Source organism: Bacillus sp. FSL K6-1338, from assembly GCF_038006965.1.
Taxonomy (GTDB): Bacteria; Bacillota; Bacilli; order Bacillales; family Bacillaceae_G; genus Bacillus_A; species Bacillus_A thuringiensis_S.
In genome coordinates this window covers 3,587,430-3,645,100 of record NZ_JBBOWI010000001.1, presented here as the reverse complement: position 1 = coordinate 3,645,100, position 57,671 = coordinate 3,587,430, and the positions used below count along the sequence as shown (strand labels likewise).

Below are 57,671 nucleotides of genomic sequence, written 5' to 3'. Positions count from 1 at the left end.
CCTCGTGAATATAAGTTAAAGTGAAATAATTGCTAATACTTTTTAAAGAAACGAGGAGGAAACGCGGAATGGAAATATTAAAAGTTAAAGCAACGTCGGTCCCTAATTCTGTAGCTGGTGCACTTGCAGGTGTTATTCGCGAACGCGGAACAGCAGAAATTCAAGCTATTGGTGCAGGTGCATTAAACCAAGCGGTAAAGGCAGTAGCAATTGCAAGAGGGTTTGTAGCGCCTAGTGGTTTGGACCTAATTTGTATCCCAGCGTTTACAGATATTATGATTGATGGCGAAGAGCGTACAGCAATAAAATTAATTGTAGAACCTCGTTAAGTTTAAACAACCTGTTTGCAGTATGCAAACAGGTTGTTTTTATAATGGAGGAATGAAAATGAAAATTTTTGATGCTCATTGTGATGTGCTCTTTCAGTTATGGAGTGCAAAGGGAAAAAAGAATTTTAAAAACGATCCGCAATTACATATTACATTTCAACAGTTAAAGGAAAGACAAGGAAGTATACAATGTTTTGCAATATATGTGCCAGAAACAGTGACGTATGAAAAACGATTTGAAGCGGCATTACAAATGATAGATATTTTTTATAATGAAATTCTATCGCTACCAGGTGTGAGATTTATCCGAACGAAAGAGGATATAAATAGATTAAAACAAGACGAGGTTGGCGCGCTATTAACGTTAGAAGGGTGCGAAGCAATTGGCAAAGAAGCGATGAAATTACGTTTGTTTTATCGGTTAGGTGTACGTTCTTTCGGATTAACATGGAACTATGCGAATTTGTTAGCTGATGGGGCGCTAGAGACGCGTGGAGCAGGTTTAACTACTGTTGGTAGACAAGTTGTACAAGAGTTGAATACTTTGCAATTATGGACGGATCTATCACATTTAAATGAGAGAAGTTTTTGGGATGTGATAGAAATTGCAAATAACCCAATTGCATCCCACTCAAATTGTTATAAACTGTGTGAGCATCCACGCAATTTAAATGACGAACAAATTAAAGCGCTTATACAGAGAAATAGCATAATCGGTGTTACTTTTGTACCGCAGTTTCTAACAAGTGAAAGACAAGCAAATATAACAGATATAGTAAAACATATCGAATATATTTGCTCGCTAGGTGGAGAAAACAATATAGGGTTTGGTTCAGATTTTGATGGGATTGTAGATACGGTTGTCAATGTATCTGCCTACCGAGATTATGAAAATGTCATGAATGAGCTTTATAAATACTATGCTGCATCTACTGTAGAAAGATTTTTATATGATAATTTTGTTGAACATATGAGTTTTTAAGTTTTTGGTTTAAAATTCAGAATAATTAAAATTAATTCATTTGATTTTATTGCTTTTTTTAAGACCTAATACTAGAATGAAAAACAAAATAGCTTTATACTAAAGATTCAGGGAAATCAGAAGAGGCATAATTTGCGTCCGTTGTAGTTTATTTGCATAAAAAATGCTAAACTATTACTGTAAAAAAATACACTACAATGAATGCAGCCAAAAGGGGTGTAGGAGATGATTAGTCAACTTTCATGGAAAGTTGGAGGCCAACAAGGTGAAGGAATTGAAAGTACAGGAGAAATCTTCTGTATTGCATTAAACCGATTAGGATATTACCTATACGGTTACCGCCACTTCTCATCACGTATAAAAGGCGGCCATACAAATAATAAAATTCGTGTAAGTACAACAGAAGTACGAGCGATCTCAGATGATTTAGATATTTTAATTGCTTTTGACCAAGAAACAATTGATTTTAACTTCCACGAACTACGTCCAGGTGGAATTGTAGTTGCGGATGCGAAATTTAATCCAACAATACCTGATAATACAGATGTAAATCTATATGTGATACCGTTTACAGATATTGCTTCAGAATTAGGCACATCATTAATGAAAAACATGGTTGCTGTTGGAGCATCAAGTGCAGTATTAGGATTAGACGAAACAGCTTATTTAGATGTTGTTGAAGAAATCTTTGGTCGTAAAGGAGAGCAAGTCGTTCAAAAGAATATGGACGCAATTAAACGCGGCTCTCAATATATGAAAGAATTACTAGGTGAGAAAGTAAACATGATGCAGCTTGAAAAAGCTGATGGTAAAAAACGCATGTTTATGATTGGAAACGACGCAATCGCATTTGGTGCGGTAGCTGGTGGTGCTCGTTTTATGTCAGCATACCCAATCACACCTGCATCAGAAATTATGGAATACTTAATTAAAAAATTACCGAAAGTCGGCGGAACAGTAATCCAAACTGAGGATGAAATCGCAGCTTGTACAATGGCAATCGGTGCAAACTATGCTGGTGTTCGTACATTAACTGCATCTGCTGGTCCTGGTCTTTCATTAATGATGGAAGCAATCGGTTTAGCAGGTATTACAGAAACTCCATTAGTAATTGTTGATACACAACGTGGTGGTCCAAGTACGGGATTACCAACGAAACAAGAACAGTCTGACTTAATGGCGATGATTTACGGTACGCATGGTGAAATTCCAAAAATCGTAATGGCGCCAAGTACAGTTGAAGAAGCTTTCTATGACATTGTAGAAGCATTTAACTTATCTGAAGAATATCAAGTTCCTGTTATTTTCTTAACAGATTTACAGCTTTCGTTAGGAAAACAAACAGTAGAACCACTTAAATTAGATAAAGTGGAAATTCGTCGTGGTAAGCTTGATTTAGAAGCGGAATTACCAGAACGTGAAAATAAAGCATACTTCAAGCGTTATGAAGTAACTGAAGACGGCGTTTCACCGCGTGTTTTACCTGGTATGAAAAATGGTGTTCACCATGTTACAGGTGTAGAACATGATGAAACTGGAAAACCATCGGAATCAGCAATAAACCGTAAAGATCAAATGGACAAACGTTTCCGTAAAATGGAAAACTTGAAGTTTAATACCCCTGTTTATAAAAATGTTAAGCATGAAGAAGCAGACGTATTGCTTGTTGGATTTAACTCAACTCGTGGTGCGATCGAAGAGGCAATGACGCGTTTAGAACAAGAGGGTATGAAAGTAAACCATGCTCATGTACGTTTAATTCACCCGTTCCCAACAGCTGAAATCGATCCACTTGTGAAAAAGGCGAAGCGTGTTGTAGTAGTAGAAAACAATGCAACAGGTCAGCTTGCTAACATTATGAAAATGAATCTTGGTAATGGTGAGAAAATTTCTAGTCTTTTAAAATATGATGGAAACCCATTCTTGCCGAAAGAGATTTACAACGAATGCAAAAAAGGGGTTGTATTAAATGGCAACATTTAAGGACTTTCGTAACAGTGTAAAGCCAAACTGGTGCCCAGGTTGCGGAGACTTCTCAGTGCAAGCTGCAATTCAACGTGCGGCAGCTAACGTTGGTTTAAATCCAGATGAACTTGCTGTTATTTCTGGTATTGGCTGTTCAGGCCGTATTTCAGGTTATATTAATTCATATGGTGTGCATAGTATTCATGGTCGTGCCCTTCCGATTGCACAAGGTGTAAAAATGGCAAATCGTGATTTAACAGTCATCGCTTCAGGTGGTGATGGTGATGGATTTGCGATTGGTATGGGACATACAATCCATTCTATTCGTCGTAATATCGATATTACGTACATCGTAATGGATAACCAAATTTACGGGTTAACAAAAGGGCAAACTTCACCACGTAGTGAAGCTGGATTTAAAACGAAAAGCACACCGCAAGGTTCAATTGAACCATCACTAAATGTAATGGAAATGGCTTTAACAGCTGGTGCGACATTTGTGGCGCAAAGCTTTTCGAGTGATTTAAAAGAATTAACACAAATTATTGAAGCTGGTATTAACCATAAAGGATTTTCATTAATTAACGTATTTAGCCCATGTGTTACTTACAATAAAGTAAATACCTACGATTGGTTTAAAGAGAATTTAACGAAACTAAGCACAGTAGAGGGATATGATCCATCTAATCGCATGATGGCTATGCAAACTTTAATGGAAAATAACGGTTTAGTAACAGGTTTAATTTATCAAAATACTAAGCAACCATCATATCAAGAACTTGTTAAAGGCTATAGTGAAGAGCCTTTAGTGAAATCTGATTTAAATATGGATCAGAAAATGTTTGATGAGCTTGTTGCTGAATTTATGTAATATAAGAAGAGGAGGTTGCCATGTGGCAACCTTTTTTTATTAGAAAAATATAGGGTAGTCTTATTTACTTAGAAAATTCAGAATGGTAAAATAATATATAAATCGTTGTATGAAAATGGAAAGTTCATTGCTTATGAAATGTAAGATAATAAAGGGCCTCTGTATTGTTAAAATTGGCGAAACAGGTCATACTATGGTAATGTTTATAGGGATAAAGCAATATGCTTTTGGGTAGGACAACAAGAAATAATAAAAAGGGAATGTCTATTTGCGTGGGGAAGACTTCATTCTTATGAATGATTAGATTGATTACTCAAGTTTCAAAGGACAAGTTATCTCTCAAGCTATCTAACCATTTTTGAGGTGAGTCTAGGCGCATTAAAATGGACTATAGAGTGTGTATAGTTAAGGGTGAAAGGAGATTACCGATGAACGAGCAACAACGATTAGCAAGTCAACAAGCAAATTCCTCTACGAAAAAAGAAGAGAAAGATTATAGTAAATACTTTGAAAGTGTATATCAACCACCTTCCTTAAAGGATGCGAAAAAGCGAGGGAAAGAAGAAGTTAAAATTGAACGGGATTTTGGCTTACCTGAAGAGTTTCGCAATTTTGGTACAGGAAGAAAGTTCTATATTCGTACATATGGTTGTCAAATGAATGAGCATGATACGGAAGTAATGGCAGGTATTTTCACAACGCTTGGATATGAACCAACTTTTTCGACTGAGGATGCAGATGTAGTTTTATTAAATACTTGTGCAATTCGTGAAAATGCTGAAAATAAAGTGTTTGGTGAACTAGGCCATTTAAAGTCACTAAAGCGAAGAAATCCGGACCTTTTAATTGGTGTATGTGGTTGTATGTCTCAAGAAGAATCTGTTGTAAATAAAATTATGCAAAAAAATCAGCATGTAGATATGGTATTTGGAACGCATAATATTCATAGATTACCGTACATTCTAAAAGATGCGATGTTCTCGAAAGAGACGGTAGTTGAAGTATGGTCAAAGGAAGGCGACGTAATTGAAAACCTTCCGAAAGTACGTCGTGGTGATATTAAAGCTTGGGTAAATATTATGTATGGCTGTGATAAGTTCTGTACGTATTGTATTGTACCGTATACGCGCGGAAAAGAGCGGAGCAGACGTCCAGAAGATATTATCCAAGAGATTCGTCATTTAGCTGCGAATGGTTATAAAGAAATTACATTACTTGGACAGAACGTAAATGCATATGGTAAAGACTTTGAAGATGTAGAATACGGTCTTGGTGATTTAATGGACGAACTTCGTAAAGTTGATATTGCCCGTATTCGTTTTACAACGAGCCATCCACGTGATTTCGATGATCACTTAATTGAAGTGCTTGGCAAAGGTGGCAACTTAGTAGAACATATCCATTTACCAGTTCAATCTGGAAGTACAGATATGCTGAAAATTATGGCGCGTAAATATTCACGTGAGCATTATTTAGAACTTGTAAGAAAAATTAAAGAAGCAATTCCAGATGCAGTATTAACAACAGATATTATCGTTGGTTTCCCAAATGAAACAGATGAGCAATTTGAAGAAACGATGTCGTTATATCGTGAAGTAGGATTTGATACTGCCTTTACATTTATTTATTCTCCTCGCGAAGGTACACCAGCTGCAAAAATGAAAGATAATGTACCTATGGAAGTGAAGAAAGAACGTCTTCAACGCTTAAATACACTAGTAAATACGTTGGCAATTGAAAAGAATAGTCGTTACAAAGGTCAAATTGTAGAAGTGTTAGTTGATGGGGAAAGTAAAAATAATCCGGAAGTACTTGCAGGTTATACTCGCACGAATAAACTTGTAAACTTCGTCGCTTCAAAATCTTTAATTGGTCAGCTTGTGAAAGTAAAAGTAACGGAAGCAAAAACTTGGTCTCTTAACGGGGAATTAGTTGAAGAGCCGATTGAGGTGAAATAATAGATGAAAGTATATTCGAAAGATGACATTGTTGAACAAGCAAAAGAATTAGCAAAAATGATTTCTGAAACAGAAGAAGTTGATTTTTTTAAGAAAGCAGAGGCGCAAATTCATAAAAATGAAAATGTAAAGCGCGCAATCGATGAAATTAAAGCACTGCAAAAACAAGCAGTAAACTTGCAGCATTACGGGAAGTGGGAAGCTTTAAAAAAGGTAGAAGCTGAAATTGATGCATTGCAAGATAAGTTAGACAGTATTCCAGTCGTACAAGAATTTAAATCTTCACAAACATATGTAAATGACTTATTACAGTTAGTTGCTAGTACAATTTCTAACAACGTAACAGATGAAATATTAATTTCAACTGGTGGCGATGTACTTAAGGGTGAAACTGGCGCAGCGGTAGAAAGTAAAAAAGGAAATTGTGGTTGTTAAAGAGATGTCATATTGACATCTCTTTTTTTTAGTTGATTAAACGTAAGTTCTTCTCAAAAAAAGAATGACACATTCCGCTATTGTCACGCATATGATTAAGTGAATAGTGATTGAGGAGGGTTACGAATGTCCGAATTTAGAGAGATTATTACAAAAGCAGTGGTTGGAAAAGGACGTAAGTATACAAAGTCAACGCATACATGTGAATCGAATAATGAACCAACAAGTATTTTAGGGTGCTGGGTAATTAACCACTCGTACGAAGCAAGAAAGAATGGGAAGCATGTGGAAATTGAAGGTTTCTATGATGTGAACACTTGGTATTCATTTGATGGAAATACAAAGACTGAAGTTGTAACAGAACGCGTGAACTACACGGACGAAGTAAGCATTGGTTATCGTGATAAAAACTTTTCTGGTGACGATTTAGAAATTATTGCTCGTGTTATTCAGCCACCAAATTGTTTAGAAGCGCTTGTATCACCAAACGGTAATAAAATTGTTGTAACTGTAGAACGTGAATTTGTAACAGAAGTAGTTGGAGAAACGAAAATTTGTGTAAGTGTAAATCCTGAAGGCTGCGTAGAATCAGATGATGATTTCCAAATTGCTGATGATGAATTTGAAGAATTAGATCCGAACTTTATCGTTGATGCAGAAGAAGAGTAATAGAAAGCTAGGGAGAAGTTCTTCCTAGCTTTTTACTTTACATAAGTGGCGCTGAATGAACATGATTCTTTATGAAATATGTTATAATGAAGATAGACTCCTGAAATAGGAGATATGGATGTCCGTGAAATGTGACATATATGAAAATTGATTACTATGTAAGAATTATGGAGGAAAAGTATGACGCAATATACCCCTATGATACAGCAATATTTAAAGGTTAAGGCAGACTATCAAGATGCCTTTTTATTTTTCCGATTAGGCGATTTTTATGAAATGTTCTTTGAAGATGCCGTTAAAGCAGCTCATGAACTTGAGATTACATTAACGAGCCGAGATGGTGGCAGTAGTGATCGTATACCGATGTGCGGTGTACCGCATCATGCAGCTAAAAACTATATTGAACAACTTGTTGAAAAAGGATATAAAGTTGCTGTTTGTGAGCAAGTGGAAGATCCAAAAACAGCTAAAGGTGTAGTGCGCCGTGAAGTAGTACAACTAATTACGCCAGGAACGATGATGGAAGGGCGTACAATTGATGAGAAAGAAAACAACTTCTTAGCCGCATTAACACATTTTGAAGATGGATCATATGCTTTAGCTTGTAATGATTTAACGACTGGACAAAATACAGTAACGTTATTGACTGGTTCAGTAGAAGATATTTTATTGGAAGTGTATGCAACTGGTTCGAAAGAAATTGTTGTAGATTCTTCATTTTCTAAAGATGAATTAAATAAATTAACTGAAACGTTACAAATGACAATTTCATATGAAGATGCAACGGCAATTCCTGAAGGATTAGAACATCTTGTGAAAAATGTTTCGCAAGCAAAGTTAATTAAAGCAATTGGACGCTTATTTAACTATGTGATAAGAACGCAAAAACGTTCATTAGATCATTTACAACCTGTAGAAATTTATTATACGAATCAATTTATGAAAATTGATGTGCATTCAAAGCGAAATTTAGAGCTGACGGAAACACTTCGAACGAAAGAAAAAACAGGATCATTATTATGGCTATTGGATAAAACAAAAACAGCTATGGGTGGTCGTATGTTAAAACAGTGGATGGAACGTCCACTTATTCAGAAAGAAAAAGTTGAAGAGCGTTTAGAAATGGTTGAAACATTTGTAAATGATTACTTCTTACGTGAAGATTTAAAAGAAAAATTAAAAGAAGTATATGATTTAGAACGTTTAGCAGGAAAAGTTGCATTTGGTAATGTCAATGCACGGGACTTATTACAGTTAAGACGATCTTTACTTCAAGTACCAGCTATTTTAGAAGCGATTAGTTTGTTAGATAATGCTTATGCAGCAAGGTTAATTCAAGGCGCAGATCCATGTGAGAGCTTAACTGAATTACTAGGAAGAAGTATTCAAGAAAACCCACCGCTTTCTATTAAAGATGGAGATATTATTAAAGACGGTTATAATGACAAGCTTGATCAATATCGTTACGTTAGTAAAAACGGAAAAACGTGGATCGCTGAGCTTGAAAAACGAGAGCGTGATATTACAGGAGTTAAATCGTTAAAAATCGGGTACAACCGTATTTTCGGCTACTACATTGAAGTGACGAAGGCGAATCTTGCAGCACTTCCAGAAGGCCGCTACGAACGAAAACAAACGCTTGCTAATGCTGAACGTTTCATTACAGATGAACTGAAAGAAAAAGAAACGTTAATTTTAGAAGCAGAAGAAAAAATTGTACAACTAGAATACGATTTATTTACAGCGCTTCGTGAAGAAGTAAAAGTATTTATTCCGAAATTACAACATTTAGCAAAAGTAATTAGTGAATTAGACGTACTGCAAAGTTTTGCGACAGTTAGTGAAGAAGAACAGTTTGTAAAACCTGTACTAACAACGAAGCGTGAAATCTTTATTAAAGATGGTCGTCATCCTGTCGTTGAAAAAGTATTGAACGGGAAATTGTATGTACCGAATGATTGTATTATGCCAGAGGAGATGGATGTCTTTTTAATTACAGGACCGAACATGTCTGGTAAAAGTACGTATATGAGACAGTTAGCACTTGTAACGGTTATGTCACAAATTGGTTGTTTCGTACCAGCGACAGAAGCAGTATTACCTGTATTTGACCAAATCTTTACGAGAATTGGTGCAGCAGATGATTTGATTTCAGGTCAAAGTACATTTATGGTCGAAATGTTAGAAGCGAAAAATGCAATTGCAAACGCATCAGAAAGAAGTTTAATTTTATTTGATGAAATTGGACGAGGTACATCTACGTATGATGGCATGGCACTTGCACAGGCAATCATTGAACATATTCATGACCAAATTGGGGCAAAAACGTTATTTTCTACACATTATCATGAATTGACTGTGTTAGAAGAGAGTTTAGATCAACTAAAAAATGTACACGTTTCAGCAATTGAAGAGAATGGTAAAGTAGTATTCCTTCATAAAATTCAAGATGGAGCAGCAGATAAAAGTTACGGAATCCACGTTGCGCAACTTGCAGAGCTTCCAGATAGCTTAATTGCCCGTGCGAAAGAAGTGTTAGCACAACTAGAAGGACAAGAAGAAATTATTATTCCAAAGCGTGTAGAAGTGAAAGTGCAGGAGCAAGAAGTTATTCCAGAACCTGTAGTTGTAAAAGAAGAGCCAGTAGAAGTACTAGAGGCGAAAGTAGAGACTGAGGAAGAATCACAACTATCTTTCTTTGGAGGAGAACAGTCTTCGAAGAAACAAGACAAGCTTGCGTTAGATCAAAAAGAAACAGCAGTACTGGCGCAAATTAAAAAAATTGATTTACTTGATATGACGCCTTTAGAAGCGATGAACGAACTGTATCGCTTACAGAAAAAGTTAAAGAAAGGATGAGTAAGTAGATGGGGAAAATTCGCAAACTCGATGACCAACTCTCTAACTTAATTGCGGCAGGAGAAGTAGTAGAGCGTCCTGCTTCAGTCGTAAAAGAACTTGTGGAAAATTCTATCGATGCGAATAGTACATCTATTGAAATCCACTTAGAAGAAGCTGGTTTATCGAAAATTCGCATCATTGATAATGGAGATGGCATTGCAGAAGAAGATTGCATCGTAGCTTTTGAACGACATGCGACAAGTAAAATTAAAGATGAAAACGATCTGTTTCGCATCAGAACACTCGGTTTCCGTGGTGAGGCATTGCCGAGTATCGCCTCAGTTAGTGAATTAGAATTAATCACTAGCACAGGTGATGCACCTGGTACACACCTTATTATTAAAGGTGGAGACATTATAAAGCAAGAGAAAACCGCGAGCCGAAAAGGAACAGATATTACAGTACAAAACTTATTCTTTAATACACCAGCGCGTCTTAAATATATGAAAACCATTCATACAGAGCTTGGTAATATTACAGATATTGTGTATCGTATTGCAATGTCACATCCAGAAGTATCGTTAAAGCTGTTTCATAATGAAAAGAAATTGCTTCATACGTCAGGTAATGGTGATGTAAGACAAGTACTTGCATCGATTTACAGCATTCAAGTTGCGAAGAAACTTGTTCCGATTGAAGCTGAATCTTTAGATTTCACAATTACAGGCTATGTAACATTACCAGAAGTAACGAGAGCATCTCGAAATTATATGTCAACAATCGTAAATGGCCGTTACGTTCGAAACTTTGTATTAATGAAAGCAATTCAGCAAGGATATCATACATTACTGCCAGTCGGACGATATCCAATCGGATTTTTATCGATTGAAATGGATCCAATGCTTGTTGACGTTAACGTACATCCTGCAAAATTAGAAGTTCGTTTTAGTAAAGAACAAGAATTGCTAAAGCTTATCGAAGAAACATTGCAAGCTGCATTTAAAAAAATACAGCTCATTCCAGATGCAGGCGTAACAACGAAGAAAAAAGAAAAAGACGAGAGTGTGCAAGAACAGTTCCAGTTTGAGCATGCGAAGCCGAAAGAACCATCCATGCCGGACATTGTTTTACCAACTGGCATGGATGAAAAACAAGAAGAACCGCTGCCTGTGAAACAGCCAGCACAACTGTGGCAACCGCCGAAACAAGAATGGCAACCACCACAGTCGCTCGTAAGAGAAGAACAAAGTTGGCAGCCATCTACTAGACCGATAATGGAAGAACCAATTCGAGAAGAAAAATCGTGGGACAGTAATGAAGAGGACTTTGAATTAGAGGAATTGGAAGAAGAAGTTCAGGAAATAAAAGAGATTGAAATGAACGGTAATGACTTACCGCCACTTTATCCAATTGGACAAATGCATGGAACATATATTTTCGCTCAAAATGATAAAGGCTTATATATGATTGACCAACATGCCGCGCAGGAACGTATTAATTATGAATACTTCCGTGATAAAGTAGGAAGGGTAGCGCAAGAAGTACAAGAACTGCTTGTACCGTACCGTATCGATTTATCTCTTACTGAATTTTTACGTGTTGAAGAGCAACTAGAAGAACTGAAAAAAGTCGGTCTATTCTTGGAGCAATTTGGCCATCAATCCTTTATCGTCCGCTCACATCCAACGTGGTTCCCGAAAGGACAAGAAACAGAAATTATCGATGAAATGATGGAGCAAGTTGTTAAACTAAAAAAAGTTGATATTAAAAAATTACGTGAAGAAGCAGCCATCATGATGAGCTGTAAAGCATCGATTAAAGCGAATCAATATTTAACGAACGATCAAATATTTGCTTTACTGGAAGAACTACGTACAACAACAAACCCGTATACATGCCCGCACGGAAGACCGATTCTTGTGCATCATTCTACTTATGAGTTGGAGAAGATGTTTAAGAGGGTTATGTAGAGTGAATAAACTACATTTCAAAAGGGGGCAACATTTACTGTTGGTCCCTTTTAATATGTAGATTTAATTGTTAAACGAGAATATGGTGAAGTAATTTTGCAGTTTATTTCTTGGCTGCGTTAGCTTATATTTATCTATGTATAAAAAAGCGCTGTATACAGCACTTTTTAAAAGGTGCATGAATAGTATAATGAAGATTTTTACATTATTAAAGACATAACTATGCATGGCCTAATATTGATTCTTATTTGGTTAATTGTCATAAGGATCTATACGATTATTTATTTTTATTATTATTAATTTTTTCAGTGTATAGAACTTGCTCTTTGTAGTGTTTCTTAATTGGAAAGTTATGTGTACCTGTGCCGTTCTTGAATTTTTTATCAATGGGGTTCTTTAGAGGAACTGTTGTGGTTTCAGTAAATTCATATGGGTAATTTATTTTAGATTTATCTTCAAACATGAAAATGCCTCCTTTTAGGATTTCCTAAATTCTTTACTATAACATGATATGCATATAGATTTTTTTTGGACTAGTTATTTATATAGGTTAATGGAATTTAATTACATAACCACTGAAGCCTTTTAAAGGAAAATAATTTGAGAAAGAAATGGTATGAATAGCCGTTGGCTCCTATTGTTATTTTTTTGTTTGACAGCGCAGTGAATAATGCATATAAATTCAATATAGATTGTTTTTATAATATGGTTTATATGAGATTTTCTTGATAATATAATGTGGAATATTATAGTATTATTAGGTTATTAGGAACATTTAATGCTGTTTCATAACTGAAAGGGAATTGAAAAAAAACTGAAACTTTTCTCATAAAAATTCAATCTAACTTGAAAAATGAAAGGAAAATGAAATTTTCCAAAAGATATTCTTTGTTAAGATAAAAAGCATACATACAAAAAGTATTGGTATATCTTAAAAATGTATTTTCAAGATATAGTGGGGGAAAAGATGAGATTAGAAAAACAATTAATAAAAAAGATGTATTATGAAACATTCCTAATGGAGAATGAAACAAAACCAACTCTTGACGTACTTGGACAAGCTTATGTAAACGATGAAAAAAATGAGATTTCTGATAGGTCTTATATTCGTTTTGCACAAGGTGAATTTTATTATCGTCATCAAGATTTTGAAGCAGCTATTTTTAAATGGGAGAAGGTTAGTAATGAATTAGCACCATGGGCACAAAAAAATATTGCGGATGCTTATTTCGAACTTAATCAATTATCATATGCTGAAAATATTTATACTTCTATTACTACTGATAATAAAATATTGATGATCGAAATTAGACTACAATTACTTTCTCTTTACATTGAGCAAAATAATTTTGACTCAGCTTTCGGTGTTATTAAAGAAGCAGTTTCTTTAAATCCTGATTATCCGAATGTCACAAAAATTGCCCGTTCCTTTTATGAGGAACAGCAAGATTTTGATAGTGCAGTAGAGCTTGCTGTGAATGAGTTAATTCGAATAGAATCGTATCCGTGGTTTGAGGTATTAAAAGGATATATTGATAAAGGGTTTACTAAACATATTTCACCAGATTATTTTTATAATGCATTAGCTACATTAAATAATGTAGATCAAGTACAGTTTACGCAAATGGTTTCATCACTTTGGAACAGTTATAAAGATGAACAAAATTATTTATTATGGCTTAATACAATAAATGAATTTTTCTTACATATTGAAATACATTCGTCCGATATATGGAACAAAGTTTCTGCTCTTTACGAAGAAACTTACTTTGCATTAATTCAAGGTCAATATACGCTTAGACAATTAAACGATATCATACCCAATCTGTTAGCAAATTGGTTAAAAGTAGTTAATCCATCTTATGCTGTATTTCCATCTGCAGCTGTATTGGCATGGGATGAGATTTTCCCTTCCAAAATAGATTCAGCAAATATAGAGCATGCGGAAAACTTACTGTCACATTCTATTAATCATGTAAATGGCTTAGAGTACAGCTTACACCTTTTTGAATCTATTACACAGTGGGCACAAAAGCACAATATAGAAATAGGTCACCGATTTAAATGGTTAGTTGACGAACTCGCAGATTTAAGAACAAATCGTATTTTAGTAACGGGAACTTCAGGAAATGGAAAAACTACATTTATTAACTCTATATTAGGAGAAAACATATTAGAAAAATCAATTTCAAATGTAGTAGTTTTAAAAAATGATGCTCATATAGAAATAAACGCTATAACAGACTCAGCAATTACAACAACGGAAGATGTCTCTGATTACCATAATATGATGTCTCAGCACCATCAAACATATAGAGATAGAGCGTGTGTTGAATTTAAATTACCATGCAGATTTTTAAATGAAAATAAACTTACATTTGTAGTGACACCTGGCTTTAATAGGAATAACGACACTAGAGATGAGATATTCGAATATTTAAATTCTGTAGACGAATTACTGTTCGTATTGAATGCGGATTCACCTTTTACTGACAAAGAACGTGACATTCTATTAAGTATTCAAGAACATACGCCAAATTTACAAATTCATTTCTTATTAAATAAAATCGATAACATTTACAGTGAAGCAGAAGTGAAAAGGGTATTACATGATACGGCAACGAGAATAAACACATATTTCCCGCATGCGAGAATTTTCCCTTATTCCTCGTTATATACAAGTAGTAAACAATTAAATGATTTAACTGAGTTTATTCATTTTAACTTTAATCATAAAAATATCGATGCAGAACGTACTGAAAAGTTATTATTTTTCATTCGAAAAACAATTACATATCTTTTGGATAAACGTGTTGAGAAAGAAAATAATCTAGTAGATGCTATTAATTGGAATGAAGATATGCTAGTGAAACTAAACGGTAGCATTAATAACCTTACTGCATTTGAGAGGGAAAAAATTCATTTCATTACACAATCATATCGTTCAATGAAGACTGAAATTACAAATGATCTTACTGAAAATATTCCGAAGATATTAAAGAGCTGTTCTAATTTAATTAGTGAAGAAAGTGATTTCGGGCACATGGATACGGAACTAAATAAAGCAATGAATGAAAAAGTGCATAAATATTTAGAACAAACTGTATTACCTAATCTCGCTCTTTCTATGCAAAATTGGATTGCAACTTCTAATAATGAGCTTCTTCAAAGTCAAACGTATTTAGAAGAACTTAGTGAAGGGCTTAATTCACTATTTGGAGAAAATAGAATACAGTTAGAATGTGATTTTAAAGTGCTTGATGACTGGCGCAGAGATACTGACAGGATGACGACTAGAATACAAATGGATGAAGTAAATATTTTACGTCGATTTACGCCAGCACAATTTTTGTTGAAAAGTGCCGGTAAATTATTTGGAGTTCTTCCTAAAAATAAATCTATGCTATATAACAAATACAAACAGTATGTAGAAAATGAAGATTATACTGAAGTAACGGCTTCTATTATGAAGAAATTTTTCTTGCAATTTGAGCTGTTTGAAAACACACAAGAGCGAGATATTAATATATTCTTTAGGAATCCATTTAACTCCTTAAAGCAAGCTGTAGAAAACACGCATTTAGAAATACAAGAAAAACAAGAGATATTACATAAGATGAAATCAAATCCTGAAATCTATCATGATTCTATCATGCTTTTTGAATTGAGATTGCGTCAATGTGAAGTAATTTTAAATATAGGTGATGATAATACCTATACGGATGTAGCTTTAGAAACAAGCGTAGAATAAAAGTAAACACATCAGATTTTTTATATGAAAAATCTGATGTGTTATAAGAAAGTAAAAAGGAGCAATTGTAATAAGTTGCTCCTTTTTCATATATAGATTATTTTTCTGTTTCTTTAATTTTAGTTTGTACTTCGCCAGTTTTAATTTTATTACTTTCTGAGAAGCGTAATAAATCGCCTTCAATAATTTTGTCAGACATTCGTAATTCATTTTGTGCACGTTTAATGAGGGCTTGAGCTTCTTTTTTTGGTAAATCTACAATTTCCCCTGTTATACGGTCGTAGAAAGTGTTGTTTTTGTATGCATACTTATCTGTAACGAAGCTACCATCGCGTAAAACAACAAAGCCAGTATATTCATCTGAAAACATATCATGGCCAAAACGGATATCATTCGTAGAACCAACACCTAATAAATTTAGAATAGTAGGTTTCATATCGATTTGTCCCGTAGGCTTTGAAATAGTTTGACCTTCTGTTTGTCCAGGAATATGAATATATAAAGGTGTACGTTGTAAATTTAAAGTATCAAATTCTGTTATTTGATCTTTGTCTAAAAACTGTGCCATTGCACGATTATGTTTTTCGGAAATGCCATAATGATCACCGTATAACACAATAATAGAATCATCATACATTCCCTCGGCCTTTAAACGCTCAATAAATTTTTTAATTGATTCGTCTAAGTAACGTGCAGTTACGATGTAACGATCGAATACGCCATTACCAGAGTTGTATGGTTCAATGAATTTTGTATCTTCATCATACGTGAATGGATAATGGTTTGTTAAAGTAAGGAAACGAGCATAGAATGGTTGATCAACAGTTTTTAATATATCTACTGATTGATCAAAGTATTCGATATCTTTTAATCCCCAATTTAAATTTGTTTCTGGCGTAATTTTGTAATCAAGCTCATTATAGTAACGATCATAACCAAGAGCGGAGTACATAATATTACGATTCCAAAATGTTGCGTTATTCGCATGGAATACAGAAGTGAAATAACCTTGCTGACGTAAAATTTCTGGAGTCGCAGTATAATCATTGTTACCGTGTGTGAAGAATACAGCCCCTCGATTTAATGGATACAACGACGTATCGATTAGAAATTCAGAATCGGATGTTTTCCCTTGACCAGTTTGATGGAAAAAGTTATCAAAGTAATAACTTTCATTTATGAATTCATTTAGGAATGGTGTAACTTCTTGCCCATTGACTGATGCGCCTATTAAGAAGGTCTGCAAGGATTCAAGAGTGACGACAATTACGTTTTTTCCTTTCGCTGCACCAAACATATTAGGGTTTGGCTCGCTTTGGTTTGCTTTTACGTAGTTTTCAGTTTCTTGTAATTTACTACTATCAGCAAGTGCTTTTTGTGACCCAGCTTTTACTTGCAGTGTTAAGTCATATACTTGGTGAGTATATAAGCCTAAATTTTTGACAAGCATTACCCGGTCGAATGATCTCGTTAATAATTCAGGGCGCTCTTTTTCTGCAAGCTGTAGATTCGCAAAGAATACACCAATCGTTAAAAGAAAGTATAACAAGCGTGTAGAATGAGTTACACGTTCTGTTTTAAAGACCAATGATTTCTTTTTTAATAAAATAAAGAAGAAAACAATGTCTACGAATGCGAGTATAATTTTGTAGTTTAATATCTCTATAATACTGCCGCCTAATTGGCCAAAGTTTGAGGTTTGTCCAAGTACTGGTAATGTAACGAAATCACTATAAAAATCATAGAACATTACATTTCCAACAAGCACGATCGTTAATAAGAAATTAATACATAGCGCTATATAATTTCGCTTTTCACCAGTTGCAAATAATGCTAATCCAACAAATGCTAATGATGCGGCTAGAGGGCTAATAAACAAAATAAGCTCTTGCGTTGAAGACTCAATTTTTAAATCAAAACTGAATCGCGTAATAAGATATGTTTTTAACCATACTGCTAAAGCCATTGTTATAACAAAACTTATATTTTGCATTTGTAAATTTATTTTATTCTTCATTTTTACACCTTCTTTATACAATTTATTTAATTGAAGTTATATATTATGTTTTTATAACTATTAGAGTTTAATGAACCATTTAGATTATGTTTTCTAAAGGGAATAATTTGAAGTATTCATATACATACAATGGGGATTTTTAAAGCGTAGTAGCATAAATATAACTCTTTTTGAGAAACGGGCAGAACAAGTCATTGTTGTAGTGAAATTGACTTATAGACATCCTACCATATTAAACACTATGATGATGTTACAAAATATCGAACAAATGAAAGTGAAAATGGATAGAGACTTTTAAAACTGTTGACATTCAATTTATTAGAATTGAATGTCAATCGTTTTAAATATACAGTTATGTTACATATGTATTTTGTAAAATTCCGTTTCTTTGCCAGTTAATCATTAGCCGGGAAGGATAGGAGGGATTATTAAAACACTTTTACTATATATAAGTAAAAGTGTTTTGGAATTGAAAATATTTGACTGACATCTTAATGATAGAAATTAAATGTCAGATAAGTACTTTCCAACATACAGACCACTTGCAGCAGCTTGAGATAAGGAATGAGTGACGCCGGAACAATCTCCAACTAAAAATAGTCCATGCACACTTGTTTCAAAAGAGTTATTGATTTTTATCGTAGGAGCATAGAACTTTCCGTCAATTCCATATAGTAAAGTATGTTGATCAATAGGCTCTTGTATAAATTGTTCTAAACGTAATAAAAATTCTTTCAGCCCTTCAATATATAATTGAGGAACTTCTTGATTCAAATCTCCATAATCCCCCTGTAGTGTAGGTTGTATACGATTATGTTCCATGCTGTTTTTCGCCGTAGGTTGTTTCTTTAATAAGTCCTCTAAGCGCTGTATAACAATCCGATCTCGTCCTTGGTTAATGCCTTTAATAATTGAACTTGCGTATACATTTGCTTCTTTGAGAGTTGGAAAATAGCGAGGAATAAATAAAGTGAAGTTTAAATTAGAAGTGCCAGTTCCTTGCTCTCGAAAATTTTGACCGTCAGGCATAACTAAACCTTCTTCGTACTTTCGAATGATGCGTCCTTTTGGATTCATACAGTAAGTAGTTGCTGTGAAATGCTCACCTTGATAAGAAAGTTTTGTTTCAAAAGTATCTTTTAATATAGAACGTAATTGATGTTCTTTCATTTCTACTCTAATTCCTAAATCTACACGTGTTTGCTCCTGAGAAATACTTAGAGAACTGCATATTTCTTTTAACCAATCGGCCCCTGAACGCCCAGTTGCAAATACTAGTTGCTTAGTTTGAACTGTTCCTTGATTTGTCTCTATTGTAAAATAATCTTCCTGTTTCAGAATATGTTGTACATCTATTTGAAATTTGATCTTTATTTTCGTCAGTAAAAATTCATAGAGCTGCTGAAAAATGTTATTGGAAAGGGGAGTACCAAGATGTCTTACTTCTGTTGTTAGCATTTGTAAACCACACGCTTCAGCTCTTTTAGTGAGACTTGAATTTTCAGTACAATATTTTGAGACAGAACTTCCACCAAACTGACATAGAATTTCATCTACTTCAGCCATGAGCTGTATAAAGCCCTCTTTACCGACTTTTTGCTCAAGTTCTCCGCCAAATCCGTTTGTATAATTAAATTTCCCTTCAGATCTTCCTAAACCACCAAACCCGAAATATTTATCACATGTAGTACAATTACACACTTTTCCTTCGTCTAAAGGACAATGGCGATCTTCTAGCGCTTTACCTTTATCAAGAATTAAAACTTTTTTGTTACTTTTAGCTAGTGAATAAGCCATAAAAATGCTACTTACTCCAGCGCCGATAATTGTAACATCATACATATTCTTTCACCTGCTAACGAATAGTTTGTTTTTTATTTTTCTAGTGTATAACAATTTTATGAAGTTAAGAAATAGCTTTTATTAATAAAGTGGGAGTTTTTGAACTTGATGCTGTATTAACTTCTCCGAGTGGTGGAGTAAATACAAAAATTTTTATTTGAAAGAAGAAATAGTTTGAAAAATCACTATGTCATATGATTAATAACATCTTACATAGAAAAAAAACAGACCTTTTAAGTGAAGAGGTCTGTTAATGATTTTAAATCTTATTTAGCAAACACATGGTTACCAATTACTGCTACTGTTTGACGTGTCGTAATCCACTTGTCTGTTGATGTTTTTGGATTGTAGAAATAAATCCAGTCAGAATGTACTCCATTTGTGGAGATAGCCTCTTCTACAGCCATTTTTGCTTCTGCACTTGCAGGCTGATTAATTCTGCCATCTGTAACAGGAGTAAATGCATATCCGTATTTAATAGGTTCATAAATAACACCTGTTATTGTATTTGGAAAACCTTTTGCATTTACACGATTTAGTATAACTTTTGCTACTGCTACTTTTCCTTTATAGGATTCGCCACCTGCTTCAGCAGTAACTAAGCGTGCCATTAAGTCTTTTTCTTTTTGTGAAATGCTTGAGTTAATTTTTAAATGTTGTCCTGTATAAAGCTTGTTTCCGACTGTATTGTTAATTTGTTTTATAGATTGGACGGTGACATTGTAACGCTTTGCTATCGTTTCTAATGAATCCCCCGGTTGTACTTGATAAATAATTTGTCCAGAAATGCTCGCAGGCTTGGCGTTTTGAGGAACAGTGATTTCATTTGATTTCACGGACCCTGGAATATGTAACTGTTCGCCAATAAAGGTTTTATCGTTTCCTTTATTATTAGCCTGTTTAATGGATTGTATTGAAACTCCGTATTGTTTACTAATGCCCCAAAGTGTATCGTTCTTTTTTACTGTATGAATGGTAGAAGCTTCAGCTGTACTTTGACTACATACGAATGTAATTGCAGCCGCGGATAAAGGGATTATATGTTTTATTTTTAGTAATTTCATTGTAAATCCTCCTAAGAAAAAATTAAGGTGAAACTATTAAGTAATGTAGTTCAGAATGTGTATATGCGTAATATATTAATGTAAGTATATTAGCACATATAAAATAAATAATCACTATAAGTTTCATATTCGTGTAGTGTAGAGTCAGAATATGAAATATTGCATATGAAAATACATTGAAGTTCATATTTCTGATTACTATAATCTATTTAGTAGAAAGGGAATACGTTATAGAAATAAAATCATTATAGATTAATATAATGATTAATAATTATTAATAGGAGGATTGATGTAATGAAAATATTTCAAAAAATGTATGCGTCCACTGTAATCATTACAACACTTTTAGGAACAGGAGGCACTATCAATAGTGTACATGCTGATTCTATAGAACAGCAGAGTAAATTAGGGATAGAACAAGAAACAGATAAGCAAATCATTGTAAAATTTAAAGCAGATTTGGATTTTCCATATGAAGATGGTATTGAAAAACAAATACAATCTCAAACGAATGATAAAGTAATAAAAGATCTTTTGACAGAATATCCAGATGTAACATTTACTCGTTTATTCACATCTGTAAGCCCGGAACAAATACAAAACCTTGAAGTGAAAGCACCTAATCATGTATCTACAAGTTTATTAAACTACTATATTCTTCAAAATCAAAATAGTGGGTATGAAGAAGAAATAGTAGATAAGTTAAAGGCATCTTCTTTAATAGAAGATGCGTATATGAAGAAACAAGAGAAAATAATGCCACCTGAAGTGCAATCATCAAGTGTAGCTCTTAATCCTAATAAAAATCCTAGATTTAAAAAACAAGGTTATCTTGAAGCAGCCCCATACGGTATTAATGCGCCTTTCGCCTGGGGAGTTCAAGGCGGTAATGGAAATGGTATCACTTTTGTTGATATGGAATACGGATGGCTATTAAATCATGAGGATTTATTACATCAAAATATTGAATTAATGTCTGGAAGAAATATAAATCAGCATGTCGGTCATGGGACGTCTGTACTAGGAATTGTATCCTCTGAGGACAATGAAGTCGGGAATATTGGGATTGCGCCAAAAGCGAAAGCAAAGGTTATCTCTCAAATAAGAGATAACGGACAGTATAATACGGCTGATGCAATATTAAGCGCTGTAAATCAGTTAGAAGCTGGGGATGTTTTATTGTTAGAGGCGCAAGCATCCTTTGATGGATATGGTGATAAATATTTACCTGTTGAAGTACAACCAGATATTTTTGATGCAATTCGTGCTGGTACAGATAAGGGAATTGTAATTATAGAGGCTGGAGCAAATGGGTGGAATGATTTAGATCAGTTCAAAGATAGAAAGGGTAAGCAAGTCTTAAATCGTAATAGTAAAGATTTTAAAGATTCGGGTGCAATTATGGTAGGAGCTGGCTCTTCATCTTTCCCTCATGAACGTATGTGGTTTTCGAATTATGGAAGCCGTATTGATGTGTACGGATGGGGAGAAAATGTAGATACAACTACAGCCGAGCAAAGTAGAAGTGCTGTAAATCTTTATACTTCAAGCTTTAGCGGAACATCTAGTGCTTCGCCAATTATTGCTGGGGCAGCGACTTTAGTACAAAGCATTGCTAAAGAAAATTTAGGACAACCATATAGACCTAGTGAACTAAGAGCAATATTAAGCAACCAGAGCACAGGAACAAAATCTAAAGATCCATATGCAGATAAAATTGGTGTTTTACCAGATTTGAAGTCTATACTAGTAAACTTAGGCTATGAACAAAGAAAACTAAACGGTGGGAATGAATTACAAGTAACAGAAAATGAACCAAATAATGAGCCTAGACAGGCAAATAAAGTTAACTTTCATACACCGGTGAAAGGAACGCTACATAATAGTGATAGAGTAGATGTATTTACTTTCCAAATTGACTCGCCGGAAAATATTAATATTTCTCTACTAAATGAACAAAATATCGGAATGACATGGGTACTTCATCATGAATCAGATTTAAATAACTATGTAGCATATGGTGAAAATGAAGGAAATGTAGTTAAAGGAACTTATAATGCAAAGCCAGGAAAATATTATTTATACGTCTATAAATATGAGAATAAAGATGGTTCATATGTATTGAACATAAAATAAGCAAAAGGAACTTCAGATGAAGTTCCTTTAAATTTTTCTAATTTAGTATATGTGAATGATTTTTTAACTTTACTTCTATGCAATATTTCATATTGATGAAATGTTATTTATTTTTTATGAACTAGCTTATATTATATTCAATAAGTTTGATATAAAAACAGAAAAAGAGAGTGATAATAATGAGAAATAAGAAGTTAATTTTGAAATTATTCATATGTAGTACAATATTTATCACATTTGTATTTGCTTTACATGATAAGAGAGTAGTTGCAGCTAGCTCTGTTAATGAGCTTGAAAATTGGTCGAAATGGATGCAACCTATACCTGATAATATTCCGTTAGCACGAATTTCAATTCCAGGAACACACGATAGTGGGACGTTCAAGTTGCAAAATCCGATTAAGCAAGTGTGGGGAATGACGCAAGAATATGATTTTCGCTATCAAATGGACCATGGAGCTCGCATTTTTGATATAAGAGGACGTTTAACAGATGATAATACGATAGTTCTTCATCATGGGCCATTATATCTTTACGTAACACTGCATGAATTCATAAATGAAGCGAAACAATTTTTAAAAGATAACCCGAGTGAAACAATTATTATGTCTTTAAAAAAAGAGTATGAGGATATGAAAGGGGCAGAAGATTCATTTAGTAGTACGTTTGAAAAAAATTATTTTGTTGATCCTATCTTTTTAAAAACAGAAGGAAATATAAAACTTGGAGATGCTCGTGGGAAAATTGTACTACTAAAAAGATATAGTGGCAGTAATGAATCTGGAGGATATAATAATTTTTATTGGCCAGATAATGAGACGTTTACCACAACTGTAAACAAAAATGTAAATGTAACAGTACAAGATAAATATAAAGTGAGTTATGATGAGAAAGTAAAATCTATTAAAGATACAATCAATGAAACGATGAACAATAGCGAGGATTTAAATCATCTATATATTAATTTTACAAGCTTGTCTTCGGGTGGTACAGCATGGAATAGTCCATATTATTATGCGTCTTATATAAATCCCGAGATCGCGGCATATATTAAACAAGAGAATCCAAAAAGAGTTGGTTGGGTTATCCAAGATTATATTAGTGATAAGTGGTCACCGATTCTCTATCAAGAAGTTATAAGAACTAATAAGTCGCTTTAATTTTTATCATAATTTCATAGAAACAATATAACTCTATTAAAAGTCTTGTGGAATTCCCATAAGACTTTTTAGTATTTGATAGTATGAGAATCAAGTTCTTCGAATATAATTATAAGATTAATAAAAAAATGTCGATAAATGTCGATTGTTGTTGTAATATAAAACAAGTAAAATATAATATATAGATGGAGTGATTTTGTTGTCTTTTATTAAAAATAGTAAAATTGGAACGAAATTAAATGTGTTAGTCATTATATCGAGTTTGGCTTGTATCATGTTATCTTCACTCGGGTTTTTAGGGCTTCAAAAAGGTGAAAATGCATCTTCTAGTATGTATGAAGAAAGACTATTACCAATTGAATGGATAGGAATTGTAGAATCAAATTTTTACCATGTTAATATGAATTTTATGGAGATTATGATATCGAAAGATGAAAAAAGAATGAAAGAACTCATAATAGAAATGGATAAGACTAGAAAAGAAAATGATGAGCTGTTAAAACAATTTGAAACTAGAATTAGTTCTCATAAAGAAAAAGATTTGTATAATGCGTTTCAAAGTCAATTTAAAGATTTAAGAGTACAAATGAAAAAAGCACAAGATTTGGGACTGACTAATAATGAAGAAGCCTATAGCTATTATTTAAAAGAAATTGACCCTAATATGGAAAAAACAATTCAGTCTATTCGTGAACTTATTTTATATAATAATAATGCTGCTGAACAGCTACAAAAAGAGAATGTTAATAGTGTGAAAAATACAATCATAACATTTGTAATTATTTCATTTGTTGGAATCATAATAATCATTTTTATTGGTTTTATAACAAAAAATGCTATAAAAAAACCAATTGTATTATTACAAAAAGATATGGAACGAGTATCTGCTGGAGATTTAACAATTCGAACTTCTTATAAATCCGAGAACGAATTAGGCCATATTGTACAGTCCTTTAATAGTATGTTAGATAACTTGCAACAATTAGTCGGTCAGGTGAAGGTTACGGCGAAAGAAGTGATTGTTTCAACTGAAAATATGCTACAAGAGACGAAAACGGCAGCACATATATCAAACGAGGTTGTTCGAACTACTTCTGAAATAAATAAAGAAATAGAGGGACAAGTGACTAGTATTCAAGAAAGTTCAACTTCAATGGAAGAAATTGCAACTGGTGTTCAAACAGTAGCTGAATCTTCAGCGATGGTTGCTGAAGTTGCTGTTGCAACAATAGACCAAGCAAACTCTGGTAGTGAAGTTATAAAACAATCTATTCATCAAATGAATAGCGTGAATGAAGTTGTCGAAGAAACTTCTAAGGTCATTGATAGACTTGTTACGCGTACACAACAAATTGAAGAAGCGTTAGATGTTATTACTAATATTGCGGAACAAACGAATTTACTTGCTTTAAATGCTGCAATTGAGGCAGCACGTGCTGGAGAAAATGGAAAAGGATTTGCAGTAGTTGCAGCTGAAGTAAGAGGTCTAGCTGAGAAATCTAAAACATCTGTAAATGATATAAATAATTTAATACGTTTTATACATCAAGATACAGAGGATACAGTTCATGTAATGAAAAAAGGTCAACAACAGGCTAGTGGTGGTAAAGAAGCAGCGCATAAGGCAGAACTCGCATTTTCATCTATTATGCAAGATATTAATAGAATAACGACCCAAATTCAAGAAGTGTCTGCTGCCACAGAAGAAATGTCTGCTGGGACAGAAGAAGTAAATGCCTCTTTGTCAATAGTTTCTGAAACTGCAACACAAGTCGCACAAGAAACGAATCGAACGGTACAATCAATTCAAGCACAAGCCACATTGATTCAAGAAATAACGACGAAATCTAATGAAATGAAAAAGAAAGTCGAAAATTTAGAAATGCTAATTTCACAATTCATTATTGAAGAATAAGTCTATTAACATTTATCCCGCTATTTGCCGGGCAGTAAGACCCCTACCTCAAAATTCAGCGGAAGCAAAGAAGTTAGGTAGGGGCCTGCTGCCCGTAAAAGCCCGATTGGTGAAGACTGATTAAAGTTTCACTTTATCATTAGTATAAACTTTAAGATACTCAACATAGTGCTGTGTTGTATAATTTGAAAAAGGACCTTCATAGGTTCTTTTTTGTAAATGGTGTGAACGATACTTTTCATTATGAAAAAATCAAACTTTTAAATCGGGTTAATTTCAAGTGGAAAATGGATATAATTAACCTTGCGAAAAAGCAACTGGTCCTAAGTGATCAGTTGCTTTTTATTTTTAAAGTGGATGAGCAAAAAAACGCGAAAGTGGTTGGTCCGCTTTTTACAAACATCTATTATGATAAGAGAAGAAAGGTAGTATGTTATCAGCGTTTTAAAGAGGAAGGTTTTTATGTAAGTTCTTTAATTAAAATAGATGGGTCTTAGAGAGGTGAAAAGACAATGAGTTTTGCAATTTCACTAGTCGTTATTATTGTAATTGTATCGCTATTTGGGACTGTACTAGTTGCAAGAAACGTGGAGGAGAATTACGGCAAGTCTACAAAAAGAAATGTGAAAAACTTATCTGCAATCTATATTCTTCTTCTTTTTGTTCTACTGGTTGGGGTAACATGGTATGTGGTAATGATTTGATAGTTTGTGAAAGAACTGAAATGAGAGTATGAAGTTGGAATTTCAGAAGCTATCGAGTAATCAGAAAGAGAACTATTTTGGATATATCCATTTACGGATAAGAAAATGTGACTAATTAATACTATTTTTACGGTGAATACTGTTAGTAAAAAATGAGGATAGTTCGTTTTGAAAGGAGGGAACTAGATGGAATGGAAACCAAATCGTGCAGATAAGACACCTGTATATAAACAAATTGCTGATTATATTGAAAGAGGCATTTCTTCAGGTGAATTTCCTTCTGATAGTAAGTTACCTTCTGAGCGTATATTGGCAAAGGGATTACAGGTGAACCGGAGTACAATAGTAGCTGCGTATGAAGAATTAAAATCACTTGGAGTAGTAGAACGGCAAAAGGGAAGCGGAACACGGGTCAATACAGACATATGGGGTGTCTCACATAAACGAATACCGAACTGGGGTAGGTACGTGGAGGACGGATCATTCTTACCTAACGTACCACTCGTTCAACAAATTCGAACGGAAACACAAAAAGATGATTTAATTAATTTAGCAAGTGGTGAACTGTCACCAGAATTAATTCCAAGTGATAGATTTCGAACAATTTTGTCGGAGAAAACATTTATGGAAAACCTCGGTTATGACCATCCACTTGGAAATGAGATGTTGAGAAAAACAATTTCAGCACATGTTCAGCAATATAAACAAATTGAAGCAGATTCAAGCTCTATTCTTATTACGTCTGGAGCACAACAGGCGCTTAATCTTATCGTTCAATGTTTATTAAAACCTGGCGATGCGATCGCGATTGAAGATCCTTCGTATTGTTTTTCGCTTCCAATGTTTAAATCGGCCGGTTTAAACATATTTCATTTACCTGTTGATGAGCATGGAATGAATCCAGATGACTTAATCGATTTGCACAAAAAGCATCGCATTCGGATGGTATTTTTGAATCCAGATTATCAGAATCCAACGGGTACTGTACTTTCATTAGCGAGACGTAAAAAGATTTTAGAACTGTCTTCTGAGTTCGGTATACCAATTGTAGAAGATGATCCGTATAGTTTAATTTCTTTTAATGGAGAAGTGAATCCGACATTAAAATCAATGGATCAAAATGGAAATGTTCTTTATATAAGTTCATTATCAAAAATTGTTGCATCAGGATTACGTATTGGATGGATAATTGGTCCTATACGAGTAATTGAGCGTTTAGCAGATGCAAAGCAACAAGTTGATTTTGGCCATAGTGTATTTACGCAGTGGGTAGCAAATCAATTTTTAGAATCAAAGGATTTTCATACACATATTACGATACTTCGTGGACAATTAAAGCAAAGAAGAGATGAATTAATTACAGAGCTTGAAGGAACATTGGGAGACCGAGTTGAATGTTTCGTGCCAGAGGGTGGAATACATGTATGGTGTAAAGTGAAAGGAAAGTTTGATGAATATCACTTATTAGGTGAATCTATACGGAATGGTGTCGCATTTGTTCCGGGCAGTGTTTTAGGTTCGAAAAATGAATATATACGATTTACGTTTGGTAGAGCGAATATAGAACAAATTCAACTTGGAATTAAACGGTTTGCTTACACGCTAAATGAGATTTCATAATATGGATGTGTGATAGTGAAATGAGGGAAATAAATGAAGTACGTGACGCTTTTACTTCAAGTAGGCGTGCTATATGTATTTAGCTTAGTGGGTATGTGGATTCAGGAAATATTCCATCTATCAATACCGGGAAGTTTAATAGGGATGTTAATACTGTTCCTGTTTCTTTTCACTCGCGTTCTACCGTTAAAGTGGTTTGAGTTAGGTGCGGAAAAGTTAATCGTATTTTTACCGTTATTTTTAATCCCTTCGACAACAGGGCTCATGGAATACGGATCTTTTCTTTTAAGTAAGGGGAGTATTATATTCCTTTTAGTAGTTGCAAGTACTATAGTAACTTTAATTGTTTCAGGTTATATAAGTCAATTATTAGTAACATCAAAAAAATAAAATCGACAAGGTGCACGATTCAAATGGTCTTAATTATTATTACTGTAGCAATTTATTTCTTGGCGACAAATCTATATAAAAAATTTACGTTTGCATTTACGTTACCGGTGTTAACAGTTACGGCAATTATGATTTGTTTATTTTTGATTTTTGGTATTTCTCATCATGAGTATAGGGAAAATGGTGGAGACATTCTTTCAAGCTTATTGAGCCCTGCAATTGTAGCATTAGCCATACCTCTATTTAAAGAGCGAAAGATACTGATGAAAAATTTTTTATCGATACTTATCGGAGTAGTGATAGGTATAGTGGCTGTAACGAGCATGAATGTAGTGATTGGCGGAATTTTAAATATAGATAAGGAACTTATATTAACTACTTTACCACAGTTAGCAACGATGCCTATTGCCCTTTCATTAGCGGATCAAATTGGTGGTATTCCATCTATGACTTCTAGTTTTGTAGTTGTTGCAGGGATAACAGGTGCTATTGTCGGACCGACAGTACTTAAGTTTTTCAGTATAACAAGTACGATTGGAAAAGGAGTTGGAATGGGCTGTGCATCACATATTATCGGTGTGAGTCGTTTAGTGAAGGAAGGCGAGAAAGAAGCGACTATCGGTTCGGTAACGATGATTGTAACTGGAATACTCATTAGTATACTAATACCGTATGGAACGAAATTTATTTTTTAAATGTAATGGAGATGATAACAATGACAACATGGTTTATAGTTACATTATTTGTTTTTGGAGCTATTAAAGTATTAGTTTCTAGTATGCCCACTTCTGTTGTAGAATCAATTATTAGTAAATTTGAGTTGCATCAAAAACTTGAGGCGGAAAATACTTCTATATCAATAGATGGAAAAAATATAGAGGGAGAAATGAAACTACAAGTTATTCATGAATTTAATGAAGCTTTGTTTTTAGATAAACATTATTTCCCGCCGCACGGAGAAGGGACACCAATAGTCATTGATACGAAGAAAGGGAATAAAGAGATTAGGTTTTCTCTATATAGTTATGAGGAACATATTGATGTCATTAAGCAATATAAGAAGAAAGTCGTTGCCTATCGTTTACGCTCTAAAAGCCTACAAACACTGGCACCATTAGCAATAATGGAAGAGTATGCTTAAGAAGGGACCTATAATGGTCTCTTTATTTTTTTATCCAATTATATATGTTCCAAATAAAAGAATGGAAAATCATATAACCAAATAAAGAATATGTATGGTTCCAATTCGTACTGTGTATAAATAAACCTAAACTTTCAGCAATCTGTTCAAAAAGGCTAGCACAAATACCAATTGAAATAATAAATAGAATTCTAGAAACTTTAGATAATTTTTTTGAAATGTGTATAAAGATAACTGTTAAAATCGGCAGTACGAATAATGTAAAAGCTATATTAACCGAAAATGTGGATGAGAAGGGTCTAGCTGGAAAGGAATATATTTGTTTATGAACAAAAAAAGCATCTAAACAAGTTCCAATAATAGCAGAGAGAAAGATTGTAACTACTAATGCTAGAAACTCATTCTTCTTCTCGGAGGAGGACATTTTTCTTTGCGAGAATTGCGAGTTCAATTTTTTCGAGTGTTTTGCAGTAGTCTTCTGTAATTTGTCCATTTATATTTTCCTCCTTATCAACTAAATAATGTACAACTTGCCAATCGGTAAACCAATCTTCACTGTCAACTTCCTCATGCTTCATATCTCGCCATGCATAGATGAGTGCAGGGCTGTATATGCGATAAGCGTCATTTCGTAACTGGCATTTTTTTATTCGGCGCTTATAAAACTCACGGGAAAAAGATTCATTTACACTTGAAAATAAATGGGGCCAGTAATCTTTCCTTGATCCCGTGTGTGGATGGTGTTGGGCCCAGCTTATTATTTGAGATAAAACATGTGTATCTCGAAATAATAATGAATATAATCTTTTTCCAATTAATATTCGTTCATGTAAGGAAGTGAAATGTTTCATTGTATCACCAAATAGTAACACTTTTTGTTTCTTATCATTTTCGTAGAATGGGAAAAGGATATGATTAAACTGAAAGAAATCAAAGAGTTTAAATCCAATACTATTGAGTACGGTCTTTTTAAATTGTACATTTTGAATCACTCTTTTTTCTAAGTAGTTTTGTTCATTAATAATAGTTGCAATGGCTAATGTTTTTTTGTTGCCTGTTTTCCAAAAATCGTTCCACATCGTTTCCATAAATGTAGAAACATTTAGGTGAGGGAGAAGGTGAAATAACTTTTGTGATTTCTTTACACTTTGTTCGTAAAGTAAAAATTGAGGGTATACATCTTGGAAAATAAGCCAATTCCCTCTTTCTAAAAAAGAAAAAAATATGAATTGATCTTTCTCTGATAAGATTCTCGTATATAAATCGCCCTTTAAATCAGTCATATTCCAACCGCCGTTACGTGATACCATATGTCCAAGCAGTGCCCAATGTATTTCTGGATATTGAATGTAAAATTGGTAGTATGCGCGTGTTCTTGTAACATTATTTTTATTTAGCTGTTCTGTTTGTATTTTTATTTTGTTGATGATGAGTTGCTCTTCTTTCGTTAATTTATACAAGGTATCAGAAGGAATAAGCTTGCTTTTTTGTTTCAATTCATTTTTTACATCGAATAGGGAGAGGGGCAGTGCTTTGGAAGGTCCGTTATATGTATGATTTGAATTGCTTTGGTCCATTCCGTTACCTCCCTTTTTCATAAATTTAAACATGATTATTGGCTATGAATCATTCTATTTATCCCGCTATTTGCCGGGTAGTAAGATCCCCACCTCAAAATTCAGCGGAAGCAAAGATGTTCGGTGGGGGATCAACTGCCCGTAAAAGCCCGATTGGTGAGGGCTGATAATTAGTGGGGGATGAACAATATCCCCACTGATTAAAGTTTCACTTTATTTTATTACGAGTATAAGAAATAAATGAGCGGTGTTTTTTTACAAGGAATTTATTTATCATGCAAACAGTATAAAAAATCTTACTGTTGTGAGGTGAAATGAAAAACAGAAACGTTGTTTAATAGTTTCTGTTTTTTTATTTTGTCAATTAAATGTAACAAACGACGATTATGATTTGAATCAATTGAAAATAATTCAATAAATACTATTTAAATTGAGATGTTTCGTAGGAGGAAAAGGAATGTTAAATAAAATAATTTTAATTACTGGTGGTACAGGTTCGTGGGGGCATGAACTTATAAAACAACTATTAGAAAAATCACCGAAAGAAATTAGAATTTTTTCAAGAAATGAAACGGTTCAGTTTGAAATGCAGCAACAGTTTATAAATGATGAAAGGTTAAAATTTATTATTGGAGATATTCGTGATAAAGATCAACTAGTCTATGCTTGCCAAGGTGTACATTATATATTTCATCTTGCAGCTTTAAAACACGTTCCAGTATGTGAGTATTATCCTTATGAAGCTATAAAAACCAACATACATGGTACGCAAAATGTAATTGAAGCCTCTATACAGATGCGAGTTGAAAAAGTTATATATGTTTCAACGGATAAAGCAGCTGATCCATCAAATACGTATGGGATGACAAAAGCAATTGGTGAAAAATTAATGGTTCATGCGAATATACAAACGAAGAAAACAAAATTCATTTGTGTTCGTGGTGGAAATGTTTTAGGGACGAGTGGAAGTGTAGTACCGCTTTTTAAACAACAAATTAAAAAATCTTCACAAGTAGGGATTACCGATGCGAATATGACTAGATTTTTCTTAACAGTTGAAGATGCTGTTGGATTGTTATTTAAAGCCGTATATCAAGGTAGAGGCGGGGAAATCTTTGTTATGAAAATGCCGGCATGTAAAATAACAGATTTAGCAGAAGTGTTAATTGAAGATTCGGAAAAAAGGAACGTTAAGGTAAAAGAGGTAGGGATAAGACCAGGTGAAAAATTAAGTGAAATGCTTTTATCTGAGGTAGAGAGTAAAACAAGTATAAGTTTTGATCAAAATTATTTTGTGGTACTACCGACCATTCCTATAGAAGGACTTCAAGAATATTATTCTAGCTATCCGCTAGTGGATGTGAAGAGTTTTAGTTCTCAACAAGACTTACTTGCAAAACATGAGGTGAAACAAATGCTATTAAAAGGAGGATTTTTGCGATGAAAAAAAATGCGAGCCTTTTAATAACTGGTGCAAATGGTTTTACAGGACGCCATGCTTGCCAATATTTTTTAGAGCAGGGCTTTCATGTAATTCCTATGTTTCAAAATCGTGCACATAGAGAAAAAATTAGAAATGGTATTACTTGTAATTTAACTAATAAGAGCGAAGTAATAAAGGTAATGAAACAAATAAAGCCAGACTACGTATTGCATTTAGCAGGAAGGAATTCGGTCATAGAATCTTGGACATCTGCTCTTGAATATATAGAGATTAACGTAATAGGAACGTTATATTTATTAGAAGCAATTAAGCAAGAAGCATCGCATTGTAGAACATTAGTTATAGGATCTGCTTTGCAAGCAGATAGTATGGACGAAATGAAAATTTCAAATCCATATAGTTTAAGTAAAACGATGCAAGTCATTATTGCAGAGGCTTGGGGAGAATTAATGGATTCAAATATTATCATTGCAAAGCCTTCAAATTTAATTGGTCCAGGGGTATCGAATGGCATTTGTTCGATTCTCGCAAAGAAAATGATAGATATAGAATCAGGTAGAAGTAAAGCTATTATTGAAGTAAACAGTTTGAAAGATAGTAGAGATTTTCTAGATGTACGTGATGCGGTTAAAGCGTATCATGTGTTATTACGAGATGGAATAAATGGAAAACAATATAACATCGGATCAGGAGTAAAACGATCTTTATTAGATGTACTAGAACAATATAAAGAATTAACACAGCTAAATTTTTTTATAGAGGAAACAGAGAAAAGTGGGAGCGACTCAAATGAGAGTTTAGTAATAGAGGAAATAAAAAGGTTAGGTTGGATCCCAGAAATTGAATTTCATCAATCATTAAAAGATGTACTTGAGTATGCGAAGTGTAGTGACATCTGCATGCAATGAAAAACAAAAAAGGGTGTAAGAAATATATGAATGGTTATGAAGTAATAGATAATCAAAATACGCTATTTCTTTCAATTGTTGATACGCTGGACTGGAAAGATGAAGAAGCGCATGTATTGCGTCTTTATGAGGCAATACATAAATATCAAGCGTATGTAGAAGAAAAAAGGGTTAATCGAATAAAGTCAGCATTAGAGACCGAAACTAGGTATGTGATTCAAATCTTTGCTCAATATGAGTGTAGTGAGTATGGAAATGATTTTTATGAACTCATTAAAGATCTTTTACAAGATATAGAGGTGGAGTTAAAGATTTATATAAAAAATAATAAGTTTATTTACATTTAAAAGGTAAATATAAAGCTAGATTTTTAATAATAAAGGTGGGTATAAGTTATGAGCAAAACGATTCTTTTTACTGGGGGCGGTACAGCCGGACACGTTATGATTAATATTGTATTAATTCCTAAATTTATAGAGCAAGGATGGAGAGTCGAGTATATTGGATCCAAAAATGGAATTGAAAAATCATTAGTGAAAAATGTTAAATACAATAGTGTTTCAACGGGCAAGCTTAGGAGATATTGGGATTGGGAGAATTTTAAAGATCCTTTTAAAATTATAAGCGGTTGTTTACAAAGTTATAAATTAATTAAGAAAACAAAGCCTGACGTTATCTTTTCAGCAGGAGGATTTGTTTCAGTTCCTGTAGCTATAGGAGCATGGTTAAATCGTGTGCCTATAATTATACGTGAACCAGATAGCACATTAGGACTTGCCAATAAAATAGCATTACCTTTTGCTACAAAGCTATGCACAACATTTCCTCAGACAGGAGAAAATGTAAGTAATGAGAAGAAGGTTTATGTAGGACCGATTGTAAGGGAAGAAATTGAGAAGGGTAACGTATTAAGAGGAAGAAGATATTGTGAATTTCAACAAGATAAACCAGTGTTATTAATTATGGGTGGGAGTCAAGGTGCTAAATGGATAAATGATATGGTAAGGAAATGTTTAGATACAATACTATTAAACTTTAATATTATTCATATATGTGGTAAAGGGAAGGTAGACCCATCTATTGGCATGGAGGGGTATATGCAATTTGAATATATAGGAGACGAGTTGCCGCATATACTAAATATGGCAAGTGTTGTAGTTTCCAGAGCGGGTTCTACTGCTATTTCTGAATTGTTATTTTTGAAGAAACCGATGTTGCTTATCCCGTTAACTAACAGTTCCAGTAGGGGAGATCAAGGTTTAAATGCTGAATATTTTTCACGGCAAGGATATGCGGAAGTAATACTCCAAGACAGAGTAAATACGAATACATTTATACATGCAGTAAATAAGTTGTATACAAATCAGGAGAAATATATTCAAAACATGAATGAATATAAAAAAACAAATGATGAGGGGATTCATCAATTAGTAGATATAATAAATGATGTGGTGAAGTAATAGAAATGTAAATGGAAAAACAAAAGGAAAGAAGGTATCTTCTTTCCTTTTTACTATATTTGTTCAAATTTATTGTTAGTTATTCCAATTAGCTATGTAATATGGGTGAATGCCGTTTTCTAATAGCTCAGTAAATGCATCAATATGAATAGGCTTACTGTAATAATAACCTTGAATAAACTGACATTTATTTTTTTGAAGGAAATTTACGTGCTCTTTTGTTTCTACACCTTCAGCAATGACAGACATTCCTAGTGTATTTGCTAATGTGATGATTGTTTTAATAATTTCCATTCCATCATCACATGTTTCAGACATTGTAATAAATTCTCTCGGAATTTTTAATGTATCAATTGGATATAAAGGTAAGTAGGCTAGCGAAGAATAACCTGTACCAAAGTCGTCGATTGAAATGTGAATCCCTAGACTTTTTAGTGTACGCAGTTTTATCAATGTTTCTCGTTCATCCATCATTGCAATTCGCTCTGTTAATTCAAGATCAAGAGAGCTTGCTGGTAAACCTGTATTTGTTAAAGTAGAAGAAATAGACCTTACAAAATCCTCTTGTTCAAATTCTTTAGCAGATAAATTTACACCTATTTTTAAATGTGAATATCCGAGTCCGTGCCAACGTTTCATTTGCTTACAAGCCTGCTCTAATGTCCATTTTCCTATTGAAATAATTTGTAGTGTTTCTTCTGCAATCGGAATAAACTCGTATGGAGAAATAATACCTAATTCAGGATGATTCCACCTAATTAAAGCTTCTGCACCGATGATTTTATTAGATTCACTATCAACTTGAGGTTGATACAAAAGGAACAATTCTTCATTTTGTAGTGCGTTTGGTAAATCTTTTTCTAATCGTAATCGTCTTTCAATTTTTTTAGCGATTACATCGTCATAAATAGAGAGAGAGTTAAGCTCTTTTGCTTTTGCATCATACATTGCAACATTGGCGTTTTTCAGGAGTGTAGCGGTATCGATTCCGGAATGTGGATAAATAGCGATGCCGATACTCAGTGATAAAGTTAATTTATGCTCATGTATGATAAATGATTTTTTCATGCATTCAAATAATTGGTTACATAATTGGAATAAGTAATCTTCGTCAGTATAGTTTTCAATTATGATTGTAAATTCATCGCCACCGATTCTTGAAAGATGAGTATGTGATGGAAGACATGATTGGAATCGCTTTGCTACTTCTTCTAATATGTAATCTCCTGACGAATGTCCAAGTGTATCGTTAATTGCTTTAAAGCGATCTAAATCTAAATATAATAATGCAAACTCGCTTTCTGCTATTTTAGCATTTTTTATAACTCTCTTTAATTTTTTATGAAAAAAGGCACGGTTCCCAATTTTCGTTACTGTGTCATGGAATGCTAAATATTTAATTTCTTCTTGCTGTTTTTTTAGTGCAGTAATATCTTTCACCATAATATAGCTTCCTGAAATTTGTCCGTCTATTATAATAGGAATGATTGTAACGTATAAAAAATAAGTAAAGCCATCTTTATATTGAGAACTAAGTTGTAAGGATGCCGATTCTTGTTGTTTCACTTTCTCTAATGCCAATGCTAGCTTATGCTTATCTTCATCTAAAATAATCGAAAAACAAGTTTCACCTAGTAACTCATCCGTTGGTGCACCAAGTAGTACACTCCCAGCCTTATTTACATTTAAGAATATTCCATTTAAATCAATGGTGAAAATAGGGTCAGGATGATATTCATATAATGATTTAAACTTTTGTTGTTTTTGAGAAAGAGCCTCTGATTTATGAACTAAATCAGACGTCCGTAAAGTAACTTTTTCTTCTAGTTGGGCATTAAATGCCTGCAAACGTTTTGTTAAGGAATTGTTTTGCATACGTACGATAGAATGACGAATGAGTACGAAAATAAAAGTAATACAATTTCCTGTAATGAGAGTTGAAGATGATGTTTGTTCTTTTAATGTAAACCCGATTAGTATTGCAACAGCAAGATAGGGAAATACAACTAAAGCTTTTTTTCCTATTATAGGGTTTACAATGAAATAATTTTTATGGCTATTATGATCTTCTGGAATAGAGCCAGCTATTGCAATAAGTAATATAGGTATTCTATATAAAAGACGTAATAATGTTATCGTTTCAGTTGATAAGTGGTTATTTAAGTAAAAATAAATATAGTTAAAAGTTGCAGAACTTATTAATACAAAAATAAAGATATAAATTTTCCGTTTGGATTTAAAAATTGTTGGACGGAAAAAGAGACTAACACCTAGCAGCAGAAATAATAAATCTGCAATTGGGTATAAAAATGAAAGGAAAACATCTCCTAGTGAAAGAGAGAATATATTTAAACTTGGTTGGTTAAATAAATACCATTCTAATGTAAATATGGAAGTAAGTACTATGCATATATCACAAATAAAGAACGCTTTTTCCCATTTATTGCATTCCTTTAAAATTTTATAGCAGAAAGCGATAAGACAGAAAAATAGAAAAAACATGTAAAATACATCAGAAACAGTAAAACGATGTATTGGAATTTCGAAGAAGCTATCCTGATATGTATATACTATTTTCCCTAATAAAAAACTACCAATTGCTATTGTAATACATATCCAAAACGGATTTGAACTGACTTTTTTAGAATATATAGAGTAAATCAGTGATACAAATGTAATGGCTTCAACGATAAGTGAAGCGAAGCGTACATCTGAATTTGAAAAATGAGTAGGGAACAGATAGAAAAACATAAAATAGATTGAATAGCATATTAATGTCCCAATTAATATACATAATTGTAAATTTTTATTTAATTTCAATGAAATCACCTTCTTTAATTATGTACTATGTTCGTTATATCTATACATAATAATATTATTTAAGAATTGTATCAGATTTCCTTATAAAAATCATGTTTATAAGGAAAGTGTTAAATAGTGTAAGTATTCTTAAAGTTAAAAAAACATTGTGGTTGATAGTATAGACTGTATCAAGATTTTAAATAGAAATTGTATATTTAGTCATCCTTTGAATTGTAAAGTTTTTTTAGTGATTTGTAAGTGGAGATGCAAAATTGCATATAAAATGATGAGGATTTTTTAGGCGAGATTTTTATTTTAAATCTGAAAATTAACATTTGTGAAAATATAGGAAAAGGATATAGAATAAGAACGTGTATTCTTACAGAGTGGATAGTATTGCCACTAAATAGGGAGGTTTTTTTATGATATATCGAATTAAAGATGCAGAAATATACTATGAAATTGTGGGAGAGGGTAAACCGGTCATTATCATACATGGCTGCGCCCCTGATCATAGGTTAATGATGAAATGTATGGAATCAGTATTTCAGAAATATGAAGGTTATAAGCGAATATATATTGATTTACCTGGTATGGGGAAATCGAACGCTCCAAATTGGATAAATAGTTCAGATCGTATAGTAGAAGTGCTTATCACATTTATTGAGGAAATCATTTCTACTGAAAAATTTTTATTGGTAGGAGAATCATATGGAGGCTATTTAGCCAAAGGTATACTTACAAAGATGTTTGAGAGAGTTAGCGGATTACTATTAGTATGTCCTGTTGTTGTAGCGGAGCCAGAAAAAAGGATTCTTCCAGATAAACAGGTAATTGTACAAGATGAGGAATTTTTAAATACGCTTACTTCCACGGAAAGAGAGAAATTTTGTGAGTTAGCTGTAATAGCAAATGAATATACATATACGCGATTTAAAGAAGAAATTAAGCCTGGGTTAGATGTTGCTAATTATGAATTTATTGAAAGGTTGCAAAAGAATTACTCTCTTACTATGGATTTTCAGCGTGAAAAATATGAAAAGCCCGTTCTTTTACTGACTGGAAGACAAGATATATCAGTAGGTTATCAAAATATTATAGAAATTATTGAAGAATATCCCAGGGCAACATTAGCAGTGTTAGATATGGCAGGGCATAATTTGCAAATTGAGCAGCCTGAATTATTTGAGAGTTTAGTAGGAGAATGGATTAGACGAACAAATCAGCACATTTTATAAAGTATTTTAGTATTACACTTAAGTGTTGAAATGGGATAAATGAACGTGATGTATTAACTAATAAACAATTTTAAGGAGAAATTATGAGCACATATATTTATATGGTTAGACATGGTGAATCACCAAAACTAGAAGGAAATGAAAGAATGCGCGGGTTAACTGAGAAGGGACGTATGGATGCCCGTAGAGTAACTGACATATTAAAAGCGGAGAAAATTGATACTTTTATTTCCAGTCCCTATAATCGGGCTATGTTAACGATAGAGGAGTCAGCTAATTTCCATGAAAAAGAAATAGTAGTATATGAAAATCTTAAAGAGTGTATGTTTTCAAGTGAGGGTCAGGTTATATCAGACAAAGAGGTGTATCCACTTGTACAGAAGATGTTCTCTAATCCGGACTTTTCACGAACGGAAGGAGAGTCATATGCAGACTGCCAGAGAAGAGTAGTGAAAGTATTAAAAGAAATCTTAATAGATTTTCAAGGACGCAAAATTGTAATTGGTACACATGGGCTTGTCATGACATTAATGATGAACTATTTTGATAAACAATATGGTTTTGAATTTTTAATGAATACGTCAAAACCGGATATATATAAGATGGAGTTTAAAGAAGAACAATTAATGAATGTAGAGAGATTATGGAAAGCGGAATAAAATTAGTTGCATGGATTTTGTTGTAAAAGTTACTTTTATAGCAAAGTCTTTTTTTGAATAGAAAGCATCTTTATCAACTATTTTTAGAATGTTAAATCAATAAGTAATTATTCAGTATTTGAATAAATTATGGGGGAATTGGTTTAGGGAAACAATTTTAAATGTGTCAAAACTCCAAACGTTGGATTTATATTCAATAGGAGAAAAAGATGTAGAATTTTGTCTTACAGTCCCCGTTTACTTTTCATTTCATTACATATAGGCTTTGTGGTGTAAGGGGGACATCACCTTTACGCAAAATCTATAAGGAGGTCATTGTAATGAAACAGATTAAAAAGTTTGCGGGAGTTGCTTTAGCGGGGACGATTGGATTAAGTGGACTACTGTTTTTAGAACCAAGTGTAAGCGTTGCGGAAGCACAGCAAGTGAAAGTGGAAAATTTCAATACAATTGATGTAACGATGGATCTAAATGAATTGTATGTATTAAGTGGCAGAAGTATTGATATTCTTTCTGGAGATAAAGAAGCAATTCAGTTAAATAAATACACAATTAGTTTTAATAAACCTGGGAAGTATGTGATTAAAGTAAATGGTTGTATTTATGATGATGTATATACTTTTATTGTGAATGAGTAGTATTATATATTCTTAAATTGCGAGATAAAAACAGAAACACCCTATTTGCGGCGGGAGTCGTAAATAGGGTGAATTTATTTGCATTAAGCAGTACTTTAAATATGTTCACTAATTTTCTTTTTGTTATGTAAAGTATGTAAAAGTGTTTGAAACATCTTAAATGATTGCTGAAAGATTGGACTTTGAATAAAGGTGTACAGAAAAGTTACGATGAAAACAGGACCTCCTAGCATAAATCCAATAACTAGTACAATACATTCTACTATGATTCTAGCACGGCTAATAGAAAGTCCTGTTTTGTCGGAAATAGTAAGCATGAATCCATCACGAGGGCCAGCGCCAATCCCAGCTGCAACGTACATCCCTCCCCCGATACCTGTAATGGCAATACCAGAAAATAAAATGAGTAAGTTTATCCATAAATAATTACTAGCGTCTGGAAGCATGTTTGATTGTAAGAAAAAGTCCATAATGGGACCGATAAGTAGTGCATTCAAAAATGTACCCACATTTATATATTTTCGATCTACTAGTAAAGATATTAGAACGAGACATAACCCACATATGACACTCCACGTACCGATGGTCCATCCAAACTTTTGGTAGAGAGCCATATTTAAAACTTCCCAAGGGTGCAAGCCTAGAAATTTAACTTTGACTGCAAGAGCGTTTCCAAGGCCAAAGAAAATTAATCCTAAGAAAAAAAGAAAATAGCGAAAGAGAGTTAGCCTCATCTTTAAAACCTCCCATATTTTATAATTATGTATGTTACCTGTTCCGGTTTTAATGTACAAATATTATGTCTTTTTATCATTCGTTTAAATGTGTTAACAATGCAAATGAAATATACATCTTCACAGTCAAAAAAGTTAAAATATTTCGTTTTAAGGATTATAATGGAGAGAGAAACATAAAAGGGAGTGAATGAACTTGAAACAAGAACTTATTGAAAGATTTACGAGATATGTAAAAATTGATACGCAATCAAATGAAGAAAGCAATACAGTACCAACAACACCAGGACAAATTGAGTTTGGTAAGTTATTAGTGGAAGAGCTAAAAGAAATTGGGTTAACAGAAGTAACGATGGATGATAATGGCTATGTAATGGCAACACTTCCAGCTAATACGGACAAGGATGTTCCTGTAATCGGATTTTTAGCTCATTTAGATACGGCAACAGACTTTACGGGGAAAAACGTCAAACCACAAATTCATGAAAATTTTGATGGTAATGCAATTACGTTAAATGAAGAGCTAAATGTTGTGCTAACACCAGAGCAGTTCCCAGAATTACCATCATATAAAGGACATACCATTATTACAACTGATGGTACAACACTTCTAGGAGCAGATGATAAAGCTGGTCTTACAGAAATTATGGTTGCAATGAACTATTTAATACATAATCCGCAAATTAAGCACGGGAAAATAAGAGTAGCATTTACACCGGATGAAGAAATTGGTCGTGGGCCAGCGCATTTTGATGTAGAGGCGTTTGGTGCATCATTCGCTTATACGATGGATGGAGGTCCATTAGGTGGTTTAGAGTATGAAAGTTTTAATGCTGCAGGTGCTAAGTTAACGTTTAACGGAACGAATACACATCCTGGAACAGCGAAAAATAAAATGCGCAATGCAACTAAACTGGCTATGGAGTTTAACGGGTATTTATCAGTAGAAGAGGCACCAGAATATACAGAAGGCTATGAAGGATTCTATCACTTACTTTCTTTAAATGGTGATGTTGAGCAAAGTAAAGCGTATTATATTATTCGAGACTTTGATCGTGAAAATTTTGAAGCGCGTAAAAATAACGTTAAAAATATTGTGAAGAATATGCAAGAAAAGTATGGCGAAGATGCAGTCGTTTTAGAAATGAATGATCAATACTATAACATGCTGGAAAAAATTGAACCGGTAAGAGAAATTGTTGATATTGCATATGAAGCAATGAAAAGTTTAGATATTGAACCAAATATTCACCCGATTCGCGGAGGCACAGATGGATCACAATTATCATATATGGGATTACCGACGCCGAATATTTTCACTGGTGGTGAAAACTATCACGGTAAATTTGAGTATGTTTCGGTAGATACTATGGAAAAAGCTGTTCAAGTTATTGTAGAAATTGCAAGACGTTTTGAGGAGCAAGCTTAAAAAAGAACCAAGTAGTACGAATGTGCTACTTGGTTCTTTTAATATAGTACTCGCCACAAATAAAAAGTCGCATAAGACTCCCAATTAGCCCAGTTTGCTGCAAAATCTTTTATTTCATTTTTAGTAGGTTTATTTTCGGAGCCTATTATAAATTTAATTGCATTATGCAGACCAACATCATCAATTGGAAAAGCTGAAGGAAATCTTAAACAACGCATTAAAACATAGTTGGCAGTCCATGGGCCGATACCATGGATAGCAGTTAACTGTTTTTCAGCAATTTTTATATTTTGTGTTTGTAGTAACTCCTCTTTTGACAGTTTTCTCTCTGTAATAAGCTTCGCAATACCGATTAAATATTCACATTTTCTAGTCGTCATTTTTAATTGTTGGAGATCTTCTAGATGTAGATTTGCAATTGTTTCAGGTGATGGGAAAATCCAATGTTTTCTACCGTCCCATTCTACATAACTTCCAAATTGCTCAACTAATCTTCTTTTTAGTGTATAAGCATATGTTAGGTTAATTTGTTGACCGATAATTCCCCAGGAAAGTGCCTCAAATAAGTCTGGAATACCTAAATTACGAAGGCCATAATATTGTTCAATTGGTCCTTGAAGGAGTAAATCATGTTTAGCTAATGTATAAAAAGGGGCTAAATCAGTAGTTAAATCAAACCATTCTTTTACATAGTTAGCTACAGCCTCACGTATCGATTTTTCAGATGTATATGATTCTTCTAAACAACGTATTTGAATATTGCCATCAGTATTCAAACTAATTTCAACTAAAGGATTTACATCTTGAACAGGGATAACTTTATAAATTTTGTTGTCTTCAATATGGAACATACATTCATTGTTCGAACGTGATAGATAGCGTAAATTTTCTTGGAAACAAAATTCTTTCGGAACTGCTACAGATAATGCGCTATTATATTCTGCTGTCATATGAATTCCACCTGCAATTTTTCTAATGCAAGCAATTTTTTCTTCATGTCTAATCCACCCCTAAATCCGGTTAGTTTCCCATTCTTCCCAATAACGCGATGACAAGGAATTGTAATAAGAAGAGGGTTAGCAGCAATAGCGGAAGCAACGGCGCGCACAGCTGTAGGTTTTTGAATTCTTTCAGCAATTTCTGTATAAGAATATGTCTTTCCATAAGGAATTTCACGTACCGTATTCCAAACAGATAATTGAAAATTAGTTCCATAAGCATCGATAGGGAATGTAAAAGTTTCTCGCTTGTTTTCTAAATACTCGATAACTTCTTTCGTATATATTTGCAAGTAATCTGGACTATGGATCAATATATGTTGGGGCAGTTTTTTTCTAGCCCATATATTTAATTCTTCAAAGTTTTCATCTTGTGATCCAATGAAACATAGTCCATTTTCAGTTGCAGCAATATGAAATCGCCAATTCTTATGTGTAAGTAGCGTCCAATATATATAATTATTTTTGTAGGAATTCATTATCGTATCCCTCTTTCATTTCGTTCTTTTTTCGATATTCAGTAGGAGTAAATCCGGCTTTCTTTTTAAATAAAGTTGCGAAATACTCTGGGTTTTCTATCCCGACAGCAGTACTAATTTCTTTAATAGATTGATTTGTGCGTAAAAGGTATTCGGTTGCTTTAAGAACCCTGAATTGTTGTATATATTCTATAGGAGTTAGCCCTATTATTTTTTTGAAAGTACGCTGCAAATGAAAAGGGCTACCGTGACACATTTCCGCAAGCATGTCGAGAGTTAAGGATTCGTCATAATGCTTTTCGATATAGTCTTTAATTTGTTCTACCCACTCTTCATTAGGCAAAGTGATCCCGTTTGGCTTACAACGTTTGCACGGGCGAAAGCTTTCACTTAATGCTTGTTCCGCATGATGAAAAATTCGTACATTGTTTCTATTCGGTATTCTTGATTTGCATGATGGTCTGCAAAAGATTCCAGTTGATTTCACAGCATAAAAGAATTTGCTATCATAGGAAGAATCATTATGAATAATTGCTTGCCAATACTCATTTGTTAATGTAACTCCTTCATTGTGCAAAGAACATCACCTCTGAAGTTAGTATAACCTGAATAAAGTGCGTATGTATGTATTCATAAATGTAAGAGCAAGATTACAAAGGTGGAAATATGATTGTTTTTCTATTTTGTGATAGCATGAACTTTGAAAGTGAACATCAAGAGGAGGACTATAAGTGAAGTTAATTTCATGGAATGTAAATGGTTTACGTGCAGTTATTGCAAAGGGTGGATTTTTAGAATATCTCGAAGAATCTAATGCAGATATATTTTGTCTGCAAGAGATTAAATTGCAAAGTGGCCAAATTGATTTAAATCTAGAGGGATATTATACATACTGGAATTACGCTGTGAAAAAAGGGTATTCGGGAACGGCTATTTTTACAAAAAAAGAACCGCTTTCTGTTACATACGGCTTAGAAATTGAAGAGCATGATCAAGAAGGGCGACTTATTACATTAGAATTCGAAGATTTTTACATGATCACGTTATATACACCAAATTCAAAACGTGGATTAGAACGATTAGATTACAGAATGAAATGGGAAGATGATTTCAGATCCTATATCAAACGATTAGATGAGAAAAAACCAGTTATTTTTTGTGGAGACCTAAATGTTGCTCATAAAGAAATCGATTTGAAAAATCCAAAAAGTAATCGTAAAAACCCTGGATTCTCCGATGAGGAACGAGAGAAATTTACATGTATTTTAGAAGAAGGATTTATTGATACGTATCGTTACCTTTATTCTGATCAAGAAGGTGCATACTCGTGGTGGTCGTATCGTATGGGCGCGAGAGCGAAAAATATCGGATGGCGTTTAGATTATTTTGTTGTTTCGGAAAGAATGAAAGACCAAATAACAGAAGCGAAAATTAATAGTGAAGTAATGGGATCAGACCATTGTCCAGTTGAATTACATATAAATTTCTAAAAAAAGAAGTATCTCCCTAAAATCAGGCGGATACTTCTTTTTTTAATTCAGTTTGTTAAAATTTTTCAAATCATTCTTGAAATAATTTCATATTAAATATATACTTAGTAACGATAATCATTATCAGTAGAAACGGTTATCAAGTGATGAAGGTGTAAAAGAATTATAGTCTAGGGGAAGTGAACGTGAATGAGTTCTGGATAAAATTATTAATCTAATGAAATATATATTTGAGACAAGGTTCATATAGTTAAATTTTATTGAGAATATAGTTTGAAAATTCGAGAGGAGACATATAAAGATGAACAAGAAATTATTTACTTTAGGGATGGTTACAGTTTTAAGTGTAGGTTTAGCGGCATGTAATAGTGCGGATAAAACTTCAGGCGAGCAAAAACAACAGACAAAAGCTACGGAAACGAAAAAAGATGAAAAACGAAAAATTACATATTTAGGTAAAGAATATACAGTGCCAGCAAAAGTAGATAAAATTGCGACAGCTAGTTTAGAGTCAATGGAAGATGCGGCGGTACTTGGAATTAAACCAGTTGGTGCCATTACTGTAGGTGGTAAATTACCAAAATACCTTGAAAAAGAGTTAGAAGGTGCGAAATCTGTTGGTGAGAAAATGCAACCAAATTTCGAAACATTACTACAATTAAAACCAGATGTTATTACATCGAGTACGAAATTCCCAGCAGAAACAGCTGAAAAGTTTACGAAAGTAGCTCCTACATTCCCGGTATCACACGTTTCAACAAATTGGGAAGATAACTTAAAGTTAATGGGAGAATTAACTGGTAAAAAAGATAAAGCAGAAAAAATTATTAAAGACTACAATTCGGACGCTGAAAAAGCAAAAGCAAAACTAGGAGATAAGTTAAAAGATAAAAAAGTACTTGTCATTAGATTAAGAGCAAACGAATTATTCTTATATCCAGATGGAGTATACTTCAACCCTGTAATTTATAAAGATCTTGGACTAACTGCTCCAGAACAATTGAAAACTGTAAAAGCACAAGAGAAAATTTCATTTGAAAAACTTGCTGAACTTAACCCAGATTATATTTTCTTACAATATGAGGCAAGTGAAAATAAAAACCCGAAAGTGTTAGAAGAAATTGAAAGTAATCCAATTTGGCAAAGTATGAATGCTGCGAAGGAAAAGAAAGTATTTGTAAATGTTGTAGATCCAATGGCACAAGGTGGTACTGCTTGGAGTAAAACAGCATTCTTAAAAGAAGCAGTGAAAAATTTATCTAAATAATACAATAAGTAAGGTGCGTTGAATGATATGCAGAAAACAAATGCAGTACCAGTAACCATATTATGTATAGCACCCATACTCATCTTATTTACAGTTATACTTTCGATTTTGTATGGGGCGAAAAGTATTGATGCTGAAACAGTGTGGAACGCATTATTTCATTTTGATTCAAGCGATGTAAATCATAATATTATTATTACTTCACGTTTACCAAGGGTAGTTGCAGCTCTTTTAGTCGGAGCATTTCTAGCCATATCAGGAGCACTTATGCAGGGGATGACAAGAAACTATCTTGCATCCCCTTCTATTATGGGTGTGACGGATGGCGCTGCCTTTGTTATTACACTTTGTATGATCTTTCTTCCGGGAATGTCATCAATTGGTATGGTTTTATGTTCAATGATTGGTTCTGCACTAGGAGCCGGTATCGTGTTTGGTTTTGGTTCGCTCCTTCAAAATGGCTTATCACCAGTTAGGTTAGCGATTATAGGGACAGTTATTGGAACATTTTTAAGCAGTGTATCGGCTGCAATGGCTTCATATTTTCAAATTTCTCAAAATGTTAGTTTTTGGTTTAATGCAAAATTAGATCAAGTAGATCCTAATATCATTAAAATCACGATACCGTTTGGGATAATTGGAATAATTTTAGCGCTGTTAATATCAAAATCTATTACCATTCTTTCATTAGGCGAAGAGGTTTCTATTAATTTAGGGCAGCGTACAAAACTAGTTAAAGCGATGGCAATTTTATCAGTTATCTTTTTAACAGGAACAGCAGTTGCTTTAGTGGGGAAAGTTGGTTTTGTAGGTTTAATTATTCCGCACATTACTCGCTTTATAATTGGGGTAGATTATAAGTGGATTTTGCCATGTGCAGGCGTTATTGGTGGCGTTTTCTTAGCGTTATGTGATGTTTTAAGTAGATTTGTAAATTATCCATTTGAAACGCCAATTGGAGTCGTAACATCTTTAATTGGAATTCCTTTCTTCCTTTATTTAATTCGTACAAGAGGAGGAGAGAGACATGCTTAAAAGTTCAAGTCAACGTTTTGGAATGACGATGGGGATTATTGTATTTTTAATACTATGTGCCATTTACATTAGTTTAACGAATGGTACGTTTGATATTACGATTACAGATGTATTTAAAACACTTTTTAGAATTGATCCAGTACCAGAACATGATTTAGTTATTTTTGAGTTTCGCCTTCCGCGTATTGTAATTGCTGGATTAGTAGGATTAGGCCTTGGTGTTGCGGGTGCCGTTATTCAAGGGATTACAAGAAATGGATTGGCAGACCCAGGTATTTTAGGCGTAAACGCCGGAGCAGGAACAGCCATCGTTATTTTTATGTTTTTCTTTCAAGGGCAACTAAAGAGCACAGATTGGATTTCTATAATGATGATGCCTATGTTTGGTTTAATAGGTGGATTAGGTGCAGCGCTAATCATTTATTTGTTTTCTTGGAAAAACGGTAAGTTAGATTCGCAACGACTGTTATTAACAGGGATTGCAATCGGTTCAGGGTTTGGAGCATTCTCTATGTATTTATCACTCAAAATGAAGTCAACCGATTTCGAGATGGCTGCAGTGTGGGTGTCTGGAAGTATATATAGTGCAAACTGGAAGTATATTGTGGCTATGTTACCATGGCTTATTATCTTAATTCCGCTTATACAAAAGAAAGCTTATTTATTAGATTTATTTCAATTGGAAGAAACGAGTATTACAAGTTTAGGTGTTTCAGTAGAAAGAGAGAAATCGATTTTACTGTTAAGTAGTATCGGACTTGTGAGCGCATGTGTTGCTGTTTCAGGGAGTATCGGTTTTATTGGACTAATGGCACCGCATATAGCGAAAAGACTTGTCGGTATTCAACATAAGTATATAATTCCTACGTGCGGCGTAATAGGAATGTTTCTTGTAATTGCTTCAGACTTTATTGCGAAAACAGTTTTCACACCTGTAGAGCTACCAGTTGGAATCGTTATTTCTATTGTCGGTGTACCGTATTTCTTATATTTACTTTATAAGGCGAAAGCGTAAGAGGAGGAATAAAAGTGAGTATTTTAAGTGCAAAAAATTTAGAAACAAGTTATGAAAAGCTTACAGTGTTTCGCGATTTAAATGTGGAAATACAAGAAGGAAAAGTAACGACAATTATAGGTCCAAACGGTTGCGGTAAATCGACATTGTTAAAAACAATGGGAAGAATTTTAAAACAAAAAAGCGGAAAAGTATATTTGCAAGGGCAAGATTTACATACAATTCCAACGAAAGAAATTGCGAAGCAGTTAGCTTTACTCCCGCAAACGCCAATTGCACCAGGTGAACTTAAAGTGGAAGAATTAATTTCTTATGGACGCTATCCACATCGAAATAACGTAAATAAGTTAACGACAAAAGATAAAGAAATGATTGATTGGGCATTAGATATAACGAAAACTTCTGAATTTCGGACGAGACAAATTGCAAATTTATCGGGCGGTCAAAGACAAAAGGTATGGCTAGCGATGGCATTAGCACAAGAGACAGAAGTGTTGCTATTAGATGAGCCAACTACATACCTTGATATGTCTCATCAATTAGATGTATTACAAATTGTGGAGAAGTTAAATAAAGAACATAATTGTACGGTTGTTATGGTATTACATGATATTAATCATGCAGCAAGGTTTTCAGATGAAATTATTGCAATGAAGGAAGGAGAAATTGTTATAACTGGTAGCCCAGAAGAAATCATTACAAATGAAGTGTTAAAAGAAGTATTTCATATTGATGCGCGTGTCATGATTGATCCGTATAACGGGGCTCCTGTTTGTTTCGGTTATGATAGCGTTGTATCTCAAGAAGAAAAAATCGAAATATATGTAACAAGTTAAAAAGGGGGGGATAGGGTGAATACTACAGTTGAAAAACAGCAGATTATAACATCTAATACAGAGCAGTGGAAAATGTATTCAAAATTAAAAGGTAAAGAATATCAAATTCATATTTCAAAGCCGAGGCAACCAGCACCGGATTCAGGATATCCTGTCATTTACGTATTAGATGGCAATGCCTTTTTTCAAACATTTCATGAAGCAGTTAAAATACAATCAGTAAGAGCGGAAAAAACCGGTGTTTCACCAGCTGTTATAGTAGGAGTGGGTTATCCAATTGAAGGCGCATTTTCAGGGGAAGAAAGATGCTATGATTTTACGCCTAGCGTAATTTCAAAAGATGCTCCTTTAAAACCAGATGGTAAACCGTGGCCTAAAACAGGAGGAGCACATAATTTCTTTACTTTTATTGAAGAAGAACTGAAACCACAAATTGAAAAGAATTTTGAGATTGATAAAGGTAAGCAAACGTTATTTGGGCATTCTTTAGGTGGACTATTTGCTCTCCATATACTATTTACAAACTTAAATGCTTTTCAAAATTATTTTATTAGTAGTCCATCTATATGGTGGAATAATAAATCTGTACTTGAAAAAGAAGAGAACCTTATACATGAATTAAACAATGCTAAGTTTGAAACAGGAGTGTTCCTTACAGTTGGGTCACTAGAACGAGAGCATATGGTTGTAGGTGCAAATGAATTATCAGAGCGCCTTCTCCAAGTAAACCACGATAAACTTAAATTTAAGTTTTATGAAGCTGAAGGAGAGAATCATGCATCTGTTGTGCCGACGTCTTTAAGTAAAGGATTGAGATTTATTAGTTACGTATAGGAAAAAAGGTAAGCAATTGCTTACCTTTTTTCCTTATTGTTTAAAGGCAACGTATCCATCAATTAAAAAACTAGTGAAAAAGCGAGTCATTTGAGTAAAGCCACATTCCTCCATAATAGTTAATAAATTAGCTTCGGAAATAGGAAATATTTCTGTTTCAAAAGAATTTTCAAATCGGTCCCAATCTTCTAATGGAATTTGATTTTGCATCATATGATTGCGCCAAGCATGTAATTGTGTAGAAAACATACTTGTATGGGGCACACCATTTATTGAAGCGAGAAAGAATGGCGCACCAGGCTTTAGGCGATTACTAATATCATTAATAAGTTCTTTTTTCTCCTTATTAGTTGGAATGAAGTGCAGGACAAGCATACAGGTGGCAGCGTCAAATAACTGATTTGGTAATAATGTATGGATAGTTCCATGTACAAGATGAACATGGTTTTGTATGCCTTCGTTTTTAATTCTTTTTTTAGCTAACTGTAGCATGCTTTCAGATGGATCGACCCCTGTAAAAGATAAGTTGTTATTTTGTTTGCCTATTGAGAGAATTTCTTGTCCGCCACCAGCACCTATAACTAGTAAATTTGGATTCATGTTTTTTATAGGGAGTGTAGTAAATAAAAAATGGTTCATCATTTCATATAGGTGGTAGTAGCCTGGGATTTTACATGGAATTCTTTGTTCATATGAATTTACGGTAGTATCATTCCAATTCATTTTTAACCTCCTAAGTATGTGTTTTATAGGTTTATTATGAAATGAAATTATGAAGGGGAACAATCCCGTAAATCTGGGGGGGAAGAGGATGCATGAAAAAACAATGAAAGAAATTAAAATGGTAGCGAATCATATAAGTTCTATAAGATCATTTCAAGAGTCATTTCTCCACTTGATACGTAAAGTTATTGATTTTGACGCCGCTTGTTTTACAACTATAGACCCAATTTCTTTTTTATCTACTGGGGCATTTACCGATGAGAGTGTTGAAAAGATTCATCCACAATTGTTTATGAATGAATTTTTAGAAGATGATTTTAATAAATTTAAATGTTTAACAGAACACTCTCCTCATGTTGCTTCTCTAAGTATGGCGACAAATGGTGAACAAAAGAAAAGCTCTAGATACCGAAATATTTTAAAACCAGCAAGTTTTGGAGATGAATTAAGGGGCGTTTGTATGAGTAAGGGGAAATGTTATGGCCATCTTAGTTTATTTCGAGGAAGTATAAGTCCCGCTTTTCATATCGATGATTGTAAGTACTTAGCAACGATAGTCCCAATCGCTGGAGAGGCTTTAAAGAAGACAGTTTCTATACCTTTTTCAGAAGAGAAGGTGATAGGCACAGGTACGATTATAGTAAGTGAGGATTTTAGTGTATTATATTGGAATCAAGGTGGCAGCGAGTGGCTTTCAAATCTTAGAAAGCATGAACAGTTAAATATAAAAGAAATACCAAGGCCAATACGTGCGGTTTGTTCGAAAGTAAAGGCTAACGAGTATAATGTAGGGTGTATGAATAGAGAAGAAAACGTTTGTCTACCTTTAGCCTATGGCCATTTTTTAATCATTCGGGCTAGTAAGTTAGAACGTACAAGTAGTTTTCAAGGTGGTTATATTGTTCTATTCGAAAGAGCAAGACCGGAAGAGATTTTTCCACTTATTATGGAAGCTTATAGTTTTACAATACGTGAGAAGCAAGTAATACGTAAAATTCTTACAGGTATGTCGACAAAGGAATTAGCCCAAGAACTTTGTATATCTATATACACGGTACAAGATCATTTAAAATCCATTTTTGAAAAGACTGGGGTAAGTAGCAGAAATGAACTTGTGTGGGAAGTATTTTCGAAGTTTTGCTTTGATGTCAATGAATGAAAATAAAACAACTCTACAAAGATCACATGAAGTACGGTGGATGAGTTGTAGGATTGGACTTAAAAAGGTTATGGATGAAACGTTCCATAACCTTTTTTGATATGTAGAATTGTCCTTTTTGAACGTTTTGTTTCAACTTTTCGTCTAAAGAGACAAAAAGTTGTCACAATTCGGTCACAATTAGCATAAACATAAAATAGACGAAATGAACTTATTTCCAAAAAGGCTTAGTTCATTCCAATCATGATTCGTAGAGCTGCAAAAGCATGGATTAAAAGTTCACTATATTTTCAAGGAGGTAGATCGTATGAAAACTATTCTTGCTATCGCTGGGCTTATTTGGGTTTTATCACATGGAATTCCAATTTATGAAGGAGAACAAATTCGCAGTGCTCTGAATAAAAATTTTAATGAATATCATGTTATTGATCGGCAAGATAATGTTGTGACAGTTCGTGTAAATGACTGTTTTCATACGGTAACCGTGGAAGGAACTTCAGTAGTGAATGATGAAAAAGTATGTGATCAGCAATAATTATATATAGAAGGAAAAAAGTCTCAATTTATACACGTATAAATTGAGACTTTTGTATTTATGGATGAATAATAAGAGGGGATGGATAATCCCCTCTTATTATTTTTTTGAAAAAAGGAAAGGGTATCATGATAATTGAGGCTGAGAAGCTAATAAGTTGTTAAGAATAGGCATAAAGTGTAAATATACTCTTATGGGGTATCATGCGTAGATATTTAATGCTATAATTGGTATACTCATAAAAACAATTGTTTTATTGGATGAAGAGAAACTTTAAGAAGGTGATAATATGGATCATAAAGAGAATGAAGCAGTAACACATAGATCAGAAAAAGAAAAAGAACAGATTATAAATAGATTAAAGAGAATTGAAGGACAGGTTCGCGGTATTCAAAATATGATTGAAAATGATCGTTATTGCGTGGATATTTTAGTGCAAATTTCAGCGATTAATGCAGCGATGAAAAAAGTAGGAATGGGCGTTCTCAAAAATCATACGAGTCATTGTGTTTCAGGAGCTATTAAAAATGGAAATGGTGACGAAGCAATTGAAGAATTAATGACAGTATTTGAACGTTTTTCAAAAGCGTAAAAACAAGCTAGTATTTAACTGGCTTGTTTTTTTGTTTACCCTTATATTGGATTTTGGTGTATTGTAGTGAAAAAGTGTGTGTAAAATAAACTTTTAGAAAATAATTGACAAATCATGATATAAAACCATTGATTACCTTAGGGGGGTATGGTAAGATGTAATTGTGATTAACAAACAATGAATAAACAAGAGGAGGATTTTAAATGGAACAGTTAACATTACAAGTTGAAGGTATGTCTTGTGGACATTGTGTAAATGCTATCGAAAGCAGTGTGAAAGAGCTAAACGGTGTTGAACAAGTGAAGGTTCAATTAGCAGAAGGAACTGTTGAAGTTACTATCGATTCGTCTGCTGTAACATTAAAAGATATCGTTGCTGTAATCGAAGATCAAGGATACGATGTTCAATAATTATTTTTAGATATGGAGATAAATCGTACTTTAAATGAAGTACGATTTATTTTGCTAATAATTATACCTCATAAGGGTATATAGAGGTGAGAGACATGAATGAAAAAAAAGAGGCCAATCTTCAAATATCAGGAATGACATGTGCGGCATGTGCAAATAGAATTGAAAAAGGTCTAAAAAAAGTAGAAGGTGTTCATGAGGCAAATGTAAATTTTGCGCTTGAAAAAACAAAAATAATGTACGATCCAACTAAAACAAATCCGCAACAATTTAAAGAAAAAGTTGAATCGTTAGGATATGGAATTGTAAGTGATAAAGCTGAATTTACTGTTTCAGGAATGACATGTGCAGCATGTGCAAATAGAGTTGAAAAGCGTTTAAATAAGTTAGATGGTGTGAACAAGGCGACAGTAAATTTTGCTTTAGAATCAGCCACAGTAGACTTTAATCCTGATGAAGTTAATGTAAATGAAATGAAGAGCGTGATTACGAAGCTAGGATATAAATTAGAAGTGAAACCAGATGATCAAGATGCATCAACTGATCATCGATTACAAGAAATTGAGCGACAAAAGAAGAAGTTTATTATTTCGTTTATTTTATCTTTCCCATTATTGTGGGCAATGGTTAGTCATTTCTCATTTACTTCGTTTATTTATTTACCAGATATGTTAATGAACCCTTGGGTGCAACTAACACTTGCAACTCCTGTTCAATTTATCATTGGTGGACAGTTTTATGTTGGGGCTTATAAAGCGTTACGCAATAAAAGTGCTAATATGGATGTTCTCGTGGCGCTTGGAACGTCGGCCGCCTATTTCTATAGTGTATATTTAAGTATTCAATCTATTGGTTCTTCGGAACATATGACAGATTTATATTTTGAAACGAGTGCGGTACTTATTACATTAATTATTTTAGGTAAATTATTTGAAGCGAAAGCAAAAGGGCGCTCATCAGAAGCGATTAAAAAATTGATGGGTTTACAAGCGAAGACAGCTACAGTTGTGCGAGATGGAACAGAAATAAAAATTTTGATTGAAGAAGTAGTAGCTGGTGATATCGTCTATGTAAAGCCTGGTGAAAAAATCCCAGTAGATGGGGAAATTGTAGAAGGAAAGTCAGCGATAGATGAATCGATGTTAACAGGCGAAAGTATTCCGGTTGATAAAACAATTGGAGATGGAGTAATCGGTTCTACAATAAATAAAAATGGGTTTTTAAAAGTGAAAGCCACTAAGGTAGGCAGAGATACTGCATTAGCTCAAATTATTAAAGTAGTAGAAGAGGCTCAAGGTTCAAAAGCTCCTATTCAAAGGGTAGCAGATCAAATTTCAGGTATTTTCGTACCAGTTGTAGTTGTGATTGCAATTATCACATTTGCAGTGTGGATGCTATTTGTTACACCTGGTGATTTTGGCGGAGCACTTGAGAAAATGATTGCCGTACTTGTTATCGCTTGTCCGTGTGCATTAGGGCTTGCAACGCCTACATCTATTATGGCAGGATCAGGAAGATCGGCTGAGTATGGTATTTTATTTAAGGGCGGGGAGCATTTAGAAGCAACACACCGATTAGATACAGTTATTCTAGATAAAACAGGTACTGTGACAAACGGGAAGCCGGTGTTAACAGATGTAATTGTAGCAGATGGATTCCGTGAAGAAGAAATACTACGTTTAGTAGGGGCAGCAGAAAGAAATTCTGAACATCCACTTGCAGAAGCGATTGTAGAAGGAATTAAAGAAAAGAAAATTGATATCCCAAGTTCAGAAACGTTTGAAGCGATTCCAGGATTCGGTATCGAATCAGTTGTAGAAGGAAAACAATTATTAATTGGCACACGTCGATTAATGAAGGAATTCAATATTGATATTGAAGAAGTTTCTAAATCAATGGAAGCGCTAGAACGAGAAGGAAAAACAGCAATGCTTATTGCAATCGATAAAGAATATGCCGGTATAGTTGCCGTTGCAGATACTGTGAAAGATACTTCAAAAGCAGCTATCGCAAGACTGAAAAAAATGGGTCTAGACGTTGTGATGATTACAGGAGATAATACACAAACTGCTCAGGCGATTGCAAAGCAAGTTGGTATTGATCACGTAATTGCAGAAGTATTGCCAGAAGGAAAAGCAGAAGAAGTGAAAAAACTCCAAGCACAAGGTAAGAAAGTAGCAATGGTTGGAGATGGAATAAATGATGCTCCTGCTCTTGCTACGGCGGATATCGGTATGGCAATTGGAACAGGAACGGATGTAGCGATGGAAGCGGCAGATATTACGTTAATCCGTGGGGATTTAAATAGTATTGCTGATGCGATCTTTATGAGTAAAATGACGATAAGAAATATTAAACAAAATTTATTCTGGGCATTAGCTTATAACGCGTTAGGAATTCCAATCGCGGCATTAGGCTTCTTAGCACCTTGGGTTGCTGGAGCAGCGATGGCATTTAGTTCTGTATCCGTTGTATTAAATGCATTAAGATTACAAAGAGTTAAATTAAAGTCTTAAAAAGCTACATTAAAGTAATTGAATAGAATTAAAAAACAATACTTTGAATAAGTATTGTTTTTTTGTTCGTATAGAAATTAAAACGATATAATAAAGAAGAAATATGGAATCGTATGTAGTAGAAAAGTTAAGAGGTAGTTTGGTAAGGAGACTTATATATGTTAAAAGATATTATAGTTAGAACATTTCAGAAAGAAGATTTAGAGCAAGTATTACAATTGTTCTATGAGACAGTTCATACGGTTAATGCAAAAGATTATAATGAGTTACAGCTACAGGCGTGGGCACCAAATCGACTAGATAGAGAAAGCTGGTTAAAGTCTTTAGAGAAGAATATTAGTTATGTAGCGGATCATAACGGTGTGATATTGGGATTTGGGGATTATAACGATGATCATTACGTAGATCGTTTATTTACACATAAAGATTATCAAGGGAAAAGAGTCGCTTCATACATACTACAGATGTTAGAAAAAGAAGCAGTGAAATTGGGGCATAGGGAGATATATACAGAGGCGAGCATTACCGCAAAACCTTTTTTTAAAAGTAAAGGTTTTATTTGCATAAAAGAACAAAAGAAACAGCATAATGGTCAGATTTTTATTAATTATGTTATGAAAAAAATATCCTTCTCATAAATGAGAAGGATATTTTTCATTATTTTACAGCTTCTTTTAGTTCTTTACCAGCTTTGAAAGCAGGTACTTTAGAAGCTGCGATTTGCATTTCTTCACCAGTTTGTGGGTTACGGCCTGTACGAGCAGCTCTTTCGCGAACTTCGAATGTACCGAATCCGATAAGTTGTACTTTTTCACCAGCAGCTAAAGTGTTAGTGATTGATTCTACTACAGTTTGTACAACTACAGTAGCTTCTTTTTGAGAAATCTCAGCATTTTGTGCTACGTTTTTAATTAATTCTGTTTTGTTCATGTTTTTCACCTCATATGTAAATAATGCTATTTAAGTTGTTATTATAACGTATAAAACATTCGAGAACAAGTGTACGTACATATATTCGCAAAAAAAATGAAATTTGTAATATTTTTTAGGACACTTTATAGACATTCCATTTAAGCGGATAGAGATTTGTTCTTCATTTCAGTCTTCTCTTGATGAGAAGGTAGTTTCTTATT

Annotated in this window: 52 protein-coding genes and 1 pseudogene (1 of these 53 only partly in view); 39 read left to right on the top strand and 14 right to left on the bottom strand. The window is 33.7% G+C overall.

Going from position 1 to position 57,671, the window contains the following annotated elements:
- The first annotated feature begins 68 nt into the window (after positions 1-68).
- The 9 genes from spoVS (at position 69) to mutL (ending at position 12,020) form a co-directional block, all read left to right on the top strand.
- Positions 69-329 (top strand): stage V sporulation protein SpoVS, encoded by a 261-nt coding sequence (spoVS, locus tag NZ044_RS18560; RefSeq protein ID WP_000404341.1) that lies wholly within the window; start codon positions 69-71, stop codon positions 327-329.
- Positions 330-351: 22 nt separating this feature from the next.
- Positions 352-1,311 carry a dipeptidase gene (locus NZ044_RS18555; protein ID WP_003309838.1) on the top strand — a complete coding sequence of 320 codons (960 nt, stop codon included), beginning with the start codon at positions 352-354 and terminating at the stop codon, positions 1,309-1,311.
- A gap of 225 nt (positions 1,312-1,536) precedes the next feature.
- Positions 1,537-3,294, top strand: a complete 1,758-nt coding sequence (locus NZ044_RS18550) for a 2-oxoacid:acceptor oxidoreductase subunit alpha (RefSeq protein ID WP_000625417.1) — start codon at positions 1,537-1,539, stop codon at positions 3,292-3,294.
- Complete coding sequence (locus NZ044_RS18545) at positions 3,281-4,147, top strand: 2-oxoacid:ferredoxin oxidoreductase subunit beta (RefSeq protein WP_000190155.1); 867 nt, start codon at positions 3,281-3,283, stop codon at positions 4,145-4,147. The genes NZ044_RS18550 and NZ044_RS18545 overlap by 14 nt, the downstream gene beginning before the upstream one ends.
- 428 nt (positions 4,148-4,575) lie before the next feature.
- Entirely contained in the window at positions 4,576-6,105 is a 1,530-nt protein-coding gene (gene miaB / locus NZ044_RS18540) for a tRNA (N6-isopentenyl adenosine(37)-C2)-methylthiotransferase MiaB (protein WP_001005392.1), read from the top strand.
- A gap of 3 nt (positions 6,106-6,108) precedes the next feature.
- Entirely contained in the window at positions 6,109-6,540 is a 432-nt protein-coding gene (locus NZ044_RS18535; RefSeq protein WP_000870460.1) for a RicAFT regulatory complex protein RicA family protein, read from the top strand.
- Between the two features lie 126 nt (positions 6,541-6,666).
- Complete coding sequence (gene cotE / locus NZ044_RS18530; RefSeq protein WP_001288799.1) at positions 6,667-7,209, top strand: outer spore coat protein CotE; 543 nt, start codon at positions 6,667-6,669, stop codon at positions 7,207-7,209.
- Between the two features lie 180 nt (positions 7,210-7,389).
- Positions 7,390-10,068 carry a DNA mismatch repair protein MutS gene (mutS, locus tag NZ044_RS18525; protein ID WP_340949923.1) on the top strand — a complete coding sequence of 893 codons (2,679 nt, stop codon included), beginning with the start codon at positions 7,390-7,392 and terminating at the stop codon, positions 10,066-10,068.
- A gap of 8 nt (positions 10,069-10,076) precedes the next feature.
- Positions 10,077-12,020 carry a DNA mismatch repair endonuclease MutL gene (gene mutL / locus NZ044_RS18520; RefSeq protein ID WP_000516486.1) on the top strand — a complete coding sequence of 648 codons (1,944 nt, stop codon included), beginning with the start codon at positions 10,077-10,079 and terminating at the stop codon, positions 12,018-12,020.
- A gap of 277 nt (positions 12,021-12,297) precedes the next feature.
- Here the strand turns inward: mutL and NZ044_RS18515 are convergent, their stop codons facing one another.
- Positions 12,298-12,483, bottom strand: coding sequence for a hypothetical protein (locus tag NZ044_RS18515; RefSeq protein ID WP_000461138.1), 186 nt, complete (start codon positions 12,481-12,483; stop codon positions 12,298-12,300).
- Between the two features lie 504 nt (positions 12,484-12,987).
- On the opposite strand from NZ044_RS18515, the gene NZ044_RS18510 reads away from it, so the two are divergent.
- Positions 12,988-15,771 (top strand): dynamin family protein, encoded by a 2,784-nt coding sequence (locus tag NZ044_RS18510; protein ID WP_340949921.1) that lies wholly within the window; start codon positions 12,988-12,990, stop codon positions 15,769-15,771.
- Positions 15,772-15,868: 97 nt separating this feature from the next.
- Here NZ044_RS18510 and NZ044_RS18505 read toward each other — a convergent pair whose 3' ends face one another.
- From NZ044_RS18505 to NZ044_RS18495, 3 genes are all read right to left on the bottom strand, one after another.
- Positions 15,869-17,788, bottom strand: coding sequence for an LTA synthase family protein (locus NZ044_RS18505; RefSeq protein WP_098505703.1), 1,920 nt, complete (start codon positions 17,786-17,788; stop codon positions 15,869-15,871).
- 504 nt (positions 17,789-18,292) lie between these two features.
- A complete protein-coding gene (locus tag NZ044_RS18500; RefSeq protein ID WP_000272409.1) occupies positions 18,293-19,630 on the bottom strand; it encodes an NAD(P)/FAD-dependent oxidoreductase in 1,338 nt (445 codons plus the stop codon).
- 266 nt (positions 19,631-19,896) lie between these two features.
- Positions 19,897-20,694, bottom strand: coding sequence for a cell wall hydrolase (locus NZ044_RS18495; protein WP_000771008.1), 798 nt, complete (start codon positions 20,692-20,694; stop codon positions 19,897-19,899).
- Positions 20,695-20,988: 294 nt separating this feature from the next.
- Between NZ044_RS18495 and NZ044_RS18490 the strand changes: the two genes are divergently transcribed.
- From NZ044_RS18490 to NZ044_RS18450, 9 genes are all read left to right on the top strand, one after another.
- Positions 20,989-22,830, top strand: a complete 1,842-nt coding sequence (locus tag NZ044_RS18490) for a S8 family peptidase (RefSeq protein WP_000689210.1) — start codon at positions 20,989-20,991, stop codon at positions 22,828-22,830.
- A gap of 179 nt (positions 22,831-23,009) precedes the next feature.
- Entirely contained in the window at positions 23,010-23,990 is a 981-nt protein-coding gene (gene plcA, locus NZ044_RS18485; protein WP_001244684.1) for a phosphatidylinositol diacylglycerol-lyase, read from the top strand.
- Between the two features lie 199 nt (positions 23,991-24,189).
- On the top strand, positions 24,190-25,905 hold the full coding sequence (locus NZ044_RS18480) for a methyl-accepting chemotaxis protein (protein WP_000008148.1): 1,716 nt from the start codon (positions 24,190-24,192) through the stop codon (positions 25,903-25,905).
- A 224-nt stretch (positions 25,906-26,129) separates the two neighbouring features.
- Complete coding sequence (locus NZ044_RS18475) at positions 26,130-26,402, top strand: hypothetical protein (protein ID WP_001000145.1); 273 nt, start codon at positions 26,130-26,132, stop codon at positions 26,400-26,402.
- A 15-nt stretch (positions 26,403-26,417) separates the two neighbouring features.
- On the top strand, positions 26,418-26,609 hold the full coding sequence (locus NZ044_RS18470; protein WP_000006462.1) for a hypothetical protein: 192 nt from the start codon (positions 26,418-26,420) through the stop codon (positions 26,607-26,609).
- Between the two features lie 186 nt (positions 26,610-26,795).
- Positions 26,796-28,229 (top strand): MocR-like pyridoxine biosynthesis transcription factor PdxR, encoded by a 1,434-nt coding sequence (pdxR, locus tag NZ044_RS18465; RefSeq protein ID WP_000454959.1) that lies wholly within the window; start codon positions 26,796-26,798, stop codon positions 28,227-28,229.
- A 33-nt stretch (positions 28,230-28,262) separates the two neighbouring features.
- Entirely contained in the window at positions 28,263-28,619 is a 357-nt protein-coding gene (locus tag NZ044_RS18460) for a CidA/LrgA family holin-like protein (RefSeq protein WP_000878483.1), read from the top strand.
- 23 nt (positions 28,620-28,642) lie between these two features.
- Positions 28,643-29,314, top strand: a complete 672-nt coding sequence (locus tag NZ044_RS18455) for an LrgB family protein (RefSeq protein ID WP_000242949.1) — start codon at positions 28,643-28,645, stop codon at positions 29,312-29,314.
- Positions 29,315-29,334: 20 nt separating this feature from the next.
- The gene (locus NZ044_RS18450; protein ID WP_000214632.1) at positions 29,335-29,760 is read left to right on the top strand and encodes a YfmQ family protein; all 426 of its coding nucleotides are present in this window, start codon (positions 29,335-29,337) and stop codon (positions 29,758-29,760) included.
- A 22-nt stretch (positions 29,761-29,782) separates the two neighbouring features.
- On the opposite strand, the gene NZ044_RS18445 is transcribed toward NZ044_RS18450, so the two are convergent.
- On the bottom strand, positions 29,783-30,184 hold the full coding sequence (locus NZ044_RS18445) for a CBO0543 family protein (RefSeq protein ID WP_042595508.1): 402 nt from the start codon (positions 30,182-30,184) through the stop codon (positions 29,783-29,785).
- Complete coding sequence (locus NZ044_RS18440) at positions 30,159-31,337, bottom strand: DUF2515 domain-containing protein (protein WP_000372811.1); 1,179 nt, start codon at positions 31,335-31,337, stop codon at positions 30,159-30,161. The genes NZ044_RS18445 and NZ044_RS18440 overlap by 26 nt, the downstream gene beginning before the upstream one ends.
- Before the next feature lie 457 nt (positions 31,338-31,794).
- On the opposite strand from NZ044_RS18440, the gene NZ044_RS18435 reads away from it, so the two are divergent.
- Genes NZ044_RS18435 through NZ044_RS18420 form a run of 4 tightly spaced genes read left to right on the top strand, consistent with a single transcriptional unit; the run spans position 31,795 to position 35,149 of the window.
- A complete protein-coding gene (locus NZ044_RS18435) occupies positions 31,795-32,781 on the top strand; it encodes a UDP-N-acetylglucosamine 4,6-dehydratase family protein (protein ID WP_000932593.1) in 987 nt (328 codons plus the stop codon).
- Complete coding sequence (locus NZ044_RS18430; RefSeq protein WP_000739089.1) at positions 32,778-33,689, top strand: NAD-dependent epimerase/dehydratase family protein; 912 nt, start codon at positions 32,778-32,780, stop codon at positions 33,687-33,689. The genes NZ044_RS18435 and NZ044_RS18430 overlap by 4 nt, the downstream gene beginning before the upstream one ends.
- Complete coding sequence (locus NZ044_RS18425; protein ID WP_002082318.1) at positions 33,686-34,036, top strand: DUF6572 domain-containing protein; 351 nt, start codon at positions 33,686-33,688, stop codon at positions 34,034-34,036. Before NZ044_RS18430 ends, NZ044_RS18425 begins: the two co-directional genes overlap by 4 nt.
- Positions 34,037-34,084: 48 nt before the next feature.
- Positions 34,085-35,149: an undecaprenyldiphospho-muramoylpentapeptide beta-N-acetylglucosaminyltransferase gene (locus NZ044_RS18420; protein WP_000047567.1), complete on the top strand. Its 1,065-nt coding sequence runs from the start codon at positions 34,085-34,087 to the stop codon at positions 35,147-35,149.
- A gap of 75 nt (positions 35,150-35,224) precedes the next feature.
- Here the strand turns inward: NZ044_RS18420 and NZ044_RS18415 are convergent, their stop codons facing one another.
- A complete protein-coding gene (locus NZ044_RS18415) occupies positions 35,225-37,969 on the bottom strand; it encodes a sensor domain-containing protein (RefSeq protein WP_000773541.1) in 2,745 nt (914 codons plus the stop codon).
- 404 nt (positions 37,970-38,373) lie between these two features.
- Here NZ044_RS18415 and NZ044_RS18410 point away from each other — a divergent pair, with 404 nt between their 5' ends.
- The 3 genes from NZ044_RS18410 (at position 38,374) to NZ044_RS18400 (ending at position 40,486) form a co-directional block, all read left to right on the top strand.
- Entirely contained in the window at positions 38,374-39,189 is an 816-nt protein-coding gene (locus tag NZ044_RS18410) for an alpha/beta fold hydrolase (RefSeq protein ID WP_000640338.1), read from the top strand.
- 83 nt (positions 39,190-39,272) lie between these two features.
- Entirely contained in the window at positions 39,273-39,848 is a 576-nt protein-coding gene (locus NZ044_RS18405; RefSeq protein WP_000109172.1) for a histidine phosphatase family protein, read from the top strand.
- A 320-nt stretch (positions 39,849-40,168) separates the two neighbouring features.
- Positions 40,169-40,486, top strand: a complete 318-nt coding sequence (locus tag NZ044_RS18400) for a hypothetical protein (RefSeq protein ID WP_000809494.1) — start codon at positions 40,169-40,171, stop codon at positions 40,484-40,486.
- 95 nt (positions 40,487-40,581) lie between these two features.
- On the opposite strand, the gene NZ044_RS18395 is transcribed toward NZ044_RS18400, so the two are convergent.
- Positions 40,582-41,220, bottom strand: coding sequence for a YczE/YyaS/YitT family protein (locus NZ044_RS18395; RefSeq protein ID WP_029443085.1), 639 nt, complete (start codon positions 41,218-41,220; stop codon positions 40,582-40,584).
- A gap of 196 nt (positions 41,221-41,416) precedes the next feature.
- On the opposite strand from NZ044_RS18395, the gene pepT reads away from it, so the two are divergent.
- On the top strand, positions 41,417-42,649 hold the full coding sequence (gene pepT, locus NZ044_RS18390; RefSeq protein ID WP_016080578.1) for a peptidase T: 1,233 nt from the start codon (positions 41,417-41,419) through the stop codon (positions 42,647-42,649).
- Positions 42,650-42,687: 38 nt separating this feature from the next.
- Here the strand turns inward: pepT and NZ044_RS18385 are convergent, their stop codons facing one another.
- From NZ044_RS18385 to NZ044_RS18375, 3 genes are read right to left on the bottom strand one after another with little or no spacing between them, the layout of a single operon-like run.
- Positions 42,688-43,599 (bottom strand): DNA-3-methyladenine glycosylase 2, encoded by a 912-nt coding sequence (locus tag NZ044_RS18385; RefSeq protein ID WP_029443084.1) that lies wholly within the window; start codon positions 43,597-43,599, stop codon positions 42,688-42,690.
- Positions 43,596-44,126, bottom strand: a complete 531-nt coding sequence (locus NZ044_RS18380; RefSeq protein WP_016080580.1) for a methylated-DNA--[protein]-cysteine S-methyltransferase — start codon at positions 44,124-44,126, stop codon at positions 43,596-43,598. The genes NZ044_RS18385 and NZ044_RS18380 overlap by 4 nt, the downstream gene beginning before the upstream one ends.
- Positions 44,107-44,703 carry a bifunctional transcriptional activator/DNA repair enzyme AdaA gene (locus NZ044_RS18375; protein WP_098505704.1) on the bottom strand — a complete coding sequence of 199 codons (597 nt, stop codon included), beginning with the start codon at positions 44,701-44,703 and terminating at the stop codon, positions 44,107-44,109. Before NZ044_RS18375 ends, NZ044_RS18380 begins: the two co-directional genes overlap by 20 nt.
- 154 nt (positions 44,704-44,857) lie before the next feature.
- On the opposite strand from NZ044_RS18375, the gene NZ044_RS18370 reads away from it, so the two are divergent.
- The 6 genes from NZ044_RS18370 (at position 44,858) to NZ044_RS18345 (ending at position 50,603) form a co-directional block, all read left to right on the top strand.
- Positions 44,858-45,616, top strand: a complete 759-nt coding sequence (locus tag NZ044_RS18370; RefSeq protein ID WP_000767606.1) for an exodeoxyribonuclease III — start codon at positions 44,858-44,860, stop codon at positions 45,614-45,616.
- 301 nt (positions 45,617-45,917) lie between these two features.
- Entirely contained in the window at positions 45,918-46,883 is a 966-nt protein-coding gene (locus NZ044_RS18365; RefSeq protein ID WP_001035504.1) for an iron-hydroxamate ABC transporter substrate-binding protein, read from the top strand.
- A 27-nt stretch (positions 46,884-46,910) separates the two neighbouring features.
- Entirely contained in the window at positions 46,911-47,918 is a 1,008-nt protein-coding gene (locus NZ044_RS18360) for a FecCD family ABC transporter permease (protein ID WP_001173054.1), read from the top strand.
- Complete coding sequence (locus NZ044_RS18355) at positions 47,911-48,933, top strand: FecCD family ABC transporter permease (protein ID WP_000920455.1); 1,023 nt, start codon at positions 47,911-47,913, stop codon at positions 48,931-48,933. The genes NZ044_RS18360 and NZ044_RS18355 overlap by 8 nt, the downstream gene beginning before the upstream one ends.
- A 14-nt stretch (positions 48,934-48,947) precedes the next feature.
- A complete protein-coding gene (locus NZ044_RS18350) occupies positions 48,948-49,769 on the top strand; it encodes an ABC transporter ATP-binding protein (protein ID WP_000025762.1) in 822 nt (273 codons plus the stop codon).
- A gap of 15 nt (positions 49,770-49,784) precedes the next feature.
- Positions 49,785-50,603, top strand: a complete 819-nt coding sequence (locus NZ044_RS18345; RefSeq protein ID WP_001098706.1) for an alpha/beta hydrolase — start codon at positions 49,785-49,787, stop codon at positions 50,601-50,603.
- A gap of 33 nt (positions 50,604-50,636) precedes the next feature.
- On the opposite strand, the gene NZ044_RS18340 is transcribed toward NZ044_RS18345, so the two are convergent.
- Positions 50,637-51,326: a class I SAM-dependent methyltransferase gene (locus NZ044_RS18340; RefSeq protein WP_001104343.1), complete on the bottom strand. Its 690-nt coding sequence runs from the start codon at positions 51,324-51,326 to the stop codon at positions 50,637-50,639.
- An 88-nt stretch (positions 51,327-51,414) separates the two neighbouring features.
- On the opposite strand from NZ044_RS18340, the gene NZ044_RS18335 reads away from it, so the two are divergent.
- The 6 genes from NZ044_RS18335 to NZ044_RS18310 all read left to right on the top strand — a co-directional run bounded on the left by NZ044_RS18335 (position 51,415) and on the right by NZ044_RS18310 (position 57,176).
- Positions 51,415-52,485, top strand: coding sequence for a helix-turn-helix transcriptional regulator (locus NZ044_RS18335; RefSeq protein WP_000544759.1), 1,071 nt, complete (start codon positions 51,415-51,417; stop codon positions 52,483-52,485).
- A gap of 307 nt (positions 52,486-52,792) precedes the next feature.
- Complete coding sequence (locus tag NZ044_RS18330; RefSeq protein WP_000849105.1) at positions 52,793-53,020, top strand: hypothetical protein; 228 nt, start codon at positions 52,793-52,795, stop codon at positions 53,018-53,020.
- A gap of 289 nt (positions 53,021-53,309) precedes the next feature.
- Entirely contained in the window at positions 53,310-53,612 is a 303-nt protein-coding gene (locus NZ044_RS18325) for a metal-sensing transcriptional repressor (RefSeq protein ID WP_000349643.1), read from the top strand.
- 203 nt (positions 53,613-53,815) lie between these two features.
- Complete coding sequence (copZ, locus tag NZ044_RS18320) at positions 53,816-54,022, top strand: copper chaperone CopZ (protein ID WP_000436973.1); 207 nt, start codon at positions 53,816-53,818, stop codon at positions 54,020-54,022.
- 95 nt (positions 54,023-54,117) lie between these two features.
- The gene (locus NZ044_RS18315) at positions 54,118-56,538 is read left to right on the top strand and encodes a heavy metal translocating P-type ATPase (RefSeq protein WP_001003184.1); all 2,421 of its coding nucleotides are present in this window, start codon (positions 54,118-54,120) and stop codon (positions 56,536-56,538) included.
- A gap of 158 nt (positions 56,539-56,696) precedes the next feature.
- Entirely contained in the window at positions 56,697-57,176 is a 480-nt protein-coding gene (locus tag NZ044_RS18310; protein ID WP_000910172.1) for a GNAT family N-acetyltransferase, read from the top strand.
- 19 nt (positions 57,177-57,195) lie between these two features.
- Here NZ044_RS18310 and NZ044_RS18305 read toward each other — a convergent pair whose 3' ends face one another.
- Positions 57,196-57,468 (bottom strand): HU family DNA-binding protein, encoded by a 273-nt coding sequence (locus tag NZ044_RS18305; RefSeq protein WP_001043904.1) that lies wholly within the window; start codon positions 57,466-57,468, stop codon positions 57,196-57,198.
- A gap of 140 nt (positions 57,469-57,608) precedes the next feature.
- Positions 57,609-57,671, bottom strand: a pseudogene (locus NZ044_RS18300) (formate/nitrite transporter family protein); it runs 752 nt beyond the window's last position.

What these genes read in the sequence shown, in the direction of transcription:
- mutL (WP_000516486.1), top strand. Translation starts at nt 10,077, where the DNA reads ATGGGGAAAATTCGCAAACTCGATGACCAACTCTCTAACTTAATTGCG.
- NZ044_RS18315 (WP_001003184.1), top strand. Translation starts at nt 54,118, where the DNA reads ATGAATGAAAAAAAAGAGGCCAATCTTCAAATATCAGGAATGACATGT.
- NZ044_RS18435 (WP_000932593.1), top strand. Translation starts at nt 31,795, where the DNA reads ATGTTAAATAAAATAATTTTAATTACTGGTGGTACAGGTTCGTGGGGG.
- NZ044_RS18460 (WP_000878483.1), top strand. Translation starts at nt 28,263, where the DNA reads ATGAAGTACGTGACGCTTTTACTTCAAGTAGGCGTGCTATATGTATTT.
- NZ044_RS18355 (WP_000920455.1), top strand. Translation starts at nt 47,911, where the DNA reads ATGCTTAAAAGTTCAAGTCAACGTTTTGGAATGACGATGGGGATTATT.
- NZ044_RS18380 (WP_016080580.1), bottom strand. Translation starts at nt 44,126, where the DNA reads ATGAATTCCTACAAAAATAATTATATATATTGGACGCTACTTACACAT.
- NZ044_RS18330 (WP_000849105.1), top strand. Translation starts at nt 52,793, where the DNA reads ATGAAAACTATTCTTGCTATCGCTGGGCTTATTTGGGTTTTATCACAT.
- cotE (WP_001288799.1), top strand. Translation starts at nt 6,667, where the DNA reads ATGTCCGAATTTAGAGAGATTATTACAAAAGCAGTGGTTGGAAAAGGA.
- NZ044_RS18395 (WP_029443085.1), bottom strand. Translation starts at nt 41,220, where the DNA reads ATGAGGCTAACTCTCTTTCGCTATTTTCTTTTTTTCTTAGGATTAATT.
- NZ044_RS18510 (WP_340949921.1), top strand. Translation starts at nt 12,988, where the DNA reads ATGAGATTAGAAAAACAATTAATAAAAAAGATGTATTATGAAACATTC.
- NZ044_RS18365 (WP_001035504.1), top strand. Translation starts at nt 45,918, where the DNA reads ATGAACAAGAAATTATTTACTTTAGGGATGGTTACAGTTTTAAGTGTA.
- NZ044_RS18310 (WP_000910172.1), top strand. Translation starts at nt 56,697, where the DNA reads ATGTTAAAAGATATTATAGTTAGAACATTTCAGAAAGAAGATTTAGAG.
- NZ044_RS18500 (WP_000272409.1), bottom strand. Translation starts at nt 19,630, where the DNA reads ATGTATGATGTTACAATTATCGGCGCTGGAGTAAGTAGCATTTTTATG.
- NZ044_RS18335 (WP_000544759.1), top strand. Translation starts at nt 51,415, where the DNA reads ATGCATGAAAAAACAATGAAAGAAATTAAAATGGTAGCGAATCATATA.
- pdxR (WP_000454959.1), top strand. Translation starts at nt 26,796, where the DNA reads ATGGAATGGAAACCAAATCGTGCAGATAAGACACCTGTATATAAACAA.
- NZ044_RS18445 (WP_042595508.1), bottom strand. Translation starts at nt 30,184, where the DNA reads ATGTCCTCCTCCGAGAAGAAGAATGAGTTTCTAGCATTAGTAGTTACA.
- NZ044_RS18545 (WP_000190155.1), top strand. Translation starts at nt 3,281, where the DNA reads ATGGCAACATTTAAGGACTTTCGTAACAGTGTAAAGCCAAACTGGTGC.
- spoVS (WP_000404341.1), top strand. Translation starts at nt 69, where the DNA reads ATGGAAATATTAAAAGTTAAAGCAACGTCGGTCCCTAATTCTGTAGCT.
- miaB (WP_001005392.1), top strand. Translation starts at nt 4,576, where the DNA reads ATGAACGAGCAACAACGATTAGCAAGTCAACAAGCAAATTCCTCTACG.
- NZ044_RS18455 (WP_000242949.1), top strand. Translation starts at nt 28,643, where the DNA reads ATGGTCTTAATTATTATTACTGTAGCAATTTATTTCTTGGCGACAAAT.
- NZ044_RS18405 (WP_000109172.1), top strand. Translation starts at nt 39,273, where the DNA reads ATGAGCACATATATTTATATGGTTAGACATGGTGAATCACCAAAACTA.
- NZ044_RS18550 (WP_000625417.1), top strand. Translation starts at nt 1,537, where the DNA reads ATGATTAGTCAACTTTCATGGAAAGTTGGAGGCCAACAAGGTGAAGGA.
- NZ044_RS18490 (WP_000689210.1), top strand. Translation starts at nt 20,989, where the DNA reads ATGAAAATATTTCAAAAAATGTATGCGTCCACTGTAATCATTACAACA.
- NZ044_RS18555 (WP_003309838.1), top strand. Translation starts at nt 352, where the DNA reads ATGCAAACAGGTTGTTTTTATAATGGAGGAATGAAAATGAAAATTTTT.
- copZ (WP_000436973.1), top strand. Translation starts at nt 53,816, where the DNA reads ATGGAACAGTTAACATTACAAGTTGAAGGTATGTCTTGTGGACATTGT.
- mutS (WP_340949923.1), top strand. Translation starts at nt 7,390, where the DNA reads ATGACGCAATATACCCCTATGATACAGCAATATTTAAAGGTTAAGGCA.
- NZ044_RS18360 (WP_001173054.1), top strand. Translation starts at nt 46,911, where the DNA reads ATGCAGAAAACAAATGCAGTACCAGTAACCATATTATGTATAGCACCC.
- NZ044_RS18425 (WP_002082318.1), top strand. Translation starts at nt 33,686, where the DNA reads ATGAAAAACAAAAAAGGGTGTAAGAAATATATGAATGGTTATGAAGTA.
- NZ044_RS18410 (WP_000640338.1), top strand. Translation starts at nt 38,374, where the DNA reads ATGATATATCGAATTAAAGATGCAGAAATATACTATGAAATTGTGGGA.
- NZ044_RS18450 (WP_000214632.1), top strand. Translation starts at nt 29,335, where the DNA reads ATGACAACATGGTTTATAGTTACATTATTTGTTTTTGGAGCTATTAAA.
- NZ044_RS18400 (WP_000809494.1), top strand. Translation starts at nt 40,169, where the DNA reads ATGAAACAGATTAAAAAGTTTGCGGGAGTTGCTTTAGCGGGGACGATT.
- NZ044_RS18440 (WP_000372811.1), bottom strand. Translation starts at nt 31,337, where the DNA reads ATGGACCAAAGCAATTCAAATCATACATATAACGGACCTTCCAAAGCA.
- NZ044_RS18515 (WP_000461138.1), bottom strand. Translation starts at nt 12,483, where the DNA reads ATGTTTGAAGATAAATCTAAAATAAATTACCCATATGAATTTACTGAA.
- NZ044_RS18495 (WP_000771008.1), bottom strand. Translation starts at nt 20,694, where the DNA reads ATGAAATTACTAAAAATAAAACATATAATCCCTTTATCCGCGGCTGCA.
- NZ044_RS18325 (WP_000349643.1), top strand. Translation starts at nt 53,310, where the DNA reads ATGGATCATAAAGAGAATGAAGCAGTAACACATAGATCAGAAAAAGAA.
- NZ044_RS18430 (WP_000739089.1), top strand. Translation starts at nt 32,778, where the DNA reads ATGAAAAAAAATGCGAGCCTTTTAATAACTGGTGCAAATGGTTTTACA.
- NZ044_RS18420 (WP_000047567.1), top strand. Translation starts at nt 34,085, where the DNA reads ATGAGCAAAACGATTCTTTTTACTGGGGGCGGTACAGCCGGACACGTT.
- NZ044_RS18535 (WP_000870460.1), top strand. Translation starts at nt 6,109, where the DNA reads ATGAAAGTATATTCGAAAGATGACATTGTTGAACAAGCAAAAGAATTA.
- NZ044_RS18470 (WP_000006462.1), top strand. Translation starts at nt 26,418, where the DNA reads ATGAGTTTTGCAATTTCACTAGTCGTTATTATTGTAATTGTATCGCTA.
- NZ044_RS18305 (WP_001043904.1), bottom strand. Translation starts at nt 57,468, where the DNA reads ATGAACAAAACAGAATTAATTAAAAACGTAGCACAAAATGCTGAGATT.
- NZ044_RS18505 (WP_098505703.1), bottom strand. Translation starts at nt 17,788, where the DNA reads ATGAAGAATAAAATAAATTTACAAATGCAAAATATAAGTTTTGTTATA.
- plcA (WP_001244684.1), top strand. Translation starts at nt 23,010, where the DNA reads ATGAGAAATAAGAAGTTAATTTTGAAATTATTCATATGTAGTACAATA.
- NZ044_RS18385 (WP_029443084.1), bottom strand. Translation starts at nt 43,599, where the DNA reads ATGACAGCAGAATATAATAGCGCATTATCTGTAGCAGTTCCGAAAGAA.
- NZ044_RS18340 (WP_001104343.1), bottom strand. Translation starts at nt 51,326, where the DNA reads ATGAATTGGAATGATACTACCGTAAATTCATATGAACAAAGAATTCCA.